Origin of the sequence: Salegentibacter mishustinae (genome assembly GCF_002900095.1) — a bacterium.
Lineage (GTDB): Bacteria > Bacteroidota > Bacteroidia > Flavobacteriales > Flavobacteriaceae > Salegentibacter > Salegentibacter mishustinae.
The window spans coordinates 1-57,671 of the sequence record NZ_LLKN01000003.1 but is presented as its reverse complement, the minus strand read 5'-3'; the positions used below and the strand labels follow the sequence as shown (position 1 = coordinate 57,671).

Annotated in this window: 44 protein-coding genes, 1 other RNA gene and 1 riboswitch (1 of these 46 running past the window's edge); of the genes, 20 read left to right on the top strand and 25 right to left on the bottom strand. The window is 36.9% G+C overall.

The features are described from left to right. Together recQ and APB85_RS16090 are read right to left on the bottom strand one after the other, a co-directional pair. Positions 1 to 1,326: the 5' portion of a DNA helicase RecQ gene (gene recQ, locus APB85_RS16095; protein WP_057480816.1), read on the bottom strand. Its footprint begins 792 nt before the window's first position; 1,326 of the gene's 2,118 nt are visible here — the first part of the coding sequence; its start codon is at positions 1,324 to 1,326; the stop codon falls past the left edge of the window. A gap of 91 nt (positions 1,327 to 1,417) precedes the next feature. Then, entirely contained in the window at positions 1,418 to 2,356 is a 939-nt protein-coding gene (locus tag APB85_RS16090; protein ID WP_160319231.1) for a C1 family peptidase, read from the bottom strand. 227 nt (positions 2,357 to 2,583) lie between these two features. Between APB85_RS16090 and ychF the strand changes: the two genes are divergently transcribed. The 4 genes from ychF (at position 2,584) to APB85_RS16070 (ending at position 6,750) form a co-directional block, all read left to right on the top strand. Then, positions 2,584 to 3,678, top strand: a complete 1,095-nt coding sequence (gene ychF, locus APB85_RS16085; protein WP_057480818.1) for a redox-regulated ATPase YchF — start codon at positions 2,584 to 2,586, stop codon at positions 3,676 to 3,678. 322 nt (positions 3,679 to 4,000) lie between these two features. Beyond that, on the top strand, positions 4,001 to 4,645 hold the full coding sequence (locus APB85_RS16080; RefSeq protein ID WP_146035386.1) for a hypothetical protein: 645 nt from the start codon (positions 4,001 to 4,003) through the stop codon (positions 4,643 to 4,645). 94 nt (positions 4,646 to 4,739) lie between these two features. Next, positions 4,740 to 5,474 carry a class I SAM-dependent methyltransferase gene (locus APB85_RS16075; RefSeq protein ID WP_057480820.1) on the top strand — a complete coding sequence of 245 codons (735 nt, stop codon included), beginning with the start codon at positions 4,740 to 4,742 and terminating at the stop codon, positions 5,472 to 5,474. Between the two features lie 82 nt (positions 5,475 to 5,556). Continuing rightward, entirely contained in the window at positions 5,557 to 6,750 is a 1,194-nt protein-coding gene (locus tag APB85_RS16070; RefSeq protein ID WP_057480821.1) for a hypothetical protein, read from the top strand. A gap of 101 nt (positions 6,751 to 6,851) precedes the next feature. Here the strand turns inward: APB85_RS16070 and APB85_RS16065 are convergent, their stop codons facing one another. From APB85_RS16065 to APB85_RS16050, 4 genes are all read right to left on the bottom strand, one after another. Further along, a complete protein-coding gene (locus tag APB85_RS16065) occupies positions 6,852 to 7,790 on the bottom strand; it encodes a ring-cleaving dioxygenase (RefSeq protein ID WP_057480822.1) in 939 nt (312 codons plus the stop codon). 72 nt (positions 7,791 to 7,862) lie between these two features. Beyond that, positions 7,863 to 10,361: a cation-translocating P-type ATPase gene (locus APB85_RS16060; protein ID WP_057480823.1), complete on the bottom strand. Its 2,499-nt coding sequence runs from the start codon at positions 10,359 to 10,361 to the stop codon at positions 7,863 to 7,865. A 24-nt stretch (positions 10,362 to 10,385) separates the two neighbouring features. Then, entirely contained in the window at positions 10,386 to 10,709 is a 324-nt protein-coding gene (locus APB85_RS16055) for a hypothetical protein (RefSeq protein WP_057480824.1), read from the bottom strand. 85 nt (positions 10,710 to 10,794) lie between these two features. Next, positions 10,795 to 11,187 (bottom strand): DUF302 domain-containing protein, encoded by a 393-nt coding sequence (locus tag APB85_RS16050; RefSeq protein ID WP_057480825.1) that lies wholly within the window; start codon positions 11,185 to 11,187, stop codon positions 10,795 to 10,797. 177 nt (positions 11,188 to 11,364) lie between these two features. On the opposite strand from APB85_RS16050, the gene pyrR reads away from it, so the two are divergent. The 5 genes from pyrR (at position 11,365) to APB85_RS16025 (ending at position 14,821) form a co-directional block, all read left to right on the top strand. Further along, entirely contained in the window at positions 11,365 to 11,904 is a 540-nt protein-coding gene (pyrR, locus tag APB85_RS16045; protein ID WP_057480826.1) for a bifunctional pyr operon transcriptional regulator/uracil phosphoribosyltransferase PyrR, read from the top strand. Positions 11,905 to 11,912: 8 nt separating this feature from the next. Further along, the gene (locus APB85_RS16040; protein WP_057480827.1) at positions 11,913 to 12,842 is read left to right on the top strand and encodes an aspartate carbamoyltransferase catalytic subunit; all 930 of its coding nucleotides are present in this window, start codon (positions 11,913 to 11,915) and stop codon (positions 12,840 to 12,842) included. 40 nt (positions 12,843 to 12,882) lie between these two features. Beyond that, positions 12,883 to 13,215, top strand: coding sequence for a hypothetical protein (locus tag APB85_RS16035; RefSeq protein ID WP_057480828.1), 333 nt, complete (start codon positions 12,883 to 12,885; stop codon positions 13,213 to 13,215). Between the two features lie 10 nt (positions 13,216 to 13,225). Beyond that, a complete protein-coding gene (locus APB85_RS16030) occupies positions 13,226 to 14,134 on the top strand; it encodes a ribonuclease Z (RefSeq protein WP_057480829.1) in 909 nt (302 codons plus the stop codon). 180 nt (positions 14,135 to 14,314) lie between these two features. Next, positions 14,315 to 14,821 carry a CAP domain-containing protein gene (locus APB85_RS16025; protein ID WP_057480830.1) on the top strand — a complete coding sequence of 169 codons (507 nt, stop codon included), beginning with the start codon at positions 14,315 to 14,317 and terminating at the stop codon, positions 14,819 to 14,821. Between the two features lie 81 nt (positions 14,822 to 14,902). Here the strand turns inward: APB85_RS16025 and APB85_RS16020 are convergent, their stop codons facing one another. The 5 genes from APB85_RS16020 to APB85_RS16000 all read right to left on the bottom strand — a co-directional run bounded on the left by APB85_RS16020 (position 14,903) and on the right by APB85_RS16000 (position 29,781). Beyond that, complete coding sequence (locus APB85_RS16020; RefSeq protein WP_057480831.1) at positions 14,903 to 16,765, bottom strand: OmpA family protein; 1,863 nt, start codon at positions 16,763 to 16,765, stop codon at positions 14,903 to 14,905. A 17-nt stretch (positions 16,766 to 16,782) separates the two neighbouring features. After that, a complete protein-coding gene (locus tag APB85_RS16015) occupies positions 16,783 to 17,694 on the bottom strand; it encodes a PorP/SprF family type IX secretion system membrane protein (RefSeq protein ID WP_057480832.1) in 912 nt (303 codons plus the stop codon). A 12-nt stretch (positions 17,695 to 17,706) separates the two neighbouring features. Continuing rightward, positions 17,707 to 28,320 carry an HYR domain-containing protein gene (locus tag APB85_RS16010; RefSeq protein WP_057480833.1) on the bottom strand — a complete coding sequence of 3,538 codons (10,614 nt, stop codon included), beginning with the start codon at positions 28,318 to 28,320 and terminating at the stop codon, positions 17,707 to 17,709. Between the two features lie 27 nt (positions 28,321 to 28,347). After that, entirely contained in the window at positions 28,348 to 28,854 is a 507-nt protein-coding gene (locus tag APB85_RS16005) for a hypothetical protein (RefSeq protein WP_057480834.1), read from the bottom strand. Positions 28,855 to 29,298: 444 nt separating this feature from the next. Next, positions 29,299 to 29,781 (bottom strand): hypothetical protein, encoded by a 483-nt coding sequence (locus APB85_RS16000; protein ID WP_057480835.1) that lies wholly within the window; start codon positions 29,779 to 29,781, stop codon positions 29,299 to 29,301. A 314-nt stretch (positions 29,782 to 30,095) separates the two neighbouring features. Here APB85_RS16000 and pdxH point away from each other — a divergent pair, with 314 nt between their 5' ends. The 4 genes from pdxH (at position 30,096) to APB85_RS15980 (ending at position 34,424) form a co-directional block, all read left to right on the top strand. Continuing rightward, the gene (gene pdxH, locus APB85_RS15995; RefSeq protein ID WP_057480836.1) at positions 30,096 to 30,743 is read left to right on the top strand and encodes a pyridoxamine 5'-phosphate oxidase; all 648 of its coding nucleotides are present in this window, start codon (positions 30,096 to 30,098) and stop codon (positions 30,741 to 30,743) included. Positions 30,744 to 30,753: 10 nt separating this feature from the next. Next, the gene (locus tag APB85_RS15990) at positions 30,754 to 31,239 is read left to right on the top strand and encodes a SixA phosphatase family protein (RefSeq protein ID WP_057480837.1); all 486 of its coding nucleotides are present in this window, start codon (positions 30,754 to 30,756) and stop codon (positions 31,237 to 31,239) included. 3 nt (positions 31,240 to 31,242) lie between these two features. Continuing rightward, positions 31,243 to 33,354 carry a polyphosphate kinase 1 gene (gene ppk1, locus APB85_RS15985; protein ID WP_057480838.1) on the top strand — a complete coding sequence of 704 codons (2,112 nt, stop codon included), beginning with the start codon at positions 31,243 to 31,245 and terminating at the stop codon, positions 33,352 to 33,354. A gap of 173 nt (positions 33,355 to 33,527) precedes the next feature. Continuing rightward, positions 33,528 to 34,424, top strand: coding sequence for a Ppx/GppA phosphatase family protein (locus tag APB85_RS15980; protein ID WP_057480839.1), 897 nt, complete (start codon positions 33,528 to 33,530; stop codon positions 34,422 to 34,424). Between the two features lie 59 nt (positions 34,425 to 34,483). Here APB85_RS15980 and miaE read toward each other — a convergent pair whose 3' ends face one another. Continuing rightward, positions 34,484 to 35,065 carry a tRNA-(ms[2]io[6]A)-hydroxylase gene (gene miaE / locus APB85_RS15975; RefSeq protein ID WP_057480840.1) on the bottom strand — a complete coding sequence of 194 codons (582 nt, stop codon included), beginning with the start codon at positions 35,063 to 35,065 and terminating at the stop codon, positions 34,484 to 34,486. 2 nt (positions 35,066 to 35,067) lie between these two features. Next, positions 35,068 to 36,903, bottom strand: a complete 1,836-nt coding sequence (locus APB85_RS15970; RefSeq protein ID WP_057480841.1) for a DNA polymerase III subunit gamma/tau — start codon at positions 36,901 to 36,903, stop codon at positions 35,068 to 35,070. Between the two features lie 133 nt (positions 36,904 to 37,036). On the opposite strand from APB85_RS15970, the gene rnpB reads away from it, so the two are divergent. Then, an RNA gene (gene rnpB / locus APB85_RS15965) (RNase P RNA component class A) lies at positions 37,037 to 37,371 on the top strand. A 432-nt stretch (positions 37,372 to 37,803) separates the two neighbouring features. Here the strand turns inward: rnpB and APB85_RS15960 are convergent. From APB85_RS15960 to APB85_RS15950, 3 genes are read right to left on the bottom strand one after another with little or no spacing between them, the layout of a single operon-like run. After that, complete coding sequence (locus APB85_RS15960) at positions 37,804 to 38,346, bottom strand: RsmD family RNA methyltransferase (RefSeq protein ID WP_057480843.1); 543 nt, start codon at positions 38,344 to 38,346, stop codon at positions 37,804 to 37,806. Beyond that, entirely contained in the window at positions 38,343 to 39,161 is an 819-nt protein-coding gene (locus tag APB85_RS15955; protein WP_057480844.1) for a DUF3822 family protein, read from the bottom strand. The genes APB85_RS15960 and APB85_RS15955 overlap by 4 nt, the downstream gene beginning before the upstream one ends. Next, complete coding sequence (locus APB85_RS15950) at positions 39,148 to 39,798, bottom strand: hypothetical protein (protein WP_057480845.1); 651 nt, start codon at positions 39,796 to 39,798, stop codon at positions 39,148 to 39,150. The genes APB85_RS15955 and APB85_RS15950 overlap by 14 nt, the downstream gene beginning before the upstream one ends. Positions 39,799 to 39,918: 120 nt before the next feature. On the opposite strand from APB85_RS15950, the gene APB85_RS15945 reads away from it, so the two are divergent. Beyond that, the gene (locus APB85_RS15945; RefSeq protein WP_057480846.1) at positions 39,919 to 41,355 is read left to right on the top strand and encodes an ATP-dependent DNA helicase; all 1,437 of its coding nucleotides are present in this window, start codon (positions 39,919 to 39,921) and stop codon (positions 41,353 to 41,355) included. A gap of 63 nt (positions 41,356 to 41,418) precedes the next feature. After that, positions 41,419 to 42,162, top strand: a complete 744-nt coding sequence (kdsB, locus tag APB85_RS15940) for a 3-deoxy-manno-octulosonate cytidylyltransferase (protein ID WP_057480847.1) — start codon at positions 41,419 to 41,421, stop codon at positions 42,160 to 42,162. On the opposite strand, the gene APB85_RS15935 is transcribed toward kdsB, so the two are convergent. The 3 genes from APB85_RS15935 to APB85_RS15925 are packed head-to-tail and all read right to left on the bottom strand — an operon-like array spanning position 42,159 to position 44,681. After that, positions 42,159 to 43,463, bottom strand: a complete 1,305-nt coding sequence (locus APB85_RS15935) for a cryptochrome/photolyase family protein (protein WP_057480848.1) — start codon at positions 43,461 to 43,463, stop codon at positions 42,159 to 42,161. The genes kdsB and APB85_RS15935 overlap by 4 nt on opposite strands. Continuing rightward, a complete protein-coding gene (locus tag APB85_RS15930) occupies positions 43,464 to 44,159 on the bottom strand; it encodes an SDR family NAD(P)-dependent oxidoreductase (RefSeq protein ID WP_057480849.1) in 696 nt (231 codons plus the stop codon). Positions 44,160 to 44,171: 12 nt separating this feature from the next. Then, entirely contained in the window at positions 44,172 to 44,681 is a 510-nt protein-coding gene (locus tag APB85_RS15925) for an SRPBCC family protein (protein WP_057480850.1), read from the bottom strand. 147 nt (positions 44,682 to 44,828) lie between these two features. Here APB85_RS15925 and APB85_RS15920 point away from each other — a divergent pair, with 147 nt between their 5' ends. After that, positions 44,829 to 45,674 carry a DUF2911 domain-containing protein gene (locus tag APB85_RS15920; protein ID WP_057480851.1) on the top strand — a complete coding sequence of 282 codons (846 nt, stop codon included), beginning with the start codon at positions 44,829 to 44,831 and terminating at the stop codon, positions 45,672 to 45,674. 164 nt (positions 45,675 to 45,838) lie between these two features. Here the strand turns inward: APB85_RS15920 and APB85_RS15915 are convergent, their stop codons facing one another. Both APB85_RS15915 and APB85_RS15910 read right to left on the bottom strand, forming a co-directional pair. After that, complete coding sequence (locus tag APB85_RS15915) at positions 45,839 to 47,515, bottom strand: ribonucleoside-diphosphate reductase subunit alpha (protein WP_057480852.1); 1,677 nt, start codon at positions 47,513 to 47,515, stop codon at positions 45,839 to 45,841. Between the two features lie 41 nt (positions 47,516 to 47,556). Then, positions 47,557 to 48,531: a ribonucleotide-diphosphate reductase subunit beta gene (locus tag APB85_RS15910; RefSeq protein WP_057480853.1), complete on the bottom strand. Its 975-nt coding sequence runs from the start codon at positions 48,529 to 48,531 to the stop codon at positions 47,557 to 47,559. 117 nt (positions 48,532 to 48,648) lie between these two features. Further along, positions 48,649 to 48,783, bottom strand: a riboswitch (cobalamin riboswitch). Positions 48,784 to 48,958: 175 nt separating this feature from the next. On the opposite strand from APB85_RS15910, the gene APB85_RS15905 reads away from it, so the two are divergent. Both APB85_RS15905 and acs read left to right on the top strand, forming a co-directional pair. Further along, positions 48,959 to 49,186, top strand: a complete 228-nt coding sequence (locus APB85_RS15905; protein ID WP_057480854.1) for a hypothetical protein — start codon at positions 48,959 to 48,961, stop codon at positions 49,184 to 49,186. A gap of 299 nt (positions 49,187 to 49,485) precedes the next feature. Next, positions 49,486 to 51,393 (top strand): acetate--CoA ligase, encoded by a 1,908-nt coding sequence (gene acs / locus APB85_RS15900; protein ID WP_057480855.1) that lies wholly within the window; start codon positions 49,486 to 49,488, stop codon positions 51,391 to 51,393. Positions 51,394 to 51,458: 65 nt separating this feature from the next. Here the strand turns inward: acs and APB85_RS15895 are convergent, their stop codons facing one another. The 4 genes from APB85_RS15895 to APB85_RS15880 all read right to left on the bottom strand — a co-directional run bounded on the left by APB85_RS15895 (position 51,459) and on the right by APB85_RS15880 (position 56,398). Further along, complete coding sequence (locus tag APB85_RS15895) at positions 51,459 to 52,121, bottom strand: 3'-5' exonuclease (RefSeq protein ID WP_057480856.1); 663 nt, start codon at positions 52,119 to 52,121, stop codon at positions 51,459 to 51,461. Next, entirely contained in the window at positions 52,121 to 54,049 is a 1,929-nt protein-coding gene (locus APB85_RS15890) for a DUF294 nucleotidyltransferase-like domain-containing protein (RefSeq protein ID WP_057480857.1), read from the bottom strand. The genes APB85_RS15895 and APB85_RS15890 overlap by 1 nt, the downstream gene beginning before the upstream one ends. A gap of 44 nt (positions 54,050 to 54,093) precedes the next feature. Continuing rightward, positions 54,094 to 55,170: a DNA topoisomerase IB gene (locus tag APB85_RS15885; protein ID WP_057480858.1), complete on the bottom strand. Its 1,077-nt coding sequence runs from the start codon at positions 55,168 to 55,170 to the stop codon at positions 54,094 to 54,096. 139 nt (positions 55,171 to 55,309) lie between these two features. Then, positions 55,310 to 56,398: a M42 family metallopeptidase gene (locus APB85_RS15880; RefSeq protein ID WP_057480859.1), complete on the bottom strand. Its 1,089-nt coding sequence runs from the start codon at positions 56,396 to 56,398 to the stop codon at positions 55,310 to 55,312. Positions 56,399 to 56,502: 104 nt separating this feature from the next. On the opposite strand from APB85_RS15880, the gene APB85_RS15875 reads away from it, so the two are divergent. After that, positions 56,503 to 57,186: a DUF4294 domain-containing protein gene (locus APB85_RS15875; RefSeq protein WP_057480860.1), complete on the top strand. Its 684-nt coding sequence runs from the start codon at positions 56,503 to 56,505 to the stop codon at positions 57,184 to 57,186. Positions 57,187 to 57,671: the final 485 nt, after the last annotated feature.

Genomic DNA, 57,671 nt, shown 5'->3' with positions numbered 1-57,671 from the left:
TGCCTGGTAATTTTTACTAAAAACAGCTTCATTTTGTGAGCCTCGTAAAACGTCTATTACTACAGTAATTGGTTCGTTTTCTTTTAGCCTGAAAATACAGGAAAGGGCCTTTTGAGCGATAACAGTGCCGTCGAAAAACTGCGGCGGATTTTTACAAATATCACAGTTGCCACAATCTTCCTGCTTTAATTCTCCAAAATAACTCAGCAATATTTTGCGGCGGCAACTTAATGCTTCCGAATATTGCTTCATTCGGTCTAGCTTTGCGAGCTGCACTTCCTCATTTCCCGAATTGGAAGCAAATTTTTGCAACTGCACCACATCGGCATAACTATGAAAAAGCATAGTGTCTGAGGGCAATCCGTCTCGCCCTGCACGACCAATTTCCTGGTAATAGCCTTCCAGGTTTTTTGGCATATTATAATGAATTACCCAGCGAATATTCGATTTATCAATACCCATCCCAAAAGCGATGGTGGCACAAATAATTTTTGAATTGTCATTGATAAAATTGTCCTGAATTTCTATACGTTTCTCTGCCGGTAAGCCTGCGTGGTAAGCTTCGGCTTCAAAACCTTTGCGTTGTAGTTTTTCAGCAATTTCCTCGGTGTTTTTTCGGCTAAGGCAGTAGATAATTCCGCTTTCCTTTTTTCGGGTTTTTACGAAATTGGTGATTTGCTCAAAGCGCTTAATTCCCGGGCGCACATCGAGACTTAGATTTTTTCTGTCAAATGAAGCGATGTGCTTTTCGGCGTTTGGAATATTTAATTGTCGGCAAATATCTTCGCGAGTAGCTTTATCGGCTGTTGCGGTTAACGCAATCATTGGAGTTGTGGGAAACCGATTTTTTAAATAACCCAGTTGGGTGTAGGCCGGTCTAAAATCGTGGCCCCAGCTGGAGATACAATGCGCCTCATCAACTGCTATCAAACTTATTTTCCCATCGGTCATAAAACGATCTACAAACTGTAAACTTTCCGGAGCAACATAAAGCAGTTTTAATTCTTTAGAATCAATTTTTTTAAAAATCTCCTGTTGCTGGCTTTCGGTTTGGCTACTGTTTAAAAATGCCGCGGGAACTCCGTTAGCGGTAAGTCCGTCTACCTGGTCTTTCATCAAAGCGATAAGCGGTGAAATTACCAGGGTTATTTCAGGTAGTAAAATTGCAGGAAGCTGGTAGCAAATAGATTTACCGCCACCGGTGGGCATAATTACCAGGTTGTCTTTGCCTTCAAAAACCGAATCGATGATCTTTTTTTGAAGCGGTCTAAAACTATCGTAACCAAAATATTCTTTAAGCGTATGTAAAACCCGGGTATTTTCCATAGCCGCAAAGTTAGCTTAAACTAATAATTGGCAAACATTGCTGAGAAAAATTATGGAAAACCCTTTAATAGAGAATAAGCAAACTGCAATATTACAGATCGTAGGCTACATAAGCCTGCTTAATCACTCTAAAAGAAGCTTCTATATCACCAACATTTTCAAAAGCCAGGTAATCTATCCAAACAAAACCATTGTCGCCCCAGGCTTCTCCCCAGGAGTTTACTACTTTAAAAGCGCCAAATTCATCATTATACCCAACTACTAACATCGCATGGCAGGTTACTTCTTCATAATCTACCGCGTGTTCCCGGTAAGCTGTTAGACCAAAATTATCGGTTTTCCCAAATTCTGGAGAAAGCACTGCACCTATAATTATGGGTTGTTGCCGGGTAAGGAGAGTTTTCATTTCGGCAATCATATTTTCTCCGCTTAAAGCTTTATAATCGGCTATTCTAGCTTGCGCAGCCGCTTCAATTGTTGCATCGTCGGGTTGGGTTTCGCATTCATTTTCGGTATAAGGGAAAATTTCCAGCGCTGCAACACCCTGTTCTTCTATTAATGCAAGAGTTTCTTGAATTGAAGTTCCACCACAATCATCTGAAGTAAGTTGATTGTAAGTGTAAGAAGGGCTTAAAATATTTGCATCAGAATAAGGTAATCCTGATTCAATTTTCTCCTGAAAAGATTTCATATAATAACTGGTAGCCCAGGAAGTGCAGGAACCCAACTCGCCCTGATTGCCCACCGGTGGTAGAAATTCAGATAAATCGAAAGATTCAGGTAAATTATCTGGGATGATTAAGTCTTGCAGTAAATTTTCAGTGTCCAAATTATAATTTCCGTTGCCGCTACATTCCAATCCTGTGAAATAAACTTCCCCATCTTCAGCCACAAATTGATTATCGGTTTCCTGTGGTACTTCAGGGATTTGAGGATTATTATTGCCGGAAGGATTCAAATCGTCCCTATCATTATAACAACCTGTAAGGCTTAAAGTAAGTACAAAAAGTAAAAGGTGAAGTTTTTTCATAACAAGTTTGGGTTGTTTGTTTTGATATTTCAGCATCAATCTTTACACCAATTTAATAAAGAATTAAATTTCTTTGAGTTTTATACGTAATAACTTAATGAAAACGAGGATTATTGTAGTGAACTCTAATTTTTAAGTTATTCAAATTTTTTACTAATAGTACTTAAAAAGAAATTAGATGCTGCACTAGAAAATATGTACATTTGCAGCCGCAAAAAATCATTATTATGAAAGCCGGAATTGTAGGATTACCAAACGTAGGAAAATCAACGCTTTTTAATTGTCTTTCTAACGCAAAGGCACAGAGCGCAAACTTCCCTTTTTGTACCATTGAGCCTAATGTTGGAGTGGTGAACGTTCCAGACCCAAGGATTCAACGATTAGAAAGTTTGGTGAACCCAGAGAAAGTGCAACCGGCCACCGTAGAAATTGTAGATATTGCAGGCTTGGTGAAAGGAGCCAGTAAAGGAGAAGGATTAGGGAACCAGTTTTTAGGAAACATTAGGGAAACCGATGCGATTCTACACGTTTTACGTTGTTTTGAGAACGATAATATTGTGCACGTAGATGGTTCTATAGACCCTATTAGGGATAAGGAAACTATAGATATGGAACTTCAGCTAAAAGATCTGGAAACTACCGATAAGAAGTTGGAGAAAGTTAAACGTGCAGCTCGTACCGGGAATAAAGAAGCACAAAAAGAACAGACAGCTTTAACTAAAGTGAAAGAAGGTTTAGAAGCCGGAAAATCTGTTAGAGCTATAGATCTCACCGAAGACGAAAGAAAAGAATTTATAAAACCATTGCAATTTATTACCGATAAGCCGGTAATGTATGTTTGTAATGTAGATGAAGATTCGGCCGTGTCAGGGAATGCTCATGTAGAGAAAGTTAGAGAAGCGGTAAAAGAGGAAGGTGCAGAGGTATTGGTACTTGCCGTAGGAACTGAAGCTGATATTACCGAATTGGACGATTATGAAGAACGCCAAATGTTTCTTCAGGATATTGGTTTGGAAGAACCGGGAGCTGCTAAATTAATTCGTGGAGCTTACGAGCTTTTAAATCTTCAAACTTATTTTACTGCCGGCGTAAAGGAAGTTCGCGCCTGGACAATTCCAGTAGGATCTACCGCACCACAAGCCGCCGGTGTAATTCATACCGATTTTGAAAAAGGATTTATTCGTGCTGAGGTTATCGCTTACGAAGATTTTGATCATTATGGAAGTGAAGCTAAAGTAAAAGAGGCCGGAAAAATGCGTGTAGAAGGTAAAGAATACATCGTTAAAGATGGTGATGTAATGCACTTTAGGTTCAACGTATAATCCTTAAAGGGTTTAATTTCGCGAGGCTTGCCTCGAGGTTCTTGATTTCTATAAAATATTTTTAGTCAGCGCGTAAAGTCACACCCAGTCTTTGGGTGCTTGATTTTTGTGCTATCAATGATTGCTGAAGATTTCTCTGAAATTATTTTAAGAGAATTTCACCTTTAAACCTGCTTATACTCCATATTTAACTAAGTCTTATAAACTCTTCTGTTTTTTTAAAATTAGTTTACCACTTGATTTTACTGAAGCTGTGAGTATTTTTCTAATTTTATTTTTCAACCAAAAAAGAAGAGAAATGAATTTTAGAAAAAATAATAGAATGACATTACACACACCTAATTTTATAAAAAAGACCGGGCTGGTAATTATGGCCTCTGGTGTTTTATTTGCCTGTAACGATGGTAATAAAAAAGAGGATGCAGATATAGAATTCGAACAGACCATGGAGGTAGAAGAAGATACTGTATCTAATTATGCCTATGAGGGGAGTGCCGTATCAGACTATCTTACCTACATAGATGGTGAAGATGAGTACGAGGAAATGCAGGAAGAAATTGATCCTGAGACAGCCTTGCAGAAATTTGCCGCGGCAGTTTCAGAAAGAGCCCAAAGTTTTGGAATGGAAGCCAATGAAGAACTTGAAGTTATTGGAGATACTATAAGTAATTCTAAAGAAGATATGAGTGCGCAGTTGCAAACCGCAATTGCTTCCCTGGAGAAACTTCAGGAAAATTCTTACGAAGAACTTTCTGATGAAGTAGATGAGCTTAAGGCTGAACTTCAGGAGATAGATATGAAGGCAGATGATGCTAAAGATAAGTTGAGATCTTTCTTTAATAAAGCTGCCGATGTTATGGAGGAAATGGACGCACCAACCGAAGAAGGAGCAATGAGCAGAAATCCTGGAGCTGTAGATAATTCAGATTACAGCCAGGAACCTGATACTGTTGAGGTAGACCAATAAAAAATACGAAATATAGACTATTTAAGAGTCGCCAGTTAGGCGGCTCTTTTTTTATGCTTTATTTCCTTAATTTTAGATGAAATAAATATGATGTATGAAAGATAATTTTTCTTCAAAGTCTTCATCCTACGCCAAATATAGACCAACTTATCCGCAGGAATTATATCAATTTCTGAAGGAAAAACTCCATAAAACTGAAAAAGCCTGGGATTGTGGAACTGGAAATGGTCAGGTGGCGGGTGCACTTGCAAAGTTCTTTAAAGAAGTACAGGCAACCGATATAAGTCAACAACAATTGGACAATGCAATAAGACAGCCAAATATTCATTATTCGGTGCAGGCTGCAGAGAAAACTAACTTTCCAGATAATAGTTTCGATCTAATTACTGTAGCACAGGCTATTCATTGGTTTAATTTTGAAGCTTTTTATAAAGAAGTAGCACGTGTTTTAAAACCCGATGGCATCATCGCAGTGATAGGATATTCGTTGTTTAAAAGCAACCCAGAAACCGATGAAGTTATCCTTAAATTTTATCATGATATTGTTGGTCCTTTTTGGGATGAAGAACGCAAGTATTTAGATAAAAAATATAAAACTATCCCTTTTCCATTTATAGAAATTGAATCGCCGCGATTTAAGCAAGAATATCAATGGACATTCACTCATTTAATTGGCTATTTAAAAACCTGGAGTGCCGTAAAACATTACGAAAAGGCAAATGGAGAAAACCCTGTAGATCTAATTGAAGAAGAACTCAAAGCAACATTTGGTGCTAAGAACAAAGTAGTATTTCCTATACTTTTTAGATTAGGAAAATTAGCTAAATAATTTTTTCAATTTAAGTGGCATAAAATATGATTACCTTCAGCTCGTTAATAAATGAACATATAGCTGATTAAAATTATTGATAATGAATAAATTAAGTTTTATTTTCCTGTTGGTTTCAGGAATGCTTTTTCAGAATATTTCCGCACAAAGCTTTGCCGATGACCAATCGGTAACTCAACAAGTGCTTCAGGAGCTTAATCGAGAGCGAAGTTTATTGAGCCAGAACCTGGAGTTTAGAATCAAGGAAATAGATTCTAAAATTAGCAATCTTGATGAAAGTATACAAAACACAAATTCTTCCGCAGAAAAGGTGGAAAAACTATTGGAGCGTGTTAAATTTCTTGAAGAAAGACAGGAGGAAATAGATAAAAATACCATTAGCGTTTACAAATATAATTATAGCTCGGCCGTGCTAAATCTAGCCTCCATGGAGCGTGAGATCAAGCCACTAAACCTTTTTAATGCTTCCCGTGAATTTTATGCTACTTTAGACCAGGTGAGTAATCCCATGCATTACGAAGGTTACCAGGAATGGTTTGGGCAGTTTAGGAAATTTGTAGAAGAGGAAAAGAAAAATGATGCCCGGCTTTCAGCTTTGAGTCATATTCTAACGGTTACCGGCGACCTTGCACAGGGCACTCCTTTTACGGGAATGTTTGCAGGAACCGTTTTTGACGGAATAGGCAGCTTTATAAATTCTCTTGGTTGGGGCGATAAAAAGCTAAAACAGCAAAGTACCGAAATGCTGAAACTCACCACAACTGTGGCGCAATTTACACACGATAAGGATCTTATAGAAACCGAGTGGGAATCTATAAATAAGAATCTGGATGAATTAAAAGAGCTTCAGGAAAAAGCGATGCAGGAAAATTTGGTGCAAATCCTTGAAATAGACCCGAAGGAGTTTGACAGAAATTTTACCAACGAGACCGATGCGAAAAAACGTACCCAATACATTCTCGATATTTCTAAAATAGCCGAAAATAAAATTGCTGAAGAGAAAGCTAAAAACCCTGAAAACTGGAAGCAAGATTATCACGATCAAATGATCGCGGTACAGAATCTGAAAATCCGATTTGGGACAATTACCTTCAGAATACTGGAGAATCTAAAAAAATATGATTCGCTTATTAAGAAATATGAAAACGATGAATATTTAAAAACCAAAATCGCAGATTTAAAAAATAAGTTGAATACCGTAAGAAACAGCTTTGAATCTACTTTTAATCCGCAAGAATATATTAAGGCATCTAATGAGATGTACGTGGTAGAGTAGAGGTTTTCCTCCTAATTAATAAAGACTATCTGAGAATCTTAGATCCCGAAATAAATTCAGGATGACGTTTAAAGACTTTCAGATAGTCTTTTTAAGTTTTTCTAATGCTTCAATTCAGGCAGTAGTTTTTCAATTCTATCTCTAGAACCCTCATATTGTGCCGGTAATTTCAGGCTGCTTCCCAGTTCTTCAAGATCTTCGTCTCTGGTAAACCCGGGATTATCTGTTGCGATTTCAAATAAAACTCCACCGGGTTCTCTAAAATAAAGTGAGAAGAAATAATCACGATCTATCTTTTCGGTTATTTGAAGACCTTTTTCTATGATCTTCTCGCGAAGATACATTTGGGTTTCTTCATCTTTAACACGAAAAGCAATATGATGATTAGTTCCACCGGCATTAATACCACGTTCGGCGGTAGGATCTTCGTGAATATCTACAATGGCAGCGTTTTCTACCGTATTTGTTTTATATCTATAAAAATCATCTTCTTTTTCCTCGAGCTCATAACCAAAGATATCGGTAAGAATCCCTGCCGTAGGTCCTACATTGTAAAGAGTAAGCGTAACACTGTGAAATCCTTTTAAAGCAACATTGCTTTTAATTTCATCGGTTTCCCAGGCTTCACGATCATCTTCGTGTTTTGGAACTACCAGTTTTAAATTAAGTCCGTCCGGGTCGCGAAATGGTAAATATTTTTCTCCAAACTGTTCCCTGGTTTTTCCGAATTCAACGCCATTCTTTTCAAAACGTTTTTTCCAGAAATCCAGGCTTCCTTCGGGAACCGAGTACCCAATTTCTGTAGCCATTCCCACACCATTTTTACCTTTTTTGACTCTTTCCCATGGGAAAAAAGTAAGAATGCTGCCCGGAGTTCCTGTTTTATCTCCAAAATAAAAATGATAGGTTTGCGGATCATCAAAATTCACCGTTTTCTTAACCATCCTTAATCCAAGTGTTTTGGTATAGAAGTCGTAGTTGCGCTGTGCATTTCCTGCAATAGCAGTGATATGGTGTAAACCAAGTATTTTATGTTCCATGTTTTTTCTTTCAATTACGCAAAAAACGAGCGTATTTCGGTTAAATTAATCGTAAAACTGTATATAAGACTTCTAATTTTTTGTTCGGCGTTTATAGAGTTTATAAGCTTCGATCCAAATTACCGATAGAAAGCCTGTAGTGATACATAAAATTAATTGTGTGATTGAGATCTGGCCAAACTCAAAGAATAATCTAAGTGGTTTCCAAAATAACATTGCAGCACTTAGTATCGTGGTAATCCCAATTATAATCGGGATAAGGCTGTTTTTATAAGAAAGGGTTGTAACTGCAGAATAAAAGAAGGAGCGGTTAACCAGGGTTAAAAATATATTAGCGGATATTAAACAGCTAAAAACCATACTGCGGGTAAGATCTTCAGAAAACCCCGAAGAAACAGCAAAACGGTAAATACCCAGAGTTCCTACAGAAATTCCAATACCCTGAATAATACTTAGGCTTAATTCTTTTACATTGAAAAAGCTTTGAGTTGCCGGTCTTGGTTTTTGCTTTAGAATGTTGGCTTCAGCCGGTTCGTTTTCATAAATAATAGAGCAGGTAGGCCCCATAATTAATTCCAGGAAAATAATATGTACCGGAGAGAAGATATTTGGATAAATCCATCCTAAAGCCAGGGGAATAAAGACGGTGAGAATTATAGGAATATGAATTGAAATGATATACTGAATTGCTTTTTTGAGGTTGTTGTAGATTCTTCTACCCATTTCTACTGCATCTACCATCCCCGAAAGATCATCTTTTACCAAAATTAGAGAGGCAGCTTTTTTTGCGATCTCACTTCCTTTTTTGCCCATAGCAATACCAATATGTGCAGCTTTTAATGCAGGACCGTCATTCACCCCATCGCCGGTCATTGCCACGATTTCGTTGTTAGCTTTTAAAGCATTAATGATCTTTAATTTTGCCTCAGGAAACATTCGGGTAAAAATATTGATGGTCTTAACCTTCTCTTTGAGTTCTTCTTCAGAAAGTTTTAGCAGCTCTTCACCATCCATGCTCTTTCCTGAGTTTTTGAAATTTATTTGCCTTGCAATTTCTGCGGTGGTTACCGCATTATCACCGGTAATTATTTTCACCTGAAGTCCTGCGGAATAAAAATCTTCAAACACTTTGCTAATATTCTCTTTAGGTGGATCATAAAAAGCGATAAGTCCCAGGAATTCAAATTTTAGATCTTGCTGAATCTTAGGAAATTTCTCCACCTTTTCTTTAACTTCCCCTACACCCAAAACTCTAAATCCCTCACTTGCCAATTGGTTTAGCTGCTTTTCGATATGTTCTACAACACTTTCTTCCAGATTAGAAACTTTTAATAAAGCTTCAGGGGCACCTTTAGCGGCAATGATCCTTTTCCCGTCTTTATTTTCAAAAATATGAGTCATCATTGGGGGTTTACCACTAAGAGGATACTCGTGCACCATTTGAAAGTCTGATCTTAGATCTGATTTTGTATTTAGTTCATAAGCATTATGTATCGCGATTTCCATCGGATCAAAAGGAATGGGCTCGCTGGCCCACATACTTACTTCAATAAGGTTTATAGCTTCCGTATTAAGGTTAGCATCTGCATCCTGAATTTCCCAATTTTTGTTAGTGACAATTTTTGCAAGACTCATCTTATTTTGAGTAATAGTCCCGGTTTTATCGGCACAAATTACGGTGGCGCTTCCCAGGCTTTCTACTGTTTTCATTTGCTTTACCACAATACCCATTTTCATAAGTCGCCAGGCTCCCATAGCCATAAAAGTGGCAAACGCAACGGGGATTTCTTCAGGAAGAATACTCATTGCCAGTGTTAGCGCCTGTAGTAAACTTTCCAGGATGCTAAGTGTCTCTAAATAATTAAGAATCCAAACCAGTAGAAAAAAGAAACTTCCGGCAATCACCATTTTCTTTACAAAATTGTTGATCTGTCTCTCCAGTAAGGTCTTTTCGGTTTTTTGGGAATCCATGCTTTTCCCGATTTTTCCCAACCGGGTTTTATTGCCAATAGCGGTTACTTTAGCAACAGCAAGGCCACCTACAACCTGTGTTCCCATAAAAATCTCAGGATTTTCGTCTGCTTGTTTTGAAACGCTAAAGGATTCTCCGGTTAACACAGATTCATTCACGGAAAAGTCATTAGACTGCATGATCCTAGCATCAGCGGGAACACTATTGCCTTCTTCAACCACAATAATATCATCTAAGACTAATTTTGAAGCTGAAATTTTTTCAAGCTTTTGGTTACGAATCACTTTCGTTTCCGGTTGAATAATCTCTTTTAGTTTTTTTAGCGCGTTCCTACTTCTGTTTTCCTGAAATAAAGAGATACCAGCTACCAGAAGAATTGCAAAACTAAGAAAGAGTCCATCTCCTGGATTTCCTGTAAGAAAATATATCATTGCGGCTACAAAAAGTAAAATGATCATAGGCTCGGTGACCAATGTTCGCAGTGCAGTAACAAATCCCGATTTTCTTTTAGAAACTATTTGATTGTACCCATGTTTTTCGGCAGAAGCTTTAGCCGCTTTGGAGGTAAGTCCTTTAAAATCTGCGGTAAGACTGGACATAAAATAGCTGAGATAAGGCTTAAGTTAAAGATGCTTATGAAGCCGTTTTACAATATTGTAAGTATTTGAGTCAGAATAGGTGCCAAAGGCATTCACCAAAACACCTTTTATTTTATGGTTGTGTGAGGAGATGGCATAAACGATCATTTCATCGCCGGGATCTGTCATTCCTTCGAAACGATAGATTTCATCAATTTCAAATTCCTCAGGGGAAAGTTCCAGAGAGCGTGCAGTATCAACAATTTTATCTTTTTCCGGCTCTAATTTAAAGTCGGTAGTATAACCGCGAGTGGCCAGGCCATTTATGGCCTGGCTAACTGTTTCATAATCGTGTCTCTCTACCAGCATAATTATATTATATACCTGTTAAATTAGATAAATTATTAACGTAAAACAACTGAAAATCAGTATTTTATTTAATTTCGAAATAACTTTAGTTCAGGGAATTAATTATTTTCTTCAGTTTTTGCTGCACTTCGGTAGCTATTTCTTCAAGTGAGTCATTTTTTGCGGCCTGCATAGAAGATATTGGGTCTACCGCTGAAACTTCAATCTCTCCATTATCATTTTCTTCCACGATTACATTACAAGGTAGAAAAACGCCAATTTTATCTTCGCTCTTTAAAGCTTTGTGAGCAAATTCAGGATTACAGGCGCCAAGAATTCTATATTTCTTGAAATCTACATCTATTTTCTTCTTCAGGGTTTCCTTTACATCAATTTCAGTAAGTACCCCAAAACCCTCTTCTTTTAAGGCTGCAGTTACTGTTTCTATAGCTTTATCAAAGTTTTTTTCTTTTAAAGTAGTATTAAAATAGTAGCTCATAACTTAATTTTTTGTCGGTTTGTTTTCAGTATTAATTTACGAAGAAAATTAAATACTAAGAAGTTCTTTCAGAAGAAATACTTTGGGAAAAGATTTATAATCTGAAGGCTATTCAACTTCAGGAAAAAATAAAAAAGCTTACTTTTGTGTTAGAAATTCTACTATTTGCAACTAATTATGGGTCAAAGAATATTACTGAATGCTGTTGAAATAAATATTATTCTGCACCGTCTTGCCTGCCAGTTAGTTGAGAATCATACCGATTTTAAGAATACCGTTATTATTGGAATCCAGCCTCGTGGCGTTTTTCTTGCTGAAAGAATTATAAAAATTCTGCAGGAAGAATATGGAATTACCGACTTAAATTATGGCCACCTGGACATTACCTTTTACCGGGACGATTTTAGAAGGGGAGAAAAGCCGCTGGAGGCTAATAAGACTAAAATTGATTTTATAGTAGAAGATAAAAAAGTTGTTTTTATAGACGATGTACTTTATACAGGCCGAAGTATTAGAGCGGCACTTACCGCAGTACAATCTTTTGGCAGGCCGGCAGAAATTGAATTACTAAGTTTTATAGATAGAAGATTTAGCCGTCATTTACCAATTCAACCAGATTATAATGGGAGGCAGGTAGATGCCATAAATGAAGAAAAAGTAATAGTGAACTGGAAAGAAAACGATGGGGAAGACGTGGTTTATCTGGTTTCTAAATAACTAAATATATGAGCGAATTAAGTGTAGATCACTTACTGGGAATTAAATATCTTAACGAGAAGGATATTGAGCTTATTTTTAAAACTGCAGATCATTTTAAGGAAGTGATTAACCGGCCCATTAAAAAAGTCCCTTCGCTTAGAGATATTACCATAGCTAATTTATTTTTTGAAAATTCTACCCGAACCAGACTCTCTTTTGAACTTGCCGAAAAACGATTAAGTGCAGATGTTGTTAATTTCTCAGCAGCTTCATCTTCGGTTAAAAAAGGGGAAACACTAATAGATACCGTAAACAACATTCTATCCATGAAAGTTGATATGGTAGTTATGCGGCATCCAAATCCCGGAGCAGGTATATTTCTTTCACGTCACGTAAAAGCAAGTATTATTAATGCTGGAGACGGCGCCCATGAGCATCCCACCCAGGCACTGCTGGATTCTTATTCCATAAGGGAACGTCTTGGGGCAGTAGCCGGTAAAAAGGTGGTTATTGTAGGAGATATCTTGCACAGTAGGGTAGCACTCTCCAATATTTTTGCACTAAAACTACAAGGAGCTGAGGTTAAAGTTTGCGGTCCAAAAACACTTTTACCTAAACACATTGAGTCTTTAGGAGTAAATGTGGAAACCGATCTTAAAAAAGCTCTTGAATGGTGTGATGTAGCCAATATGCTAAGAGTGCAGAACGAACGTATGGATATTAGCTATTTTCCAAGTACCAGGGAATATGCACAACAATTTCAGTTGAACAAAAAAATGCTTGAAAGTTTAAATAAAGAGATTGTGGTAATGCATCCCGGGCCAATAAACCGCGGAGTGGAAATTACCAGCGATGTAGCCGATGCCGAAAATGCAATTATTTTAAACCAGGTTCAAAATGGGGTTGCCGTTAGAATGGCGGTAATATATTTACTGGCTTCAAAAATCAACCGCTAAAAGCTTTGATTTTATAAGTTTAAATTTAAAGAATTACACAATGAAGATTTCAGAGAAAGAAAATTATATATTAATAGAACCATTAGAAGCTCCGGTAGTAGATTTTGTTTCTCTACTTACCCAAAAGCATGAGGAATTTGAGAAGAAAAATGTTGTAGTTAACCTATTGGCTTATCATAACCTTCAAAAAGAAGAAGTACTTGGTTTTTTAGAAATTTCTAAAGCTCACCAAATGAATGAGAAATCTTTTGTTTTGGTAAGTGATGCTGTTACCATAGATGAACTACCAGAGGAAATTATTGTAGTTCCTTCTTTAAAAGAGGCTGAAGACCTTATTCAAATGGATGAGATTCAAAGAGATTTAGGTATATAAAATCTTTTATATGAAGCTTAATATTCTTGGTTGTTATGCCGCTACCCCGCGTAGTTTTACCAATCCTACTTCCCAGGTGCTGGAAATGAAAAACGAATTGTTTTTGATAGATTGCGGTGAAGGAACCCAGGTACAACTAAGACGAAACAAAATAAAGTTTAATAAGATAAAACATATCTTTATTTCCCACCTGCACGGGGACCACTGTTACGGTCTTGTAGGTCTTATTTCAACTTTTAGGCTTTTAAATAGGGAAAACGAGTTGCATGTTTATGGCCCAAAAGGAATAAAGGAGATTATTACGCTTCAGTTAAAATTATCTAATTCCTGGACCAATTACCCACTTTACTTTCATGAACTTGAGAGTAAGGAACCGCAGGTTATTTATGAAGATGAAAAACTTAGTGTAGAAACTATTCCCCTGATACATAGAATTTATACCAACGGATTTCTCTTTAAAGAAAAGCCGGGAGATCGCAAATTACTTATAGATAAAGCCGTTAGCTATAATATTGACGTTTCTTTATTTAAAAGTATAAAAAAAGGAAAGGACGTCACCTCAGAATCTGGAGAGCTAATTCCCAACCATCTTGTTACTGCAGATCCCGAGCCAACCAAGAGCTATGCTTATTGCAGTGATACTGCTTTTAACCAAAAGATGATTCCACAAATTAGTGGTGCTACGGTTTTATACCATGAATCTACTTTTCTTGAGGACAAAGCTCAATTAGCCTTTCCAACCAAACACAGTACAGCTAAAGAAGCTGCGCTAATTGCCAAAGAAGCCGGAGTGAAGCAACTTATTCTAGGCCATTATTCTACCCGATATGCTAATATTAATTTATTTAGAGAAGAAGCCGCAACTATATTTCCGGAGGTTGATTTAGCCGATGACGGGAAGGTTTTTATCTTTGAATAACACTTTTTCTTTTTTTACACCTACATTTTTAACGTATTAAATTTTATTCTGCTCATTTTCAGTAGGGTTAATCCTACTATTTCTGTTAAAAAACAGATAAAATCGATGAAATGCATAATTGAATATGCATTTAGTCGATAAAAAGTGTACTTTTAACTTCCCAGTCTAACATGATTAACTATGAGAAAAAGTACACTAAGGTTTATAATGCTTCTTTTGCTTGCTGTTTCAACGGTTTCTTGTGCAAAGGAAAGCATCGAAGAAGAAGTAAATTCCTACAATCATACTGCTAAAGAAAAAGTTAATTTCGATTATTCTGCAATTGAGACTGAAATTCTAACTTTGGTAAATGAACATAGAAAAAGTTTAGATCTTGCACCTCTTGCACCTATAGCTGAAATTTCAGTTGAAGCAGAATCTCATAATTATTATATGCTTGAAGTAGGGGAAGTGAGCCACGATAATTTTGGAGTTCGTTATGAAAATTTAGTAAAAACTGTAGGAGCCAAAGCTGTTAGTGAAAATGTAGGTTATGGATACCGCACTGCTGATGCTGTGGTGAAGGCCTGGTTAAACAGTAAAGGTCATAAAGAAAACATTGAAGGAAATCATTCCCACTTTGGAGTATCTGTGTTAGACGATGAAAATGGACGTAATTATTTCACCAATATCTTTATAAGAAAGTAAATTTTGTTTTTCATAGATTGATTAAGCAAAAAAGGTTCAGCATTGCGCTGAACCTTTTTTTATTTAAAAAAAACCTAATCTTTAATTCATATTCACCACGCTAAACATAGAACGGCGATTTAGTTGATGTTGCTTTTTGGAACACCTATCGCATTCTATTGCAGGTTGGCGCTCCCCGTAGCCTTGCTCTTTAATACGATTTTTAGCAATTCCTTGCTCGATTAAATAGTCTCGAGTGGATTGTGCTCTTCGTTTGGCTAAAGCTTCATTATAAGCTTCGCTTCCGCGCTTATCGGTATGCGATCCAACTTCAATTACAAGATCGGGATACTCGTCGCGCATAAGTTTTACAAGTTTATCAAGTTCTTTTGCCGCGTCTGGCCTAATGTTACTCTTATCAAAATCGAAGTAAATGTTATTTATTTCAGCAAGATACTCTACATCGGCCACTGGTTGAAGGACAATATTATACTCCATTTCTTCTAAATCTTGCATATTGCTAGTATTCAAAGTAGCATTGAAATTTTTATATTCAATTTGTTTTGCTTCCAACGGAATTTCCATATTTCTATTCACCGTTGTTTTATAATTTCCATCCTCATCAGATTCTAGAAAAGCGATTTGCTCGTTATTTTCATTAAAGAGCCTAATCGTAGCCTGCGCAATAGGATTTCCATTTACAGCATCGGTTACTTTTCCTTTTAAAATCAAAGGCAGCAACTGGTTGAATCCATAGATATTATCTGACCCATCACGGTTTGAAGCTATAAATCCGGCATTGCTATTAGTTTCCCTGAAATAACTAAAATCATCTAAGTTGCTATTTATGGTTTCTCCCAAGTTGATAATTTGAGGATTTTCAGCATTCAAATCTATTTTATAGATATCGGCTAAACCATACCCACCGTGCCCGGTTGAAGAAAAATAAAGCATCTCGTCTTCATCTATAAAGGGAAAGCTTTCGTCTTCAGCGGTATTAATTAAATCTCCCAGGTTTTCTGGATTCCCAAAGCTATTATTGCCATTTATGGAAACTTTATAAAGATCGGTTCCACCTTTGCCACCCGGCATATTGGAAGTGAAATAAAGGGTTTTCCCATCTGGTGATACCGACGGATGCCCTACGGAATATTCATTGTTATTTATTGGTAATTCCTGAATATTCACCCAACTATTTCCCGATTTTTGAGCTGAATAGATCTTTAAATGATTAGTAGCTTCTTTATCCCGTTTCCCTTCCTTATCTTTATAGTAGTTGTTACGAGTGAAATACAGCGTTTCGCCCTCCTGGCCAAAACTTATAGGACCATCATGTAATTTAGTATTAATCTCTCCGGAAATAGGAGAGACCTCAGCATTAGAATTTAATTGATAAACATCTAAAAATGGCTCTTCATTCCATGAATATTCTTTTTCTGAATTTTCCGAATTTCTAGCTGAAACGAAGTAGGTTTTCCCCTCGTGTTTTACAGCTCCAAAATCACTAAAATCTGAATTAAAGTCGCTTTTTTTAAGTGTATAGGTAGTTTTAATTTTAGGACTGTTTCTATCTAGCATTTTGTTGGCTTCAGCTGAAGCTTCCCCGTTGCTCTCCAGGTATTTTTGTAACCATTCGCGAGATTCCTCATATCTTTTGGCGCCTCTTAAAGCCTGGGCATATTCATAATAATATTCTGCAGAAATATTTGTAGAATCCTCCAAGATGTCCTCGTAATAGAAAACGGCATTTTCGGGACTTCTTAATTTCATATAAGTCTCGGCCAGCTTTAACCTGTTTTCCCTGGTGTTATAGTCGTTCTCGATAAGTTCTTTATAGACCTCTACCGCTTCCACATAAGCCAGGTTATTATAAAGTTTATCTGCCCTTTTTTGTTTGCCGTATTGTGCCTGTAACGATATGCTAAACACGAAGAAAAATAGGCTTAAATAGTATAGTTTTTTCATAATTAGCAGCGTTTGTTTTAGAAGAATCGTGGAGATTTATATCGGGTTTTCTGGAATCTGAACTCATAAATAAGTAATATCTCGTGCGATCCAGAGGTGTATGGTCTAATATCTGAAATTGAATATTCGTAGGCATAACCAGCTCTAAACCCGTCAAAAAGTTCTACATCCAGAAATGCGCCCAAAGCGTCATCTATTCGCCAGTTGGCTCCCAGGTAAAATTTCTCGTTGAAGATCATTGTTCCTGAAAAATCTACAGAAAGCGGGGCACCGCTAGTCATTTTTAGCAAAGAAGTTGGCCTGAATTTCAGGTTTTCATTCAAATCAAAAACATATCCCCCGGTAAGATAATAATGAATTTGTTCCATGGCTAAAAACTCACTATACTCGTGATTGTTGTTGTTAATTAGCTTAGGAGCAGATGCGCCCACATACCATTTTTGGGAAGAAAGATAGAAACCAATCCCAAAATTGGGAGTCCATTTATTGAATCTATCTTCAAAGAATGGATCATTCAAAACCTGCTGATCGGTAAATAATTCCCGATCCAGGTTATAGTAACTCATTCCTGCCTTTAAACCCATTGCCAGAGAGATGTCATTGCTGAAATCTAGACGATAAGCAAAATCTCCGTAAGCATAGGTATAATTCTCGTAACCGGTTTTATCGTTAATTATTGAAAGCCCAAGACCTACCTTATCGTTTGTAAGTGGGGAATGTACAGAGAGCGTTTGCGTATTTGGCGCTCCGCTAACTCCGGCCCATTGATTACGATTTAAAGCAGTTATAGAAAACCCGTCCCTGCTCCCGGCATAAGCTGGATTTATAGATATAGTATTATACATATACTGGGTAAACTGCGGCAATTGCTGCGCTGAACCAGATATGGAAAACATAAGACAGAATAGGAGTAGGTATAAGTATTTCATAGTTTTCTGTTTTTATTTTGTTCCTAAATAGATGTAACCTTGTATTGGGTCAAAGCCGCTATTTCTAATTTCCAGAATATAGAAGTATGTTCCTGATGGCAATTGGTTAGAACTTGTTGCCGAATTAGTTGAATAGCCATCCCAATCGTTTTGATAGTTTGTGGCTTCATAAATTTTATTACCCCATCGGTTAAAGATCATCAGGTCGTAAGTGAATCCACATTCACTGGCAAAATCTATGGTAAAGTAATCGTTGCGATTATCACCATTTGGAGTTACAGCCTTTGAAATACTCGATCGAATATCTTCCAGGCTACAAGGCAATACTACACAATCATCGTTTATGGAAACAGTAACCTCTGTAGTAGAATCACAAATACCATTGTTTAGTTGATATTCAAAAGTATAGGAACCGATTGCTAACATTGCCGGGTCAATAAAGCCCTGGGCTAATGCTCCCGTTTCTTCGGTATCTACCCAAACTCCTGAAGTGTCATATTCGCCTTGAAGCAGTTCAAAAAGATCAAAAGTAGAGTCGTCTATACAAAGACTAATTGTGCTGGTTTCAATATCACTGGCTATTGGTTCTTCCAATGTTACTGTAGTAGCTTCTGAAATCTGATCAAATTCATCTTTTGCGGTTACCTGATAGGTTCCCGGTTCAAGCTCTGTAAATTCCTCTACTGCTACATAGTTTTCACCGTCAATACTATAAGTAAGTCCGGCTTCAGTATTAATAAGGATTACACCGGTTGGTGTAACACAGTCAGGCTGAATTAAATCAACTTGTGGAGCAGTTGGTGCAGGCGGAGTTTCTTCCGGCTCTTCTTCTACGATAACTGTAAAAGAACAGCTCGCCGTATTTCCTGAAGCATCAGTAACTTCATAAGTCACGATAGTTTCTCCTACAGGAAATTCTGCTCCAGACGTATAACCTTCAATTAGTTCTATACTTGTTTCTGAACAATTATCTGTAGCTGAAATAGTAGCATAATTCACTACAACAGTCTCAGTTCCAAACTCAACGTTTAATTGTATATCTTCCGGACAGGCAATCACCGGAGCTTCATTATCTATAACAGTAACTGTAAAACTCGAATTTACCGAATTACCATTCACATCAATTGCGGTATAGGTTACTCTGGTTTCTCCTAAGAGAAATTCAGACCCAGGAGCCAAACCTTCTGTGAGTTCTATACTTTCTAATCCACATTCATCAGTAGCAGAAGGAATCTCGTAGTCTACAATAGCACCGCATAAATCAGGATCGGTATATAGCGTAATATCATTTTTATCTTCAATAACCGGAGCTTCATCATCAACTACAGTTATTTCGAAGCTGCAGCTTACTGTATTTCCAGCTTCATCAGAAGCGGTAAAAGTTATGGTAGTAGTTCCTACTGGAAATACTTCTCCCGAAGCCAGACCCTCGGTTTGTTCTACGGTTACATTACCTGAATTGTCAAAACCTTCTGGAATTTCAAACTCTACAATAGCACCGCAAATTCCACTATCAGTACTTCTTACAATATCTGATGGGCATTCTAAAGTTGGATCTTCAGTATCTTCAACTATGATATCAAAGCTGCATTGGGAAGTATTTCCAGAAGTATCGGTAGCCGTAAAAGTTACAGTGTTCGTGCCAATTGGAAACTGAGAACCAGAAGTAAATCCACTGGTTTGTTCTACATTCACTTCACAATTATCGCTGGCTAACGGATTCTCAAAATTCACTGTTGCAAAAGCAACACCGGATTCAGTACTAAAAATCATGTTTTCAGGACATTCAATTACCGGTGCCTGATTGTCAGTTACCGTTACAGTTTGAATCACCGGTACAGCTTGATTTCCATTATGATCCGTTACGGTCCAGGTAATGGTTGTTATTCCTACCGGATATTCCGCATCTAAAGACTGACTATCATCACGGGTTCCGTTTACCATTCCAACGGAACAATTATCGCTAGCTTGCGGAGCCGTAACTGCTATCATTGCACCACAGGAATCAGCATCCGCAGTGGTATTGATCGCTTCTACATTAGCAATTACCGGTATCTCGTTATCATTTACTGTTACGGTTTGTATTACCGGCTCGGCCTCATTTCCATTGTCATCGGTTACTGTCCAGGTAATGGTAGTATTTCCTACCGGATACTCTGAATCTAAAGCTTGATTATCATCTCTTGTACCGATTACATTTCCAACCGAACAATTATCGGTTGCTGATGGAGTTATGATTTCGATCATCGCTCCACAAGTATTTTCATCAGAAGAAATATTGATCGTTTCCACTGCAGCAATTACCGGCGCTTCGTTATCAGTTACGATTACCTTAAAGCTGGAAGTTGCGGTGTTTCCTGCATTATCGGTTGCGGTGTAAGTCACGGTAGTGCTTCCTAGCGGAAATTCACTTCCCGGCTCAAGTCCTTCAGTTAAAATAACCGATTCGATACTACAGTTATCAGTAGCTTCTGGAGCTTCAAAACTCACCATTGCACCGCATATACCTTCATCGGTATTTACGGAAATATCATTTAATTCAGTTATTTCAGGAGCCTCATCATCGGTGATTTCGATAGTGAAACTACAAGTAGCACTGTTTCCTTCTGCATCGGTAGCGGTAAATTCAATAGTTGAGATTCCTGCCGGGAATTCACTTCCTGATGCAAGTCCGCTGGTTTGTACCACTTCAACTTCACCTGAATTATCAAACCCGGTTGGCGTTTCAAAGCTTACTATCGCGCCACAAATATCAGCATCATTTGGCTGAGAAATATTTTCCGGACACTCCAGGGTAGGAGCTTCCGAATCCTTAACGGTGATGGTAAAACTACATTCAGAAACATTCCCGGCTTTATCTTCAGCTTCAAATGTAATGGTGGTAGTACCAAGAGGAAACTCCGATCCTGAAGCAGGTCCGGCAGTTTGCGTAACAGTCACTTCACAGTTATCAGTCGCTGTGGCATCATTGAAATTAACGATAGCAAAATCTTTTCCTTCGGCTGCATTTGTAACGATATTATCAATACAAGTAATTACCGGCGCTTCGTTATCGGTTACGATTACCTTAAAGCTGGAAGTGGCCGTATTTCCGGCATTATCGCTAGCGGTGTAAGTCACGGTAGTGCTTCCTAGCGGGAATTCACTTCCCGGCTCAAGTCCTTCAGTTAAAATAACTGATTCGATACCACAGTTATCAGTGGCTTCCGGAATATCAAAGTTTACAACAGCTCCGCAAATTCCTTCATCGGTATTTACAGAAATATCATTTAACTGAGTAATCTCGGGAGCCTGATCATCTGTGATTTCGATAGTGAAACTACAAGTAGCGGTATTCCCTTCAGCATCGGTAGCGGTAAACTCAATAGTAGAAATTCCTACTGGGAATTCACTTCCTGATGGCAGTCCGCTGGTTTGCACCACTTCAACTTCGCCAGAATTATCAAACCCGGTTGGCGTTTCAAAGCTTACTATCGCGCCACAAATATCGGCATTGTTAGGCTGTGAAATATTTTCCGGACACTCCAGGGTAGGAGCTTCAGCATCATTCACGGTGATGGTAAAGCTACATTCTGAAACATTCCCGGCTTTATCTTCAGCTTCAAAAGTAATGGTGGTAGTACCAAGAGGAAACTCCGATCCTGAAACCGGGCCGGCAATTTGAGTAACAGTCACCTCACAATTATCAGTAGCTGTTGCATCATTGAAGTCTACGATAGCAAAATCCTGACCTTCGGCTGCATTTACAATGATATTATCAATACAAGTAATTACCGGCGCTTCATTATCAGTTACGATTACTTTAAAGCTAGAAGTGGCGGTATTTCCTGCGTTATCGGTTGCGGTGTAAGTCACGGTAGTGCTTCCTAGCGGAAATTCACTTCCCGGCTCAAGTCCTTCAGTTAAAATAACTGATTCAATACCACAGTTATCACTGGCTTCCGGTAGTTCAAAGTTTACTACAGCTCCGCAAATTCCTTGATCGGTATTTACAGAAATATCATTTAATTGAGCTATTTTGGGAGCCTCATCATCGGTGATCTCGATAGTGAAACTACAAGTAGCGGTATTTCCTTCAGCATCGGTAGCGGTAAATTCAATAGCAGAAATTCCTACCGGGAACTCACTTCCTGATGGCTGTCCGCTAGTTTGCACCACTTCAACTTCGCCTGAATTATCAAATCCTATTGGCGTTTCAAAGCTTACTATCGCTCCACAAATATCAGCGTCGTTTGGCTGTGAAATATTTTCAGGACATTCCAGGCTGGGAGCTTCAGCATCATTAACGGTGATGGTGAAACTACACTCTGAAACATTCCCGGCTTTATCTTCAGCTTCAAAAGTAATGGTAGTAGTGCCTAGTGGAAACTCCGATCCTGAAGCAGGTCCGGCAGTTTGCGTAACAGTCACCTCACAATTATCAGTAGCTGTTGCATCATTGAAATCAACGATAGCAAAATCTTTTCCTTCGGCTGAATTTACAACGATATTGTCAATACAAGTAATTACAGGCGCTTCATTATCGATTACGATTACCTTAAAGCTGGAAGTGGCGGTGTTTCCTGCATTATCGGTAGCGGTGTAAGTTACGGTAGTGCTTCCTAGCGGAAATTCACTTCCAGGTTCCAGGCCTTCGGTTAAAACAACCGATTCGATACCACAGTTATCGGTAGCTTCCGGAGCTTCAAAACTCACCATTGCTCCGCATATTCCTTGATCGGTATTTACAGAAATATCATTTAGTTGAGCTATTTCAGGAGCCTGATCGTCGTTTATAGCGTCAATAGTTACTTCGGTTTTAGCTTCACAATCATTATTCTTAGCAACCAGGTAATAAACTCCTGAAGCTAAGTCTGTAAATGAACCGTTCTCGTGTGAATATTCATTTTGCTGACTATCCTTAAGAATAAAAGTTAAATCCTCGATGACTTCGAATTCAATGATTCCGTTATTTAAACTGCAAGTTGTATTGGTAATAGAGGTGATTACTGGTGCAATTGGAGCACCTTTATTTTCGATGATCTCTAATGCTTCAGAAATCGCTTCACAATCTCCATTAGTGGCCTGTACAAAATACTTTCCGGCAGATAATCCGCTGAAAGTTCCGTTAGCAATACTCTTCGTTAATGGATCTCGATTTTCGTCTAAAAGAGTATAGGAAATTCCTGCTTCAGTAGTTACTGAAATAGTTCCGGTAGTATCTTCACAAGTCGGTTGTTGCGATACTTCTGCCAATGGAGCTCCAGGAGTTCCTAAGTTTTCTTCGATCTCTAAAACTTCAGAAATCGCTTCACAATCTCCGTTGCTGGCCTGAACAAAATACTTTCCAGTAGATAGTCCTGCGAAAGTCCCGTTTGCAATACTATTCGTTAGTGGATCTTGATTTTTGTCTAAAAGGGTATAGGAAATTCCTGCTTCAGTAGTTACTGAAATAGTTCCGGTGGTATCTTCACAAGTTGGTTGTTGCGATACTTCTGCCAATGGAGCTCCAGGAGTTCCTAAGTTTTCTTCGATCTCTAAAACTTCAGAAACAGCTTCACAATCTCCATTGCTAGCCTGAACAAAATACTTTCCGGTAGATAATCCACTGAAAGTTCCGTTTGAAATACTATTCGTTAATGGGTCTTGATTTTCATCTAAAAGTATGTAGGAAATTCCTGTTTCAGTAGATACTGAAATAGTTCCGGTAGTATCTTCACAAGTCGGCTGTTGCGATACTTCTGCCAATGGAGCTCCAGGAGTTCCTAAGTTTTCTTCGATCTCTAAAACTTCAGAAATTGCTTCACAATCTCCATTGCTTGCTTGAACAAAATACTTTCCTGCAGATAATCCGCTGAAAGCTCCATTGGCCAAACTATTAATGGTTAATGGATTTTGATTTTCGTCTAAAAGGGTATAGGAAATTCCCTGCTCGGTAGTTACCGAAATAGTTCCGGTTGGATCTTCACAAGTTGGTTGTTGTGACACTTCTGCTACTGGCACTTCAGGAGTTCCTAAGTTTTTGAAAATCTCTAATACTTCAGAAGCAGCTTCACAATCTCCATTGCTGGCCTGTACAAAATACTTTCCTGCAGATACTCCGCTGAAATTTCCGTTAGCAATACTATTAGTTAATGGATCTTGATTTTCATCTAAGAGGGTATAGGAGATTCCTGGTTCAGTAGTTACTGAAATAGTTCCGGTAGTGTCTTCACAAGTTGGTTGTTGTGAAACGTTTGCTTGCGGTTGGTTCGGAGTTCCTAAGTTTTTTGTGATGACTAATGCTTCAGAAACAGCTTCACAATCTCCATTGCTGGCCTCTACAAAATACTTTCCTGCATATAGATCGCTGAAAGTATTGTTAGCAATACTATTCGTTAATGGTTCTTGATTTTCATCTAAAAGAGTATAGGAAATTCCTGCTTTAGTAGTTACTGAAATAGTTCCGGTAGTATAATCACAAGAAGGTTGTTGAGAAACGTTTGCTTGCGGTTGGTTCGGACTTCCTTCGTTTTTTAATATTTCTAATGCTTCAGAAATAGCTTCACAATCTCCGTTACTAGCTTTCACAAAATAAGTCCCGGCCGATAGTCCGCTAAAATTTCCGTTAGCAATAACATTAGCTAAGGGATTTTGATTTTCATCTAAAAGGGTATAGGAAATTCCTGCTTCAGTAGTTACTGAAATAGTTCCGGTTGTATCTTCACAACTTGGTTGTTGCGATACTTCTGCCACTGGAGCTCCAGGAGTTCCTAAGTTTTCTTCGATCTCTAAAACTTCAGAAACAGCTTCACAATCTCCATTAGTGGCCTGAACAAAATACTTTCCTGCAGATAGTCCGCTGAAAGTTCCGTTAGCAATACTATTCGTTAATGGATCTCGATTTTCGTCTAAAAGAGTATAGGAAATTCCTGCTTCAGTAGTTACTGAAATAGTTCCGGTAGTATCTTCACAAGTCGGTTGTTGCGACACTTCTACTACTGGTGCTTCAGGAGTTCCTAAGTTTTCTTCTATCTCTAAGACTTCAGAAATTGCTTCACAATCTCCATTGCTTGCGTGAACAAAATACTTTCCTGCAGATAGTCCGCTGAAAGTTCCGTTAGCAATACTATTCGTTAATGGATCTTGATTTTCGTCTAAGAGAGTATAGGAAATTCCTGCTTCAGTAGTTACTGAAATAGTTCCGGTAGTATCTTCGCAAGTTGGTTGTTGCGACACTTCTGCCACTGGAGCTCCAGGAGTTCCTAAGTTTTCTTCGATCTCTAAAACTTCAGAAACAACTTCACAATCTCCATTACTAGCTTTTACGAAATAAGTTCCTGCAGGAAGACCTGCGAAAGTTTCGTTAGCAATACTATTAGTTAATGGATCTTGATTTTCATCTAAAAGGGTATAGGAAATTCCGGCTTCAGTAGTTACTGAAATAGTTCCGGTGGTATCTTCACAAGTTGGTTGTTCCGATACTTCTGCTAATGGAGCTCCAGGAATTCCTAAGTTTTCTTCGATCTCTAAAACTTCAGAAACAGCCTCACAATCTCCATTACTGGCCTGAACAAAATACTTTCCGGCAGATAGTCCACTGAAAGTTCCGTTTGAAATACTATTCGTTAATAGGTCTTGATTTTCATCTAAAAGGGTATAGGAAATTCCGGCTTCAGTAGTTACTGAAATAGTTCCGGTGGTATCTTCGCAAGTCGGTTGTTGCGATACTTCTGCCACTAAAGCTCCAGGAGTTCCCAAGTTTTCTTCGATCTCTAAAACTTCAGAAATCGCTTCACAATCTCCGTTGCTGGCCTGAATAAAATACTTTCCTGCAGATAATCCACTGAAAGTCCCGTTTGAAATACTATTCGTTAATGGGTCTTGATTTTCGTCTAAAAGGGTATAGGAAATTCCTGCTTCAGTAGTTACTGAAATAGTTGCGGTGGTATCATCACAAGAAGGTTGTTGCGATACTTTTGCCAATGGAGTTCCAGGATTTCCTAAGTTTTGTACGATCTCAATTTGTTCCGAAGCACCAGATACACAGCCTGTTTCATTTTGAACGTAAACAACATAATTCCCAGGAACCAGACCGGTAAATATATTGGATGACTGAAAGTTTTCTCCATCAAGACTATAAGAGCTAGCATTATTAGAAATTACTTCTATTTTCCCTGCTACATTTTCACAGGTTGGTTGAGTGATTGTAAATTCAGGATTTAGTGAATCTCTTAAATCGTTTAAAGTGATTTGCTGAGTAAGTTCAAAGCTGCCACATTCGTAAGAGATTTTAAAAACTCGATTATATATAATAGGATTAGATTGAACTACTTCGTCACGATATTCAATTGCATCAATATCAGCATCACCTGGAATTGAGCCTCCTAATTCTTCAAATAATTGGCTACTAATTAAAGTAAATTCTGAAGATATTTCTGGTATTGTTTTATCAATAAGCTCAGTTCCGCAGGCATCAGGATTCAAATTTTGCGGAGCTGCAACCTCAGGTATTCCTAAAACTTTTACTTTAATTTCGGCTTTATTTGGACTTATACAACTGGCCGATTCTCCTTCGGCAACATAATAGGTAAATTCTCCAGCTTGAGAAGTTGAAGGAATAATTTGCATTTCCGGCGTTGTATCGGTCTCGCTAGTGTAATAATATAGATCGTAATTAGTATTGCTTGCCGTTGCATCAAGTGGATTAGCTTCTTCGTTTAAGCAATAAGTGATATTTTCAGTATCAGGAACCGTAGAAATGCTGGTGATTTCTACAGTAAATGGAATAGCACAATCTTCGGCACCTGGTATTATCGCATAGTATTCTGTAGAGCCAGTGGTGTTAGGAATAGGGTTATTTATTGTGTATTCTTCGCTATTTATATCTACAGGCGATTCATTGTAAAACCTTGTTCCGCTCGGGAATCCAGAATTTATTTCTGAAATCTTAATTGGTTCTTCGCGGTTACAGTAAATAAATCTTCGTGCTTCATCTGAATTTCCACAGTTTTCTGCTCGGAAACTTGAAGCATCTACTGATATTTCAAACGGGGAAGTAATAGGTTCCCCAAGGCAGGCACCTTCGGTTTCATAACCTCGTATTAGATCTTTATTTTCAAAAGTTGTTCCGGTTATTGCTCCCCGGCCACTTATGTTGCCGTTAAATGTAATAACATCATAACCAGGGCAGGCATTGGAAAGAATAGTACAATTTTCGGTAACCTTAAAACTTACGCTTAAGTCAGCTAATACATCGTTTGTATTTGTTGCCAGTGGTAATTCACTAATTTCCCAAACAATGGAACCAGTAGCTCCCAAAGTAGGATCAAAGTACACATTGTTTGTAGAAGGTATTGGTGAAAAATAAAAATTAGTATTTAAACTGTTATTTACGTAATCTACGTTGTAAGGAACCGGGACTACAACTTTAACATCTTCTATATTCTCTGTCCCTTTATTCTTTAACTCTATTTTATAGCTAATTTCCTCTCCCGGTTCTACGCTGTATGGAGGATTTCCGGCAGTATTACTGTTTATTTCGGTTAAAGAGGTTATGCCTTCAATTTCGGGAATATACGCATCCACAGACATTGCAATAGAAAAAATAGAATAGGTGTCTTGCGTAGATCCATATCTAAAAGTAGTGCTGGTTTGATTGTTAGCTATAACTGAATTTCCCTGATTGGGAATGTTGAACATACTAATATCTATACCAGTATTGTTTGATAAATTTGGAGTCCTGTTAGTCCCATTATTTTCAATAGAAGAATTGAAAAAATTGTTGGTACTGTTTTGGTCGTGTGAAAGACTCAACCAGGAATTATTATTATTCTTTTTAATTTGAAAATAGTCTCCTGCAATTCCAACATCTCCTTCCCCGGCCATAATCCCCATTTTCATATTAACGGGGCCAGATTGTGCTGTATTAAATCCTGAAACCGGAAGCTGGTAATTAGCTACCGTATTCCCTTCTACGTGGGCATAACCATCAAAAATGGTTACATCACGCCAGTTCATTTGGGAGTTTTCGTAAATTACAATCATACCCCAGCCGCCGTAATAACCTGTTGCGCCGCCATTTCCCTGGGTTAATGCCATGTCTGCCACCCAGTATTCCCCGGTGCCGTTACTTCTAACCAGATCAGTTACTTCAGCATAAGCTGCATACATATTAGATGGCCCGGGGTAAAGAATATCATTTTGGTTAGCGGTAAAAGTCTGATACCCATTACTATTTGGACCCTTTACTTTAATTTTTCTTTTATCGTTTGTAGTACTGGAATTATCGGTACGTCCAGACCAGTAAAGTCCTGCAAAAACTATATTTGAACAATTTGGGTCTGCGCCATTTTCATTCGAAAACTCAAGAACTGCAGCCGAGGAATTATCGGTAGAATCATCATTATCTTCATCTACAAAAATCATATAGTTATTACTATTATTGGTATTGTTTCCATAGGACCAAAGACTAAGATTAGTATTACCAATCATAGTAAAATCTCCCTTTATATTATAGATCTTTTTGGAACTGGAATAGGTAGAAGTTCGCTGTTGGAATTCCTTAACAACCTGGGCGTTTGTACCTAGAGATATAAAAAAGAGCGAAAAAATAGCAATGCTAAATTTTAAATTGATAAAATTAGCTTTTAAGTAGTTTTTTTCCATAATCCTGAATTTGTAGATAATGTAATTTTATTGCTCTGAAGTGATCCTGTAAAGCACTTTTACGTTAGAAGTGTTCTTTAATATATTTTGAAGGTTAGCCGCACTACATTCAAAATCGCATTCTATTAAAACATACTTTAGGGAAGAGCTTTTAATAGAATTAAGGTCTAGCATAGAAGGATTATTAATAGAGGAGTGCTTAATTAAAATCAATACTACGCTTTGCATCTCATTACTAATTGAGTGCAATTGGGATAAATTAGAAGACTCTATAATAACAAGTTGAGCATCGCCTTCTCCCATTTTTTTATGCTCATTTCCTTTAAAAATCAACATCGGGTTTAATTCAAATACTAGATTTTGTAGCTTCTCAATTTCTTCGGAATCGAAATTTTGTTGACTTCGGGTTTGAGTAGAATTATTCTCGATTAATTTGTTGAAATCTGTAATCGTATAGTTTTGTTGGGCATTGACAACAAGAATATTACCCAGTATAAATGCTATGATTATTAGAAAATTAGATGGCCTTCTCATAATTATAAATTTAATTCCCAGTTTTTTCTGGAAAGTTTGATTTTAATGTTCACTGTTCAAAAATTATTGATCCATAGGGAAGGGATCAATTCTAGATTGTTTTACTAAAACAATTACTTGTGGGGAGATTTACATTTGGAAAACCTTTGGGGGAAGTTCAATAGGAAAGTTGGGGGTGACCTATTTATAAATGTTAATCTTGAGATAAAATTACTGTGAAAATCTATGAAATACCTTGAATGCCTTTTATTTTAGATATAATTCAATATTTTTTCGTTAAAATGCAATTATTTGACAAAAATTACGGGAAATCAGGGGTTTGAATTTTTGAAAATTATTATTAAGTATTCAGACAATCTCTGCCAAATAATCCAAACCCTTAAGTCCAGAAATAAAAAAACCACCCTGTAAAAAGGTGGTGGTAATCTTAAAAAGTTGGAGTATTTATTTTTGTTCGTACATCAAAATTCTATGTTCATTTTCTTCTATTAGTGGATGTTTTTCCAGGTCAATTTCATAAATATAACCTTCTTCTATGGTAGTAAAAATATCATATTCATCGTGCACAGTATATCCTAATTCCTGCCTTGCATAATCTAACCAGGTTTGGTAGGTAGGCACATCCATTTTATTTTTATGAGAAGTAACGGTTAAAAAACCGTCTTTTACTTCTATAGAATAACGATCACTTTGTCCGTTTTTTACTGTTTCATATTTAACCCAGTCACCTTCATCCATTTTAAAGATCTCAAGTTCAGTTAAATTATGTGGATTAAAGTCTACGGCATAGACATCGTGGTTTCTCTGGTAGCTATCAGGATTAGTTAGGCCTGCAGTACAACTTCCTAAACTTATAGCGAGAAGAGCTATAATAAAATATTTGAAAGCACTTTTTTTTGAACCTAAAGAGGGAATGTAAGAAATCATTCTTCAATGTTTTTAGCTCAAGTAGGGAGAAAGCTGTTAATAATTGGTTTAAACAAATTTAATTAGTGAGTTCCTTTAATTGCATTATTATCAAAACTTTTAGTCATATTGCTTTATAATTGGATTAAATGCAATAAATTCAATATCGACAATGTATTTTATCGATAGATTATGTAAATAATAGAATGATTATGTATTTCATCCATAGGTCAGTTTTTTAAAGCTGCGTTATTCATCTTTAAACTGACTATTCTCATCTCAAAAACTTTCCGTCTTCAGCCTAAAACTTGTAAATTGCAGCAAAGCAAAATACAATGCAAAAAAGTCTTGAAAATTATCGGCAGAGCTACGGCAAAAGCGAGCTTTTAGAAGAAAATATTCCTTCCGTTCCCTTACCTTTATTTACCGCATGGTTTGAGGAAGCTGAGGCACATCCTAAAATAGCAGAAGTTAATGCAATGAGTCTTGCCACTTGTGGCATTGAAGGATTCCCAAAAAATCGTATTGTATTATTAAAATCCTTTGGAGTTAATGGTTTTAGTTTCTACACCAATTATAATTCAGAAAAAGGAAAAGAAATAGAAGAAAACCCTAGAGTTTGTCTTTCATTTTTCTGGCCGGCATTAGAGCGGCAGGTAATTATAAAAGGTATTGCCATGAAAATTTCAGAAGAAGAATCTGCTGCCTATTTCGCTTCAAGACCGCGTGGCAGTCAATTAGGCGCCTGGGCATCTAATCAAAGTAATATTTTAGGATCCCGGGAAGAACTGGAATTGCAATTAAAAGAGGTAGAAGAAAGATATAAAAATAGGGAGGTAGAAAAGCCGCAATATTGGGGCGGTTACCTGGTAACACCACGAAGTTTTGAATTTTGGCAGGGTAGAAATAATCGTTTACATGATAGGATTATCTATGAGTTTATAGAAAAAGATACCTGGGAAAGAAACCGATTGTCACCTTAAATTTTAAATTATGAAACAACTAATTCTTGTTAGACACGGAAAATCTTCCTGGGAGAATAATTTACCCGATGAAAAAAGACCGCTTAAAAAACGGGCTTATAATGATGCGGCTGTAGTCCTGAAAACCTTTAAGGAATTTGTGAGTGGAAATTTGACATTATGGAGCAGTCCTGCGGTTAGAGCTCACACTACAGCAAAACTTTTTAAAGAGGAATTGCAAATTCCGGAGGATAGATTTACTGTAAAGAAAGACTTGTATACTTTTGACGAAAATCAATTATTATCTGTAATAAAATCCTGTCCTAATGAAATAGAAAAATTAATGGTTTTTGGCCATAATCCCGCCATGACGGGTATGGTTAATCGCCTGGGTGATAAACCTCTTGATAATTTGCCTACCACAGGTCTCTGTGTAATAGATTTTGATTGCGATTCCTGGAGAGACCTCAAAACCGGTAAAACCTTATTACAGTTATTCCCTAAAAACCTACGCTAATTTATGCCGCAAAAGAAATACTTAAACAGAGAGCTCAGTTGGTTACAATTTAATGCACGTGTGTTGCAGGAAGCCGAAGATGAGACTGTTCCTCTTATTGAACGTCTTAGGTTTCTAGGAATATTTTCTAATAATTTAGATGAATTTTTTAAAGTTAGATATGCAACCGTAAAGCGTATTGACCTCGCCGGTAAAGCTGGGAAAAGTGTTTTGGGAGGTATTAAAGCCAGTAAACTTCTGGAAGAGATCACTCAAATAGTTATAGAACACCAGGCAAAAAGTTTACAGGTTTTGCATGATATTCAGCATCAATTAAAAGATCATAATATTCATATTATTAATGAGAAACAAGTTTCTGATTCTCAACAGAAGTTCATAAAAGATTTTTTCTTGTCGAAAGTAAGTCCGGCCCTGGTTACCATTATTCTTAATGATCTCCAGGAAATTCCAAGCCTTAAAGATAGTGCCGCTTATCTCGCTGTAAAAATGGTAATGAAAGAAGAAAAACCACAAAAAGGTATTTCGAAGGTATTAGACAAGACCGAGAAGGAGCAAAAATATGTTCTTATAGAGATTCCTCGTAGTATTGAACGTTTTGTGGTTTTACCTGCAGAAAATGGCAACCAGTATATCATTCTGTTGGATGATCTAATTCGTTATAACCTTGGGACTATTTTCAATATTTTTGAATATGAAAGTATTTCGGCCCATATGATTAAGATTACCAGGGACGCCGAACTGGATATAGATAGTGACTTGAGTAAGAGTTTTATTGAAAAAATCTCCAGCAGTGTTAAGGATCGTATAAAGGGGGAACCTGTAAGGTTCGTCTACGATATGAATATTGCCGATGATACTTTATCTTATCTTATGAATAAGATGGGCATAGAATCTACCGACAGTATTATTCCCGGCGGACGTTACCATAACCGACGTGATTATATGAATTTCCCCAGTCTTGGACGAGAAGATTTGCTTTATAAACCTATAGAGCCTTTACCAATTCCGGGACTTATATTGCAAACCAGTTTGTTTGGAAGTATTGCCAAAAAAGATTTTCTTCTATATGCACCATATCAAAGCTTCGCCTATACGGTTAAGTTTTTAAGGGAAGCCGCATTAGATCCCAAGGTGAAAACTATAAAAATCACCATTTATAGACTGGCAAAAATATCTCACATTGCCAGCTCTTTGATTAATGCTGTAAAAAATGGCAAAAAGGTAATTGTGCAAATAGAACTAAGAGCACGTTTTGATGAAGTTGCCAATATTCGCTATGCCGAACAAATGCAGGCAGAAGGAGTTCAACTAATTTTTGGAGTACCGGGTTTAAAGGTACATTGTAAAGCCTGCGTGATAGAGCGAGAAGAAGAAGGTAAAACAAAGCGATATGGCTTTATTAGTACCGGTAACTTTAACGAATCTACTTCGCGCATTTATACCGATTATACCTTATTCACCGCTCATCCCGAAATTTTGAAAGAAGTCAATAAAGTTTTCGACTTCTTCGAAATAAATTACAAAGTCAATAAATACAAGCATTTAATAGTTTCTCCGCATTATAGCCGTAATGCTTTTGTGAGTTTAATTCAAAAGGAAATTGAAAATTCCAGGGAAGGGAGGCCCTCTGGCATCGCTTTAAAATTGAATAGCCTTTCTGACTATCCGATGATAGATAAGCTATACCAGGCAAGCCAGGCAGGCGTAAAAATAAAGCTTATTGTACGCGGGGTTTGTTGTTTAATTCCGGGGGTAGAAGGATTAAGCGAAAATATTGAAGTAATAAGTATTGTAGATAAATTCCTGGAACATCCGCGTGTTTTTATATTCAAAAATGCAGGAAATTCTAAAGTCTATATTTCTTCAGCAGATTGGATGACCAGAAATCTTGACCTTCGGGTAGAAATTTCCTGTCCAATTTATGATGAAGATATTAAAAAGGAAATTATTGAAACTTTTGATATTAGCTGGCACGATAATGTAAAAGCCAGAATGATTACTTCAAAACAAGATAATGCCTATAGAAATAGCAGTATTAATAAGCATCGTTCTCAGTTTGAACTATACGACTATTATTTAAAAAAATTACCCGAAACCGAACCCGCAAAAAAATAAATTAAAAGATAGTATTTTAAGTTTATACACTTAAGTATTGGAATCTTATTTGTTAATTAAACTACTTCGGGGCAGGCTCTCGAAGCATTAATATTGAAAAACATCATTTGATGTCGAGATTAGCCCTGGAGCATTTAATCTCGATTAACAAGTAAAATAGAAAATTATAACCAGTGATTACACAAAAAAACTACGCAGCAATAGATATAGGCTCCAACGCCGTTAGACTTTTAGTTTCTACAATTACAGAACAGAAGGGTAGAGAAGATACCGATTTTAGAAAAACCTCCCTGGTAAGGGTTCCAATTAGGCTTGGAGAAGATGTTTTTGAAAAGAGTATGATTTCAGAAAAAAATATTGAGCGCATGGTAGATACTATGCAGGCTTTTAATCTTTTAATGAAATCTCACGGCATCGAAAAATATAAAGCCTGTGCTACTTCCGCTATGCGGGAAGCAAAAAACGGTGCCGAAGTGGTGGAAAAAATAAAAGCAAAAACCGGGGTAGAAATTGAAATTATAGATGGTAATCATGAAGCTGCCATTATTGCGGCTACCGATCTACACGAACTTATTAAGAACGACTGTAATTACCTGTATGTAGATGTAGGTGGAGGTAGTACTGAATATACGCTTTATAGCAGCGGAAAAACCGTGGCCTCCAGGTCTTTTAAAGTTGGAACGGTACGTTTACTAAATGACCTGATAGATGATGGTGCCTGGGAAGAGATGGAGAAATGGGTGAGAGAAACCACAAAGCCGTATAAAAAGATAGATTTAATTGGTTCTGGTGGAAATATTAATAACATCTTTAAAACGAGTGGTAAGAAAGAAGGTAAACCTTTAAGCCTGGCTTATATTAAGAAATATAATGATTTGCTGAATTCTTTGAGTTACGAGGAACGAGTTATGGATCTAAAACTAAAAAGTGACCGTGCAGATGTTATCATTCCTGCATCAAAGATTTATTTAAGTTCTATGAAATGGGCCAGAGCCGATAACATTTTTGTACCAAAAATAGGACTGGCCGATGGGATTATAAAATCTCTTTACAACGATAATAACAACTAAATGTCTTAAAAGAAAAACCCGGATAAAACTTATTTATCCGGGTTTTTTAATTTGTTCTATTAGCCGTGAATGGTTTTATCATTACCGAGATCTTTCATAATTTCAGCTTCAAAATCCAGTAGATCCTGCCATTTCCTATCTACTTCCTCTCGCTCGCCATACTTTCTGGCAAACTTTAGGAACATGGTGTAATGATTGGCTTCACTCACCATTAATTTATGGTAAAATTCAGCGAGTTCTTTGTCTTTTAATTGTTCTGAAAGCAATCTGAAACGCTCACAGCTTCTGGCTTCAATTAATCCTGCAATTAGGAGCCTATGAACTAATTGTGTTGTTCTGCTTCCACCTTTTGGGAAAAACCGAATTAATTGGTTAACATATTCATCTTTTCTATCTCTACCTAAAACGTAGCCACGTTTCAATAGCTGTTCGTGCACCATTTTAAAATGTCCCATTTCCTCTCGGGATAGGGCGATCATTTCATCTATCAATTCCGGGTATTCTGGGAAGGAAACAATAAGTGAAATTGCTGTAGAAGCCGCTTTTTGTTCGCAATAAGCGTGATCTATAAGAATTTCTTCAATATTTTTTTCGGCTATATTTGCCCAACGAGGGTCCGTTGGAAGTTTTAATCCTAACATATTTATACGTCTAAATCGAATGTACTTCGTAGTTTTTCTATCAAAGGATTTTTCTCCTTCAATTTATTATATTTTTCAATAGGAGTGAAAGCATATTTCTTTGCCGACTGCTCATTTACATTAATAACCAACCTGATCTCTGTATTCTGAAGTTTCTGTTTCAGGTAAGACATCAATTTATTTTGCTCACGCTCCAGGTTAATCTTCATCGTTTCATTAGGCAATTCTATAACAATACGATTTTTCTCCTGAAGTTTAGGTAGATCTGTTTCAAGAATGGAGGCTAGAATTTTAGCTCCCTGCTTTTTCAATCGCTTAACGTAATCATTCCAGGTTGCCTGTAATTGGGTCTCGCTAAATTCACCATTTAACACGACATCTTTTGAAGGAGCAGCTTCTTGCTGGCGGGCTTCTATTTCGCGTTTTTTCTGTATACTTTTTAACGAAAGTCCCGAAACTTTTTCTTTTTTAATGCCTGAATCTGTTACCGGTTTTGGTTCTGGAGCAGGCGGAAGATCTGGTGCTGGTTCTTCTTTTGCTTCAGTAGATTCAGGAACCATGGTTTCTTCTGAATGATAATTATCTTTTTTATCATCGGCACAATGGCTATCTGGAGTTTTGTTTTCTCCTGAAGGTAACTGACTTTCTTTTGGAGCTTCAGATGAAGTTTCACCGTGTTCATTTTCGCGAACTAGGCTTTTTTCTTCCTTGGAAGGTGGTGCAGGCTGCTTTTCAAAAACCGAAGCGGGAATTATTGACTGTTCAAACTTTTTTTTTTCTCCATCAAAAGTGATAGAGGCAAGCTGCATTAGCGTAAGTTCAACCAGCAAACGCTGATTTTGACTGGTCTTATACTTTAAGTCACATTCATTCGCCAGCTCTATCGCTTTAATTAAAAATTGGTGGTTGGTTTTAGAAGCTTGCTCAAAATAACGGGCTTTGGTTTGTTCGCCAACTTCTAACAGTTCAATGGTTTTTTGGTCTTTACAAACCAAAAGATCTCTAAAATGTGAAGCTAAACCACTTATAAAATGGTGGCCGTCAAATCCGCTGGAAAGAATATCGTTATAACTTAATAAAAGTTGCGGGATGTTATTCGATAAAATAAGATCGGTTACCTTAATGTAAGTATCATAATCCAGTACATTAAGATTTTCTGTTACTGCCTGTCTCGTAAGTTCCTTTCCGCTAAAACTTACTACCCTGTCATAAATTGAAAGCGCATCACGCATAGCGCCATCGGCTTTTTGGGCAATAACGTTCAAAGCGTCTTCTTCAGCATTTACACCTTCTTGCTGTGCGATATATCCCAGGTAGTTTTTTGCATCACTTACCGTAATTCTTTTAAAATCGAAGATCTGGCAGCGTGAAAGTATTGTGGGTATTATCTTATGCTTTTCAGTGGTTGCTAAGATAAAAATAGCGTGCTGTGGTGGCTCTTCTAAAGTCTTTAAAAAAGCATTAAATGCCGATTGAGAGAGCATATGCACCTCATCTATAATATATACTTTATACTTACCAACTTGCGGAGGAATCCTAACCTGGTCTATTAAATTCCTGATATCGTCTACCGAGTTATTCGAAGCGGCATCGAGTTCAAAAATATTAAATGCAAAATCCTCATCAGGGCTTTGAGTGCCGTCGTGGTTAATCATCTTGGCCAGGATACGGGCACAAGTGGTTTTTCCCACTCCACGAGGTCCTGTAAAAAGCAGTGCCTGCGCCAGGTGATCGTGTTCAATGGCATTTTTTAAGGTATTGGTAATGGCTTGTTGCCCAACCACATCTTTAAAAGTTTGCGGGCGGTACTTACGAGCAGATACTATAAAATGTTCCATTGAAATTTATTGAGCTACAAATATAAAAATAGCCTCCATAAGTTCTAAGGCAAACGCTTTTAATTTTGAACAATTAGCAGGAAGAAATCAACATTTTTTAATTGGGTTATTTACTAAAAAACTACATTTGCATCAAGCAGGCCGCCTTATCGCCACCGATTTAATCGATGGAGGAAATTCCGGACACCAAAGAGCGGCATAGTGGGTAACGCCCACCTATTTTATTTTGAGCAATCAAGATAAAATAAGGACTAGTGCAACAGAAAGGATGTACAGGTAATGCTGTAGTGAAATCAGGTAAACTCTATGCGGTGCAATGCCATGTAAACCGGTGTTTGCAAGCTGCTCGCTTGCTACCGGAGGGTAGGCAGCTAAAAGTTTTTGGCAACAAAAACCTGAGATAAATGATAAGGGGAATCCCGGTTTTACCGGGAGGAACAGAATCCGGATTATAGGCCTGCTTTTTTTAATAAAGTCTTTGCCCAGGCACGGGCTTCATCCATGTTAGAGAAGATATCAAAAGGAATGGGAGAAAATTGTTTTTCGAAATTTGCCACCTTTAATGCTTCAAAACGTTCACTTACAATAGCTATTCCAGACAGAGATTTAATTTCTTTTAGTTCAAAATAAATAGTTGGATTAACGTTGTAATTGTTGCTTCTGTTCGATATATATACATAGTTCCTACCTTCAAAAACCTCATTACATATTCTTAGAATTTGTTCTACGTGTGCTAACTGGAATACAACATCTTCTTTTACTTTAGAAATTACCATTCTGTCGTAAAACTCCAGGTCAATATCGATTAGTTTTATAGTTTTAATCCGCTGCGTCATAACATGGTTTTAAGCCTTTTCTGGCTTTTTCTTCTTCTGGCTTTTTCTTCTTGATAAGAAGAAACTATTCTACATTTTCAAAAAAACTAAATACAGAACCTCCATATCGCCTGGCTTCAATAAAGTTAGGAAAATTTGAGAGATTGGTGTGTTTAGAGTGTTCAATTATTAATTGTCCATTTTGATTAAGTAGGTTTTTTTCGAAGACGATTTGAGGAATTTTTAGAAATTCGTTCTCCTCAAAATCATAAGGAGGGTCGGCAAAAATAATATCGGCCTTTACGTATGCTTTCTCAAGAAATTTAAAAACATCACTTTTAATGGTAGAGATATTAAAATCTAATTCCTGTGCCGTTTTTTTTATGAATTTCACACAGTCGTAGTTCGCATCTACTGCTGTAATTTCTTTACTTCCGCGGGATGCGAATTCATAGGCAATATTACCGGTTCCTGAAAATAGATCTAGAATGCTTAGTTGAGAGAATTGAAAAGTATTATTCAGGATATTAAAAAGGGCCTCCTTAGCCATATCGGTTGTAGGGCGCACCGGTAGCTTTTTAGGAGCAACTAATCTTTTTCCTTTATTCGTTCCTGAAATTATTCTCATACAAATGATTTTAATAAAACATATTCTTCCAGTTCGTTTAAACCGGTAAGTTCTTCTTTTTTATTAAAGCTGAAATCGGTTTCTAAAAGCTCGATATGCTTTATATATTCAAAAGCAATTTTAAATAGGGGAGAAGCTTTACTAATGGCTCCCAGTAAAAATAATCTAAAATGTTCTGGTTTTAGATTGAGTTGTTCGGCAGTAAAAAGAATATAATATAAAAAATCTTCTTTTTCGGTAAAACTGAAAGAATTGCAAAGCAATAATTTTCCGTTTTCTATCACCACAAGATCAAATTGCTTGTTTTTAATATGAGCAAACATTTGTGGTCTATCTACTTTTGGTAATTCCAGTAAGTTTTCAACTAAAACAGTACTGAGATGCTGATATTCAAACTCACCGAATTTTTCAAAAAAGAAATTAATAATATTGGTATATGGAATATACACATTGATGATTTCGGTAGGACCAATTTCTTCGTGTGCTATAAAATCGGTTTTAAGGATCTTGGTATTGAATTTTAGATAATCTGAAGCATTTTCTTCCTTAAACAAAGTAGAGGGGACAAAGCTGTAGAGCGCATTGTCAAAAATAAGTTTTACCTGTTTGGCTTCAATTAAGCTTTTATCGTCTTCAAAAATTTTTTCAATTTCGGCTAAGATCTTTATAGGATCAAGCTGCTGGGTAAAGCGTATCTTCTTAAAATCTACCACTTCATTATCGACAGAATTTAGGGTACAAAAAGAAAGTCCATCCAGGGAAACCTGAATGGACAGTTCTAAATTTATTTGTTCTGTACTGTTACTCGTCGCCATATTGGGTTGGCCAGTTTCCTTTTGTGTTAACTTCCTCCATAGAACCAACGTTTATGTAACGGCCGTTAATATCGTCTACAGATTGTACTTGATTTTGTTGTAAAATTAGCTCTCTGTCTAATCCTTGTAGTACAACGCTCTTAGCAACTCTGGCTCTAAAAACAGGAATATCTGTCTGTCCTTTTTTGATGCTTCCGGCGTCAAGTTCAAATTTAGCATCTACACCTTCAACGGGTACATTGATCATATTTGTATAACGTTCTCTATCGCCGTCAAATAATGAGTCTTTTACCGGTACAAATCCAAGTGTATCTACAATAACTTTTTCAATATATTCGTCTACACCATATTGCTTTTTGTATTCTTCATCTAAAACAGTAGTGTCACGACGCTGAGTAATCGCAAATTCAGCGGTATCTAAAAATTTTACAAGTTTATCAAAATCATCCTCAAAAGTCCCAACAACTTCCTTGTGGGCTAGTTCGGCATCACGAATGTCCTTTAAGTTTTCAACTACTTTCGCATAACGCTTTTCTTTAATCTTATTAAACTGGATTGGTTCGTAAACAGCATTAAATGTAAGGTAGGCTAATCCTATAATAACTACCCAAAGAAGTAATTGAATTGCAAGTCTCATGCGTTCTAAATTTTGTTTTAAGAATTACTAGTGTTCACGACAAATCTACAATTTTTTTTTATTCGTAAAAGTTTCTTCCGTAAAAATCCATTCCTATCTTTGATTTTTGATAATTCTTCTATGGAAAATCTTGATGCTTCTAAATTTTATAAACTTCTATTAAGCGATCTTGGTTTTACGGCTAAAGCAGGACAGGATCTTGCATTACAGCAACTTTCCCGTTTCGTTTTAAGCAATAATAAAGATGAACTTTTTGTATTGAAAGGCTTTGCCGGAACCGGTAAAACCACGATTATCAGTACCCTGGTGAAAAATCTCTGGCAAATTAAGAAATCGGGAGTTTTATTGGCACCTACGGGAAGAGCAGCAAAAGTGATCTCTAATTATTCAAAAAAAGAAGCTTTTACCATTCACAAAAAGATCTATTTTCCGAAGAAAAGTGGTGGAAGCGGCGTACAATTTGTGCTTCAACCCAATAAACACAAAAACAGTATTTTTATTGTAGATGAAGCTTCTATGATCTCTGATACGCCTACGAATTCCAAATTAATGGAAAATGGAAGCTTGTTGGACGATCTTATCCAATTTGTCTATTCAGGTCATAATTGCCAGCTTATCTTAATTGGGGATACCGCACAGCTACCTCCGGTAAAAATGGAAATTAGCCCTGCGCTGGAAGCTGAAAAACTTCAATTTTCTTATAATAAACAAGTAAATCATATAGAACTGGACGAAGTGGTGCGGCAGGCGGAGGAAAGCGATATTCTATTAAATGCCACGAAAATAAGGCAAAGCCTGCAAGACGGTTTTTATGATAGTTTTCAATTTGAACTTACTCCAAAGGCAGATGTGGTTAGACTACAGGATGGTTATGAGATCATGAATGCTATTGAAGATTGCTATAATGAATTAGGGAATGAAGAAACCAGTTTTATTGTTCGATCTAACAAAAGGGCGAATTTGTATAACCAGCAAATAAGGTCCCGTATTTTGTTTCAGGAAGAAGAAATTTCAGCCGGAGATTATCTTATGGTGGTAAAGAATAATTATTTCTGGATAAAACCTAATTCCGAAGCAGGATTTATAGCTAACGGAGATATTGTAAAAGTCCTGGAGATTTTTGGTATAAAGGAGCTGTATGGGTTTCGCTTTGCCGAAGTTCAGGTACAAATGGTAGATTATCCCAAAATGCGACCTTTTGAAACCGTAGTTATGCTAGATACGCTAACCAGTAATACGCCGTCGCTTTCTTATGAAGAATCTAACCAGCTTTACCAGGAAGTGATGAAAGATTATGAAGATGAAACTTCTAAATATAAGAAGTTCATGAAGGTGAAGAACAATAAGTTCTTTAATGCCTTACAGATCAAATTTTCTTACGCCATGACCTGCCATAAATCACAGGGTGGGCAGTGGAACACCGTTTTTATAGAACAACCTTACCTGCCAGAAGGCGTTGGTAAAGAATATTTAAGATGGCTTTATACCGCTGTAACAAGGGCAACAGATAAGCTATACCTAATAGGTTTTAAAGATGATTTTTTCTTGAATAAATAGTTTTGCATCTGCTTCGATTCAAATATTAAAACCTAAATTTAACCTCTAAAACTATCTTTTTCGATGAATAATCCGCTTAAAATAATCGCAATGATTCCCGCCCGATATGAGGCATCTCGTTTTCCGGGGAAACTTTTAAAAGACTTAAACGGTAAAACAGTAATTACCAGGACTTATGAAGCTGCTAAAAACACCGAACTTTTTCAAGAAGTTTATGTGGTAACCGACAGTGATGAGATCTTTGCTGAAATAAATAAGAATGGCGGAAAAGCGATAAAAAGCAATAAGGAACACGAATGTGGCAGCGACCGAATCGCGGAAGCTGTGCAGGATATGGATGTTGATATCGTGGTAAATGTACAGGGAGACGAACCATTTATAGATAAAGACAGCCTGGCAAAATTACTAGTTGTTTTTAGGGAAGATGATGCCTCGGCCATAGATCTTGCCTCTTTAAAAACTGCCCTCTCCGAAAGTGACGAAATTACCAATCCTAACAACGTAAAGGTAATTACCAATAAAAATGACTTTGCGATGTATTTTTCAAGATTTCCCATTCCTTATCCAAGAAATACAGATGCGCAGGTAACTTATTTTAAGCATTTAGGTATTTATGCGTTTAGAAAACAAGCGCTTATAGATTTCTATAATTTACCGATGCTTTCTTTAGAATCTGCCGAAAAGATTGAGGCGATTCGATTCCTGGAATATGGTAAAAATATAAAAATGGTGGAAACTCAAATGCAAACCATTGGTATAGACACTCCCGAAGACCTTGATAAAGCCCGGGAAATTTGGAACAATTAGCTAACCGCTTCTTTATAAACTTTTAGAGCCCGTTCGCGGGCTTCTTTATGGTCTACCATTTTTTCTGGATAATCATCGGTGCCAAATTCTTCTACCCATTCTTTAATATATTTTTTATCCTTATCAAATTTATCAATTTGTGTAGTTGGGTTGAAAATTCTAAAATATGGGACAGCATCAACGCCGCTACCGGCTACCCATTGCCAGTTTCCAACATTAGAAGACATTTCATAATCCAATAGTTTTTCGGCAAAATAAGCTTCACCCCAACGCCAGTCTATAAGCAAATGCTTACAAAGAAAACTTCCTACCAGCATTCTAACGCGATTATGCATAAATCCAGACTTGTTTAGCTGTCGCATTCCGGCATCTACCAATGGATAACCTGTTTTACCCGATTTCCACTTCTCAAATTCTTCTTCATTATTGCGCCATTCAATACGGTCGTATTTCTTTTTAAAAGATTCAGTGACAGTATCGGGATTGTGATACAGCACTTGCATAAAAAACTCTCTCCAGATCAATTCATCGAAAAAGGTTTTATTTGTTTCGGCATTTGCCTTTTTTACCATCTTTCTAACGCTTACTGTTCCAAACCTAAGATGTGCTCCTAACCTCGAAGTACCATCTTTTCCGGGAATATTCCTGGTGTTCTCATATTGTTGGATTAAAGTTGGAGTAACATCATAATCCGGTACTTTAACTTCTGAAGTTTTGAATCCAATATCACTTAAGCTTAAATTAGGTAACCTGGTATTTTGAATAAGATTATCCAGGTACTGACTTGTATAATGAATTTTTAGATCCAGAGATTTGAAATGCTCTTTCCAAACCCTCATATAAGGAGTGTAAACTATATAAGGATCGCCATCTTTCTTTAGTACTTCATCCTTTTCAAAGATAACCTGATCTTTAAAAGTGTGAAATTCAATATTATTTTCAGAAAGTAGCTCGGCTATTTCCTTGTCTCTTTGAGCTGCATAGGGTTCATAATCATGATTGGTGAATACTTCTGCAATTTGATATTCTTTAATTAACTGCTTAAAAATTTCCTTTGGTTTGCCGTGATACATCGCGATAGAACTACTATAATCATCTTGTACTTCTTTTCGCATTTCCTGAAGTTGCTCGTGTATAAAAGTTACACGAGCATCATTTTTAGGTAATTTATCCAGTATTTCTGTATCAAATATAAAAATTGGTAAAACCGGTTTGTCAGATTTTAAAGCTTCGAGAAAACCTACATTATCATCTAATCTCAAATCACGTCTAAACCAGAAAATATTCACTTCTTTGCTCATTTACGAAATATTTAAAGTTGAAAGTCCGCCGTCTACTCCAATAATTTGTCCAGTGATCCAGCTATTTTCATCGCTTAACAAAAAGGTAGCTGCGTTCGCAATATCTTTGGCATTTCCAACCCTTTTAAGAGGATGTCTTTCACTCATTTTCTCTTTCTTCGAATCATTAGACAATAATTTTTCAGCTAATGGAGTATCGGTTAAAGATGGAGCGATCACATTTACGCGAAGGCTGGGAGCATATTCTGCTGCGAGAGATTTTGCGAAACCTTCAATTGCACCTTTCGCGGCGGCAACGCTAGTATGGAAGGGCATTCCAACTTTCACAGCAACAGTGCTAAAAAACACCAAACTTGCATTTTCTGCTTCTTTTAATTTCGGCATTACTCCCTGAACCACTTTTATCAAACTTAAGAAATTAAGATTCATTTCTTCCTCAAAATCTTTATGTTTTAGCATCTTAAAAGGCTTCAGGTTTATGCTGCCGGGGCAATAAACCAGCCCGTGTATTTTTTCCGGCAAATCGAGATCTTCAATATTATCTTTTAAAACATCAAATTCTAAATGCTTTATATCATCATTTAATTCGCCTTTATTTCTTGAAGCAACAATTACATTATTTTCTTTAACCAGTTGATTGGCGATTTCAAGTCCGATTCCGGTTGAGCCACCAATAAGTAAAATATTCTTTTCCATAATTCAATTTATTTAGTTTAGTATATCTTGTTTTAGGGTTGCGTTTTTAACTTTATTTTCATCGAATTCACCAAAAAGCTCTACAAGTTTTTTCTGCCTGTAATCAAAAATTTCTTTCAGTTTTGGAGCCACCAAAAATGGGTGAGCCATTTGCCCCAGAATTCCCAGAGGTAGCTTATAATCTATAATATCTTCCATTTCTACACCGCCGGGTATTTCTTTTAAAAAATGTTTGTGATGCCATAAAGCATAAGGCCCAAAGCGCTGTTCATCTACAAAGTATTCTTTGTCTCTTACGTGAGTGATTTCGGTTACCCATTTGGTTTTAATTCCCGCTATAGGGGTCACTATATATTGAATAATTTGCCCGGCAAACATTGGGCGATCGGCTCCAGAGATAATATTAAATCCCATATAGTTTGGTGTAATGGTCTTTAGATTTCCTGGGCTGGAGAGAAATTCCCAGGCTTTTTCCAGGCTAATAGGAAGTTTTTGGACCGATCTTTTAGTGTAGATTTTCATTCTAATTATATTTGATTGTAAAATTAAGAGTAGTTTTGTTTAAAATAAAATTATTATAGTTAAACAAAATATAAATGAAGTTGATTCTTATCTAAATTGGTAATCAATTTCTCGGTATATTTGATCAAACTAAAAACAAACTGAACAATGAAAAAACTACTTTTATTTTTATGTACAGCCGGGCTTATCAGTGCTGCCCAGGCACAGGTAAAGGCGCCTCAAGCCAGTCCGTTTACTAAAGTTGAACAAAAAGTTGGACTTACCGATGTCACTTTAGAATATTCCCGTCCAGGAATGAGAGATCGTGAGATTTTTGGCGATCTGGTACCTTATGGCGAAGTATGGCGTACCGGTGCTAACGAAAATACCAAAATCACTTTTAGTGACGATGTTACTGTTCAGGGTAAAGAATTAAAAGCGGGAACTTACGCTATTTACACAATTCCGAAGGAAGACGAATGGGAAGTAAAGTTTTATAATGATGCTTCTAACTGGGGAAATCCTGCTGAATGGAACGAAGAGAAAGTAGTGCTAAAAGCAACTGCAGAAGTGATGGAACTTCCATTTGAAATGGAAACCTTTACAATTATGATAGACGATCTTAAGAATGAATCGGCTGCGCTCAATTTTGTATGGGCAAATACAGTTGCCAGTCTACAATTTGAAGTGCCTACCGAAGAAAAAGCAATGGCCAGTATTGAGAAAACTATGAATGGCCCGGGAGCTGCCGATTATTTCGCTGCTGCAACTTATTATCACGATGCCAATAAAGATTTGGAACAGGCTTACGAATGGGTAAATAAATCTCTTGAAATGGGTAACCCGAATGCCTTCTGGATTCTAAGAAGAAAATCGCTTATAGCAGCCGATCTTGGTAAAAAAGAAGAAGCAATTGCTGCTGCCAAAAAATCTTTAGCTGAAGCTGAAAAAGCCGGAAACCAGGATTATGTAAAAATGAACAAAGACTCTCTAAAAGAATGGGGAGCTATGTAAAATAGATTTACAAAATAAATAAAAGCTGTTTGAAGCCTTGTTAAAATCGTCACCCTGAATTTATTTCAGGGTCTAAAATGTAAATACTCAAAAACATGTTAGAAGCTGAAACAAGTTCAGCTTGACGTCACAAAAAACTTTCAAACAGCTTTTCTTATATAGATCTAAGCTTCACAACTGGCACAATTCACCATATTGGCTATAAATTCTTTAGAAACACTTTGACTTCTTTGGTAGTATAGCGTTTTAACTCCCAGTTGCCAGGCTTCTATCATTAATTTATTTACTTCCCTAACCGGAAGATCTGATGGAATATTTAAATTCAAACTTTGTGCCTGGTCTATATATTTTTGCCTAACCGAAGCCTGTTGTATAATCTCTAACTGACTTATTTCTTTAAAGGTTTTAAAAACCATTCGCTCTTCGTCACTTAATTCTTTTAAATGCTGTACGCTTCCGTGATTTAGCATGATGCTTCGCCAGGTTTCTTCGGTATCCAATCCTTTTTCCTGGAGCAGTTGCTTTAAATATTTATTCTTCCGCATAAAATTACCTTTCGCCAACCCGGCTTTATAATAATTACTGCTAAAAGGTTCAATTCCAGGTGATGCCTGTCCTAAAATTGCAGAGGAAGAGGTAGTAGGCGCTACGGCCATTAAAGTAGTATTTCTTAATCCGTAGCCCTTTAGAACCTCGGGTTCGCCATAAATATTGGCTAATTCTTTACTTGCTTTTGTAGCTTTCTCATTAATTTCCTTAAAAATGGAATTCGTTAAACCTTTTGCTTTTAAACCTTCAAAAGGAATCCTATTTTTCTGAAGATAGGAATGCCAGCCCATAACGCCCAGTCCCAGTGCCCTGTGTCTTTTTGCAAATTTATTGGCAGGAGTGAGGTAATAATTATCTTCGGTTTTAGCAATAAATTCCTGTAAAACGGCATCAAGAAAATAGATAGCCAGTTTTACTGCCTCGGTATCTTTCCATTCGTCATAAAGCTCTAAATTCATTGAAGAGAGACAGCAAATAAAAGACTCTTCCTCGGTTGAGGGCAGTGCGATTTCTGAACACAAATTGCTGGAATTTATAACGTAGTTTTTGTCCTTATAAACTTGCGGCTTGAACCGGTTGATATTGTCTTTAAAGAAAATATAGGGCAAACCTTTTTGCTGCCTACTTTCTAAAACTTTAGCCCATATTTCTCTTTTCTCCCGATCGCCATCTATCATTTCCTGCATCCAGTAATCGGGCACACTAACGCCATAAAATAAATTTTGAATAGGGTTTCCAATATTTTTTATCTCGAGAAATTCTTTAATATCGGGATGGTCTATATCCAGGTAAGCTGCAAAAGCTCCACGGCGTACACCACCTTGTGAAATAGTATCCATAGCGGTGTCAAAAAGTTTCATAAAGCTGGTTGCTCCGCTACTTTTGCCATTATCGGTAACCGCGCTGCCACGACCTCGTAATTCCCCGAAATAGCCTGAAGTTCCGCCACCAATCTTGGTTTGCATAATTACCTCGCCCAGTTTGTGGGTAATTCCTTCAATATTATCGGGTACGTAGACATTGAAACAGGAAATTGGTAATCCGCGCTCGGTGCCCATATTGGCCCAAATTGGCGAACTTAAACTCATCCAGCCGCGCTCTATCATTTCTATAAAAGCTTCTGCCAATTCGGGTTTGTAGAGTCTCTTTGCCGCTGCGTTTGCAACGCGCTCAATAGCAGATTTTGTGGTTTCTCCTTTTAATAGATAACCGCGGTTAAGTATTTGCTGACTTTCTTCATTAAGCCACCATAAGCGGTCTTGTTGCGTTTCTTTAATTATTGTTTCTGGCATTTTGCTGGATTTTAAGTTGAAATATTGCTGCGGAATATTGTTTAAAAAAGATCATCGGCGGTGATGCTTTTATCGTGTTTGGTGTAATCTACCGGGCGCTTGGCAAAAAAGTCGTCTAAACTATTGGCGAAAACTTCTTCCTCAAACCATAACATGGCTTTATAATCATACTCTGAAACAAAGTAGATCTTTTCCAAACCAATTTTTTCAAGGCTATCGTCTATCCGATATTTCATAAAATTCAGCAGGTCTTCTTTTTTGCATTGTTCCAAAGCACCATCAGCAAAGATCCAATCCAGGATTTCAGATTCTACTTCCATAGAGTGGGCTATAATTTCCCTAATTTGGGTTTTAGTTTCCTCATTGAAGAATTCTGGAAATTCATTCTTAATCTGGTTTACGATATAAATGCCGGCATTGGCGTGAATTTGTTCGTCTACAGATGTCCATGCAATTATATTGCTCACATTCTTCATCACTCCTTTAAACCGACTAAAAGAAAGTATAATAGCAAACTGACTAAATAGAGATACGTTTTCAATTAAAATAGAGAATAAAATAAGGGAAAACACGTATTTCTTTTCATCTGAAGATTTTGTATTTGCTAAAGCTTCAGAAAGATAGGCCACTCTTTTTTTGATAACAGGAGTTTCTATTAATTTCTCGAACTCGTTGTTGTAACCTAAAACTTCAAGCAAACGGGAATAAGCTTCAGAATGCCTGAATTCACATTCGGCAAAAGTGCTTCCCAGGCCGTTAAATTCAGGTTTAGGAAGGTGCTGATATAGGTCTCCCCAAAAGGATTTTACAGCTACTTCAATTTGTGCAATGGCAAGCAGACTCTTTTTAATTACCTGTTTCTCATTTTCACTAAGATGAGAATGAAAATCCTGTACATCAGCAGTGAAGTCTACTTCAGAATGTACCCAGAATGATCGGTTGATAGCTTCGGTAAACTGAAGAATTTCGGGATATTCGAAAGGTTTGTAATTTACCCGTTTTTGAAAAATACTCATATCACTTTTGTTTTAGTTTTAAAATCAAAAGCATAAAAGCAAATAGGTGTCTATGGAAAAGAGAAGAGCGGGACGGCCGCAAAAATATTACCCAGGACATTTACTTTTTATGCGAAAGCAAAAGTCAGCCCGGTTGGGAAGGTGATCTGGCTTGTAGAAAAGTCTACTTTACAGTTGCGCAACAGCTCATGATTCTCACATGATTCCCCTTGTTTATTACAAAAAGTAATACCCGCCGGTATGATTTTACAAGAGTAAAGTTAAAGGGAATAAGCTGTGGTTTTATGAAAATAGCTTTGAGTTATAAACATAGTTTTTCACAAGTTAGCTTTGTATAAACAAGAAAGACTAACTGGCAATAATTTGGCCATGGGCATAGTCTTTGTTAAGTTTTGCCTGCAGTTTTAGCAATCAACCAGGAATAAAAATGAAACTCGTTTATTTACAAAATACCAATAATGCCTATGTTCTTAAAGCAGAAGTTACTTTTAAGTTCTTAGGAGTTAGTTTGGGGAGAAGATCTAAAATTTTTATTAGGAAATATTCAGATAAAAAATGGCGGGAAGAGAAATCTGGGAAATTAGCATCCAGAAAAGAAAAGTTTTATTTAAATAAATGGCTAAGCGATCATCAAAAGTTTGTGGAACATTACTAATTAAAGTTTCTCCTCTTTATATGTATTCTCATAACTTAAAATTGATAAAAGCCTAAAAAGTCAAGTAGTTTATCCCTTTAATTTTTACAAATTGAAATTCAAATGCCTTTTTCACTGATTAATTTTCGACTTATTTTTCAAAATCATTAATTCTATTACACTTGTAATAAAACTTCGAAAGGGAGAATATTAACAAGATTTTGAATGTTTGGTTTCCGCAGGTTTTTATAAATTGCAGGAAAGATATTTGATATTTTTCATTATTAACCCACTTAACCAGCAACATATTTATTTAAGTTATGAGTAATTATCATATTAAGAATTTAGAGGAGTATTTTCAAGTTTATAGAAAGTCGGTAAGAGAACCAGAAAATTTTTGGGAAGAAGTAGCCGAAGAACACTTTACCTGGCGAAAAAAATGGGATAATGTGCTGAGTTGGGATTTTAATAAGCCTGAAGTAAAATGGTTTGAAAATGCCAAGCTAAATATTACCGAAAATTGTATAGATCGTTATCTCTTTACCAATGCCGATAAAACGGCTATTATTTGGGAACCAAACGATCCTAAAGAAGAAGCGCAACATATCTCCTACGGAGAACTTCATAAGAAAGTCAATAAATTTGCGAATGTTTTAAAATCAAAGGGAATTGAAAAAGGTGATAGGGTTTGCATTTACCTGCCTATGATTCCTGAACTTGCCGTGGCTATGCTTGCCTGCGCCAGGATTGGCGCTATCCACTCCGTAGTTTTTGCCGGTTTTTCTTCTAAAGCACTCGCTACCAGAACCAATGATGCCGATTGTAAGATGCTCATCACTTCTGATGGATCTTACCGTGGAAATAAAACTATAGATCTAAAAAGTATTGTAGATAAAGCCCTGGAAGAATGTCCGGGAGTAGAAAGCGTGTTGGTAGCTAAACGTCTGGACTCTGATATTGAAATGAAAGAAGGGCGTGACGAATGGTTACAACCCTTACTGGATGAAGCTTCAGATGAATGTGAAGCCGAAACCATGGATGCTGAAGATCCTTTATTCATATTATATACTTCGGGTTCTACCGGTAAGCCAAAAGGTATGTTACATACCACTGCGGGCTATATGGTTTATACTGCTTATACTTTTAAGAATATTTTTCAGTATAAAGAAGGAGATGTATATTGGTGTACGGCTGATATCGGCTGGATCACCGGTCACTCTTATATTTTATACGGCCCATTAGCAAACGGCGCCACTACGGTGATGTTTGAGGGGGTTCCTTCTTATCCTGATGCTGGAAGATTCTGGGATGTGGTAGAAAAACATAAGGTAAATCAGTTTTACACCGCTCCAACAGCAATTAGATCTTTAGCTAAAAGAAATATAGAGTTTGTAGAAAGTCACGATCTTTCTTCTTTAAAAGTTCTGGGAACCGTTGGAGAACCTATTAACGAAGAAGCCTGGCACTGGTATAACGATAATGTGGGAAAAAATAAAAGCCCTATTGTAGATACCTGGTGGCAAACCGAAACCGGCGGAATTATGATTTCACCAATTCCGTACGTCACTCCGGTAAAACCGACTTATGCAACCTTGCCATTTCCGGGAATTCAACCCGCTTTAATGGACGAGAATGGAAATGAGTTAAAAGGAAACCAGGTAGATGGTCGTTTATGTATAAAATATCCATGGCCATCTATTGCCAGAACGGTTTGGCGCGATCACGAACGCTATAAAAACACCTATTTCTCGACTTTTAAAAATATGTATTTTACCGGAGATGGCGCTCTTAGAGATGAAGTTGGCTATTACCGAATTACCGGTAGGGTAGACGATGTAATTATCGTATCTGGTCATAACTTAGGCACAGCGCCAATTGAAGATGCTATAGATGAACACCCAGCAGTAGCTGAATCTGCAGTAGTTGGATTCCCACACGAGGTGAAGGGAAATGCACTTTATGCATTTGTAATTTTAAAAGAGGTAGGGGAGTCGAGAAATCACGATAACCTTAGAAAAGAGATCAACCAACAGATCAAGGATAAGGTGGGACCAATAGCAAAACCAGAGAAAATTCAGTTTGTTAGCGGACTTCCAAAAACACGAAGTGGAAAAATTATGCGTAGAATTCTGCGTAAAATAGCTTCAAACGAAACTGAAAATCTTGGTGATACTTCAACTTTATTAAACCCTGAAGTTGTAGATGAAATTATAAAGGAAGCTTTTTAAAGTATTCTGTTTAGAAAATACCAAACCTCACAGTTTTTTAAAACCTGTGAGGTTTTTTATTTCATTTAAAATCGAAATAATTTTTTCAAATTCAGTTTTCTATCGGTATTTAACTTTCCTAGAATCGTTAGAAAAGCAATGGCCGTAATAAAAGCATCTCCCGCTGCGGTATGGCGATCTTTGATGTCAATATTATAAGTTTCGGCGATTTCGTCTAGAGAATAACTTTTCTCTCTATTAATAAGATTCGAAATTATTCTGGTACCGCGGTATAAATTCACCGTGTCTAAAACTTTGTTTTTTAATTTTGGTAGCCCCATTCTGAAAAGAGCCTGATTGATCATTCCGATATCAAACCCTGCGTGGTGAGCCACCAGCACCGAATTCCCGATATATTTTAAAAAAGCTTTTACCGCTTCTTCTTCAGATAGAGTATCTATTCGCTCATTCTGAATAATTCCATGGATTTTCACGGTTTTAGGATTAAAAGTTTCCTGCGAAATATATTCTTCGAACCCGTCAGCTACATCTATAGATTTTTTATTTATAGCCACAGCACCAATCGATAGCATTCGGTCTTTTTTTAGATCAAATCCTGTGGTTTCAGTGTCAAAAACTACAAATCTTGTTTCGGTAATTTCTGTTGGAAGCTTTTCCTGGAATTTAGCTTCATAATCCTGCCAGAACTTCGGAAGATCTTCAGATTTATTTTTGAATATTTTCAGCATTAGATATAGGGAGTTACTTCAAAACGATATTTTACTAATTCCTGTACCTGTCTAATGCTTTTAAAGCAGCGTTTCAGTTTAATTTTTTCTTCTTTCCCAAGATTTTCGAGATCTATAAACCTACCGCTATTTCTATTTTCTAACCCGTGTTTGGTTCTAAATTTAATTAAGACCTTAGAGGCATAGGCGCAGGCCAGAAAGAGTTCTTTATTATTTGGCTCTAATTGAGCCAGTTTCTCAAAGCGCTCTGCTGTATTGCTAATATTCTTAACCTGATGATATAGAATAAGCAACCTTGCAGCATCTGTTATAGGAGTGATTCCTCGTTTTTTGATGTCGAAATAATCTTTGTTTTCCCCATCTTCTTCTACCAAAAATTGCCTGAAGAAACCAAGAGGTGAGGGATTTCGTAAAGCAGTGGCGCCCATTACAGCATAGAACTTCCTATTATCCTTTGTTAGGCTGAAAATATGATCAGCCAGCTCGTTTGATAATTTGATATTACCATAAGAAATATCAAAATCAAAGAAAATAGAACAAAGTAAAATCTCATCATTCCCGGGATCTATAATCCAATTGGTAAACTGGCTTTTCCATTCGCTCAAACTCAGGCAATATTTAGGATTTTTCGCCATCATTTCAGCCGGGCAATACTCATAACCAATTATGTTGAGTCGCTTGTTCACTTTCCTGGCTAATTCCAGGAAATACGCCCGGGTTTCTTCCAGTTTTTCCGCAGGCACATCTTCAAAAATAAGCGCATTGTCCTGGTCGGTTTGCAAGAGTTGTTCTTTACGCCCCTGACTTCCAAGGGAAATCCAGGTAAAATCGCAGGGTGGGGGAGTGGGTAGTTTTTTTATGCAGCGCTCAATGATTCTTTTAATTGTAGCATCATTCAGCTCAAAAATAATTTTGGAGATATGATTCAGCGGAATATTGGAATCAATAAATCCCCGAAGCAATAATGTGATTTTATGCCGAATTTTTTTTAATTCATTTGTACTGCTGCTTCGCTGAATCGCTTTCATAAGAACAGAGGGATTATGTCCTTCAGAAACCATAATATCGTGTTCAGAAAGTATACCTACTACTTTTGTATTTGGTGTGCCATCTTCGGTAATGCAAATGTGATTAATATGATGTTTCATCATAGTAAGTTGCGCCTGGGCAATACTCAAACCCTGCGGATAGCAAATTACCGGGGAAGCCATTATTTTTGAAATAGGCGTTTCAATTCCAAATGTACCCGTAGCCACCATATCTCTAAAATCCTCATCGGTTACGATGCCTTGCGGAATATTATTTTCTACTATTAGTACTGAGCCTACTTTTTTTCTACTCATTAATTGAGCCGCTGTTTTTATAGTAGTTTCGGGAGAGGTCATGACAACCTTCCTGGTAACCGGTGCGGGTTGAAGTTCAAATAAATTATTATTGGGTTTAAATTGATTTTCTTCAGGTTCTTTATCAGAAATCAACTTTCCCTTATGTGCCTCAGAATAAGGATTTCGGGTATTTGAAGCAAAACTCTGAATAAGGAAATTACCTACCTCTTTATTTTCTTCTGATAAAGGTTTAAATTTCTTGATGGGAATTGCGTAAAGCACTGTTTCCTCATCGGCAATAGCGTTAATGAGGTAATTTTCTTTGGCAAATAACGGTCTAAGTCCAAAAATATCGCCTTCATCACATTTATCAATAGTTTCCCGTTTCTCGTTATTAATGCGTTCTAAAGAAATTGCTCCTTTATTTACCACATAAAAACGTTTATGGCCAGTGTCACCTTCAGCAAATAACATTTTACCTTTTTCAAGGTATTTTACTTTTACTTGTTTTGAGATCGTTAGTAAATCTTCTTTGTGAAGAAGATTAAAGGGCGGATAATTCTTTAGGAAATCGGCTATTCGGGAAGCTATGGTATTCTTCATACCGCTAATTTAATCAAAATTGGAGACAGCTATTTTATTCAATTTTAAATATTAACTTCATAATCTTTGATCATATTTAAAATGACTTTCTCGGTTTCGGAAAGAGAGATATAATCTTGTTTTTCTTCAGATTTAATTTTATCAAAATATGGAACAATTTCCCCAGATTCGTAAGAATTAACCACCTTGGGATGCACGTAATAACTACGGCAAACCGCTCGTGTGTTACCTAAACCTTCGGCTGAAGCATCAAAAGCCTGAAGCATATTCTTTTTGTTTTGTTTTTCTTCCTCTGTATAGCCAATTTCCCGAAGGGTTTCAAAGAATATTTTAGTGGCGCTCCAGGTTCTAAAATCTTTAGCTGAAAACAGGTCGCCGCTAATTTCGTGGATGTAATCGTTGATCATTCCGCTGTCTATAGTGTGCTTATCGCCACTTTCATCATAAAATTTAAAAAGTTCCCAACCCGGGATTTCTTCACATTGATTTACCAGTTTTATAAGTTTTTTGTTTTTTACGGTTACCGAATGTTCCTTCCCTTTCTTTCCTATAAACTCGAATTTGATCCTGTTCTTATAAGTTTTTACGTGGCGGGTTCTAAAAGTAGAAAGTCCGTAGGTTTTATTTTTCTTGGCATAGTAATGATTTCCGATTCTAATATGGGTTTCTTCCATAAGTCTTAGAATCAAGGCGAGTACTTTTCGCTTACTCATTTCCGGCAAATCCAGGTCTGTATCTACCTGCTTTCTAATTTTTGGCAGATTTTCGCCAAAAGCAGCCATTTTAAAAAATTTAGATTCGTTTCTTAATTTACTCCAGGTAGGATGGTAAATATATTGTTTCCTGTTTTTCTCATCACGGCCCACAACTTGTAAATGGCCACTTTTTAGATGAGTGATCTTAACTTCCTGCCAGGCGGGTGGTATTACCAGGCTTTTTATGCGATCTATGGTTTTCTTGTCCTTTATACGTTCTCCTTTATATATATAGGAAAAACCGCGGCCCACTTTTTTGCGGCTAATAGAAAGCTTTTCTTCAGAAACATAGGTGAGATTGGCAAAATCTATAGCTTCATAGGGATTAGAAATTAGGCTGTTTACTTCCTCGGGAGAAATGGTCATTTATCTTTTTCAATAAATATAATTGGAAAAAATACCGCGGTGTAATAAAGAATTGTGAAAGTATACCTAAGAAAATGAAAAAGCCCTTTTCAGAAATTTCCGAAAAGGGCTTGATGCCATTAATGAAGTTTTAAGTTTTTTAGTCGAAATAACTAAAACTTTCTCCTTCCAATATTTTTAGAACACTTTCATAAATTAATTTAATCACGTTTTCTACATCACTTTTATGAACCATTTCTACCGTGGTGTGCATATATCTAAGTGGTAGTGAAATTAAAGCTGAAGGAACACCGCCATTACTATAAGCAAAAGCGTCGGTATCTGTTCCTGTAAATCTTGAATTCGCCATTCGCTGGAAAGGAATTTCTTTTTCCTGGGCCGTTTCAATAAGCAGTTCCCGCAATTTATTTTGTACGGCAGGAGCGTGGGCAATTACTGGGCCGTGACCAATTTTTGTATCGCCAGATTTCTTTTTATTGATCATTGGCGTATTGGTATCGTGGGTTACATCTGTCACAATAGCCACATTTGGTTTAATACGGTGCGTGATCATTTCAGCTCCACGAAGTCCAATTTCTTCCTGAACCGCATTGGTAATGTATAAACCAAAAGGAAGTTTCTTTTTATTTTCCGTTAAAAGCTTGGCTACCTGCGCGATCATAAATCCTCCCATACGGTTATCGAGTGCACGACAAACATATTTGTTTTCATTAAGGATAAAGAATTCATCTGGATAAGTGATCACGCAACCCACATGTACCCCTAATTCTTCAACTTCATCTTTGCTAGTGCACCCAACGTCTATACATATATTGTCTATTTTAGGAGACTGTTCACTATCTTTTTCACGAGTGTGAATTGCCGGCCATCCAAAAACACCTTTAACGATTCCTTTTTTTGTATGAATATTTACGCGTTTTGAAGCAGCAATTTGGTGATCGCTTCCGCCATTTCTTACTACGTATATAAAACCTTCTTCGGTTATATAATTCACATACCAGGAAATTTCGTCAGCGTGACCTTCTATTACTACTTTGTATTCAGCTTCAGGATTTATGACTCCAACTGCTGTTCCGTAGCTATCGGTGAAAAATTCGTCTACATAAGGTTTTAAATAATCCATCCATAATTTCTGCCCTTCAGATTCATAACCTGTTGGTGCGGCATTATTGAGGTATTTTTCAAGGAAATCTATAGATTCCTTATCAAGTATACTGTCTTTGCTCATAGTTTTGAATTTTCACGAATTTAGTAAGAATAAAATGTATGACAACTCATTATTGATTAATTTTGGAATGATTTTAGTACCATAGCAAGCTAAATATTTGGTGAATGCTTAGAACACTTTTTGTAATATTATTCTTTAGTTTTTCAGGACTTCTAGCCCAGGATAGTATCCCTGTTCAGGATACGCTGCAAAAAAAATATATGATTATTTCGGGTGACACGGTGCCAAGAGAAAGTATAGATCTTAATGAAGTAGTGATTTTAAAAAAACTTCATTTTGATGATCTGGCCGAAAGAAAGCGTTACCTTATATTAAGGAGAAAAACCAGAAAGGTATATCCTTATGCTAAATTAGCTTCGGAAAGGTTGATAGCTCTTAATGCCAGGCTGGAAGAAATAGATTCCAGGTCAGCTCAAAGAAAATATACCAGGATCGTTCAGGATTATATAGAGAAAGAGTTTTCTGCGGAATTAAAAAAGCTTACTCATACTGAAGGACAAATTTTAGTAAAACTGGTACATCGCCAAACAGGGACTACTGCTTTTAATCTTATTAGGAATTTAAAAAGTGGTTGGCGTGCTTTCTGGTATAATACCACTGCCAGTTTATTCGAAATTTCGCTGAAAGAAGAATTTGACCCTAAAAATAACCAGGAAGACTTTCTTATTGAAGATATTCTGCAGCGGTCTTTTGTTAATGATATCCTCGAGCCACAAGCCACTGCGCTGGACTTTGAATACGTAGAGCTCACTGATAAATGGAGTAAAACTAAAGGCCGATTAAATTAATTCGATCTCTTCCCAATATTTCTATAAAATTTTTTATCTTACAAGTTCCTTTTTTAGAGAGAGTTATAGTTTAGTTTTAAGTTTTCTTTAAAAAAAAGTTATTTGGGGCTTGCGGGGGAAGAAAACAGCAGTATATTTGCACCCGCTTTGAGACACAACGAGGGTTGCGGAGTAGAGCGGGAAGTTCATTACATATTGGGATACGGTGTTTTTTTAAGGCAATAAAGCTTAAAAAAATAAAAATAAAAAAAACTTATTTTTTTACTTGCCAGAATCAAAAGAGGGTTTATATTTGCAGCCGCAAAAACAGCGAAGGTTTTTAATAGAAACGGCAGTTGTTTTAGAGTTCTTTTGAGACTGGAAAGCTTTAAAAAAAAGTCAAAAATTTTTCTAAAAAAGATTTGGCGGATAAAGAAAAAGCATTGTATATTTGCAGCCGCTTACGGCGCAACTGAGTTCCCAAAAATACTGAAAAGAAATCCCGG

Excerpts from the sequence above, each read along its gene's own strand:
- APB85_RS16090 (WP_160319231.1), bottom strand. The coding sequence starts at position 2,356 with ATGAAAAAACTTCACCTTTTACTTTTTGTACTTACTTTAAGCCTTACA.
- ychF (WP_057480818.1), top strand. The coding sequence starts at position 2,584 with ATGAAAGCCGGAATTGTAGGATTACCAAACGTAGGAAAATCAACGCTT.
- APB85_RS16080 (WP_146035386.1), top strand. The coding sequence starts at position 4,001 with ATGACATTACACACACCTAATTTTATAAAAAAGACCGGGCTGGTAATT.
- APB85_RS16075 (WP_057480820.1), top strand. The coding sequence starts at position 4,740 with ATGAAAGATAATTTTTCTTCAAAGTCTTCATCCTACGCCAAATATAGA.
- APB85_RS16070 (WP_057480821.1), top strand. The coding sequence starts at position 5,557 with ATGAATAAATTAAGTTTTATTTTCCTGTTGGTTTCAGGAATGCTTTTT.
- APB85_RS16065 (WP_057480822.1), bottom strand. The coding sequence starts at position 7,790 with ATGGAACATAAAATACTTGGTTTACACCATATCACTGCTATTGCAGGA.
- APB85_RS16060 (WP_057480823.1), bottom strand. The coding sequence starts at position 10,361 with ATGTCCAGTCTTACCGCAGATTTTAAAGGACTTACCTCCAAAGCGGCT.
- APB85_RS16055 (WP_057480824.1), bottom strand. The coding sequence starts at position 10,709 with ATGCTGGTAGAGAGACACGATTATGAAACAGTTAGCCAGGCCATAAAT.
- APB85_RS16050 (WP_057480825.1), bottom strand. The coding sequence starts at position 11,187 with ATGAGCTACTATTTTAATACTACTTTAAAAGAAAAAAACTTTGATAAA.
- pyrR (WP_057480826.1), top strand. The coding sequence starts at position 11,365 with ATGGGTCAAAGAATATTACTGAATGCTGTTGAAATAAATATTATTCTG.
- APB85_RS16040 (WP_057480827.1), top strand. The coding sequence starts at position 11,913 with ATGAGCGAATTAAGTGTAGATCACTTACTGGGAATTAAATATCTTAAC.
- APB85_RS16035 (WP_057480828.1), top strand. The coding sequence starts at position 12,883 with ATGAAGATTTCAGAGAAAGAAAATTATATATTAATAGAACCATTAGAA.
- APB85_RS16030 (WP_057480829.1), top strand. The coding sequence starts at position 13,226 with ATGAAGCTTAATATTCTTGGTTGTTATGCCGCTACCCCGCGTAGTTTT.
- APB85_RS16025 (WP_057480830.1), top strand. The coding sequence starts at position 14,315 with ATGAGAAAAAGTACACTAAGGTTTATAATGCTTCTTTTGCTTGCTGTT.
- APB85_RS16020 (WP_057480831.1), bottom strand. The coding sequence starts at position 16,765 with ATGAAAAAACTATACTATTTAAGCCTATTTTTCTTCGTGTTTAGCATA.
- APB85_RS16015 (WP_057480832.1), bottom strand. The coding sequence starts at position 17,694 with ATGAAATACTTATACCTACTCCTATTCTGTCTTATGTTTTCCATATCT.
- APB85_RS16010 (WP_057480833.1), bottom strand. The coding sequence starts at position 28,320 with ATGGAAAAAAACTACTTAAAAGCTAATTTTATCAATTTAAAATTTAGC.
- APB85_RS16005 (WP_057480834.1), bottom strand. The coding sequence starts at position 28,854 with ATGAGAAGGCCATCTAATTTTCTAATAATCATAGCATTTATACTGGGT.
- APB85_RS16000 (WP_057480835.1), bottom strand. The coding sequence starts at position 29,781 with ATGATTTCTTACATTCCCTCTTTAGGTTCAAAAAAAAGTGCTTTCAAA.
- pdxH (WP_057480836.1), top strand. The coding sequence starts at position 30,096 with ATGCAAAAAAGTCTTGAAAATTATCGGCAGAGCTACGGCAAAAGCGAG.
- APB85_RS15990 (WP_057480837.1), top strand. The coding sequence starts at position 30,754 with ATGAAACAACTAATTCTTGTTAGACACGGAAAATCTTCCTGGGAGAAT.
- ppk1 (WP_057480838.1), top strand. The coding sequence starts at position 31,243 with ATGCCGCAAAAGAAATACTTAAACAGAGAGCTCAGTTGGTTACAATTT.
- miaE (WP_057480840.1), bottom strand. The coding sequence starts at position 35,065 with ATGTTAGGATTAAAACTTCCAACGGACCCTCGTTGGGCAAATATAGCC.
- APB85_RS15970 (WP_057480841.1), bottom strand. The coding sequence starts at position 36,903 with ATGGAACATTTTATAGTATCTGCTCGTAAGTACCGCCCGCAAACTTTT.
- APB85_RS15960 (WP_057480843.1), bottom strand. The coding sequence starts at position 38,346 with ATGAGAATAATTTCAGGAACGAATAAAGGAAAAAGATTAGTTGCTCCT.
- APB85_RS15955 (WP_057480844.1), bottom strand. The coding sequence starts at position 39,161 with ATGGCGACGAGTAACAGTACAGAACAAATAAATTTAGAACTGTCCATT.
- APB85_RS15950 (WP_057480845.1), bottom strand. The coding sequence starts at position 39,798 with ATGAGACTTGCAATTCAATTACTTCTTTGGGTAGTTATTATAGGATTA.
- APB85_RS15945 (WP_057480846.1), top strand. The coding sequence starts at position 39,919 with ATGGAAAATCTTGATGCTTCTAAATTTTATAAACTTCTATTAAGCGAT.
- kdsB (WP_057480847.1), top strand. The coding sequence starts at position 41,419 with ATGAATAATCCGCTTAAAATAATCGCAATGATTCCCGCCCGATATGAG.
- APB85_RS15935 (WP_057480848.1), bottom strand. The coding sequence starts at position 43,463 with ATGAGCAAAGAAGTGAATATTTTCTGGTTTAGACGTGATTTGAGATTA.
- APB85_RS15930 (WP_057480849.1), bottom strand. The coding sequence starts at position 44,159 with ATGGAAAAGAATATTTTACTTATTGGTGGCTCAACCGGAATCGGACTT.
- APB85_RS15925 (WP_057480850.1), bottom strand. The coding sequence starts at position 44,681 with ATGAAAATCTACACTAAAAGATCGGTCCAAAAACTTCCTATTAGCCTG.
- APB85_RS15920 (WP_057480851.1), top strand. The coding sequence starts at position 44,829 with ATGAAAAAACTACTTTTATTTTTATGTACAGCCGGGCTTATCAGTGCT.
- APB85_RS15915 (WP_057480852.1), bottom strand. The coding sequence starts at position 47,515 with ATGCCAGAAACAATAATTAAAGAAACGCAACAAGACCGCTTATGGTGG.
- APB85_RS15910 (WP_057480853.1), bottom strand. The coding sequence starts at position 48,531 with ATGAGTATTTTTCAAAAACGGGTAAATTACAAACCTTTCGAATATCCC.
- APB85_RS15905 (WP_057480854.1), top strand. The coding sequence starts at position 48,959 with ATGAAACTCGTTTATTTACAAAATACCAATAATGCCTATGTTCTTAAA.
- acs (WP_057480855.1), top strand. The coding sequence starts at position 49,486 with ATGAGTAATTATCATATTAAGAATTTAGAGGAGTATTTTCAAGTTTAT.
- APB85_RS15895 (WP_057480856.1), bottom strand. The coding sequence starts at position 52,121 with ATGCTGAAAATATTCAAAAATAAATCTGAAGATCTTCCGAAGTTCTGG.
- APB85_RS15890 (WP_057480857.1), bottom strand. The coding sequence starts at position 54,049 with ATGAAGAATACCATAGCTTCCCGAATAGCCGATTTCCTAAAGAATTAT.
- APB85_RS15885 (WP_057480858.1), bottom strand. The coding sequence starts at position 55,170 with ATGACCATTTCTCCCGAGGAAGTAAACAGCCTAATTTCTAATCCCTAT.
- APB85_RS15880 (WP_057480859.1), bottom strand. The coding sequence starts at position 56,398 with ATGAGCAAAGACAGTATACTTGATAAGGAATCTATAGATTTCCTTGAA.
- APB85_RS15875 (WP_057480860.1), top strand. The coding sequence starts at position 56,503 with ATGCTTAGAACACTTTTTGTAATATTATTCTTTAGTTTTTCAGGACTT.